General features: G+C 67.5%; 41 protein-coding genes, 3 pseudogenes and 1 riboswitch (2 of these 45 running past the window's edge). Of the genes and pseudogenes, 20 read left to right on the top strand and 24 right to left on the bottom strand.

Annotation, left to right across the window (positions count from 1 at the left end; genetic code table 11):
- Positions 1–20,173 carry the end of a LuxR C-terminal-related transcriptional regulator gene (locus IU450_RS16360; protein ID WP_195150636.1) on the top strand. The gene continues 30,266 nt to the left of window position 1, outside the view, so the window shows 20,173 of its 50,439 coding nt (coding positions 30,267–50,439); the start codon falls outside the window, past its left edge; it ends in the stop codon at positions 20,171–20,173.
- 263 nt (positions 20,174–20,436) lie between these two features.
- Here IU450_RS16360 and radC read toward each other — a convergent pair whose 3' ends face one another.
- Entirely contained in the window at positions 20,437–21,111 is a 675-nt protein-coding gene (radC, locus tag IU450_RS16355) for a RadC family protein (RefSeq protein ID WP_195150635.1), read from the bottom strand.
- A gap of 188 nt (positions 21,112–21,299) precedes the next feature.
- Here radC and IU450_RS41320 point away from each other — a divergent pair.
- Positions 21,300–21,455: pseudogene (locus IU450_RS41320) on the top strand (DUF6881 domain-containing protein); the annotation flags it as partial.
- A 7-nt stretch (positions 21,456–21,462) separates the two neighbouring features.
- On the top strand, positions 21,463–21,600 hold the full coding sequence (locus IU450_RS41315; protein ID WP_416382877.1) for a DUF6881 domain-containing protein: 138 nt from the start codon (positions 21,463–21,465) through the stop codon (positions 21,598–21,600).
- A gap of 82 nt (positions 21,601–21,682) precedes the next feature.
- Here the strand turns inward: IU450_RS41315 and IU450_RS16350 are convergent, their stop codons facing one another.
- Complete coding sequence (locus IU450_RS16350; protein ID WP_181724694.1) at positions 21,683–21,880, bottom strand: type II toxin-antitoxin system VapB family antitoxin; 198 nt, start codon at positions 21,878–21,880, stop codon at positions 21,683–21,685.
- Between the two features lie 107 nt (positions 21,881–21,987).
- Between IU450_RS16350 and IU450_RS16345 the strand changes: the two genes are divergently transcribed.
- The gene (locus tag IU450_RS16345; protein ID WP_195150634.1) at positions 21,988–22,521 is read left to right on the top strand and encodes a DUF4396 domain-containing protein; all 534 of its coding nucleotides are present in this window, start codon (positions 21,988–21,990) and stop codon (positions 22,519–22,521) included.
- 127 nt (positions 22,522–22,648) lie between these two features.
- Positions 22,649–23,548, top strand: coding sequence for a phenylalanine 4-monooxygenase (locus tag IU450_RS16340; RefSeq protein ID WP_195150633.1), 900 nt, complete (start codon positions 22,649–22,651; stop codon positions 23,546–23,548).
- Between the two features lie 15 nt (positions 23,549–23,563).
- On the opposite strand, the gene IU450_RS16335 is transcribed toward IU450_RS16340, so the two are convergent.
- Entirely contained in the window at positions 23,564–24,175 is a 612-nt protein-coding gene (locus tag IU450_RS16335) for a TetR family transcriptional regulator (RefSeq protein ID WP_195150632.1), read from the bottom strand.
- Positions 24,165–25,679, bottom strand: a complete 1,515-nt coding sequence (locus IU450_RS16330) for an MFS transporter (protein ID WP_195150631.1) — start codon at positions 25,677–25,679, stop codon at positions 24,165–24,167. Before IU450_RS16330 ends, IU450_RS16335 begins: the two co-directional genes overlap by 11 nt.
- A 130-nt stretch (positions 25,680–25,809) precedes the next feature.
- Between IU450_RS16330 and IU450_RS16325 the strand changes: the two genes are divergently transcribed.
- Entirely contained in the window at positions 25,810–27,111 is a 1,302-nt protein-coding gene (locus IU450_RS16325) for a D-alanyl-D-alanine carboxypeptidase family protein (protein WP_195150630.1), read from the top strand.
- A 38-nt stretch (positions 27,112–27,149) separates the two neighbouring features.
- On the opposite strand, the gene yhjD is transcribed toward IU450_RS16325, so the two are convergent.
- From yhjD to IU450_RS16310, 3 genes are all read right to left on the bottom strand, one after another.
- Complete coding sequence (gene yhjD, locus IU450_RS16320; RefSeq protein ID WP_195150629.1) at positions 27,150–28,181, bottom strand: inner membrane protein YhjD; 1,032 nt, start codon at positions 28,179–28,181, stop codon at positions 27,150–27,152.
- A gap of 67 nt (positions 28,182–28,248) precedes the next feature.
- Complete coding sequence (gene trpS / locus IU450_RS16315) at positions 28,249–29,280, bottom strand: tryptophan--tRNA ligase (protein ID WP_195150628.1); 1,032 nt, start codon at positions 29,278–29,280, stop codon at positions 28,249–28,251.
- 22 nt (positions 29,281–29,302) lie between these two features.
- Positions 29,303–30,235, bottom strand: coding sequence for an oxygenase MpaB family protein (locus IU450_RS16310; RefSeq protein WP_195150627.1), 933 nt, complete (start codon positions 30,233–30,235; stop codon positions 29,303–29,305).
- Between the two features lie 99 nt (positions 30,236–30,334).
- On the opposite strand from IU450_RS16310, the gene IU450_RS16305 reads away from it, so the two are divergent.
- Positions 30,335–30,970: a TetR/AcrR family transcriptional regulator gene (locus tag IU450_RS16305; protein WP_195150626.1), complete on the top strand. Its 636-nt coding sequence runs from the start codon at positions 30,335–30,337 to the stop codon at positions 30,968–30,970.
- A gap of 9 nt (positions 30,971–30,979) precedes the next feature.
- On the opposite strand, the gene IU450_RS16300 is transcribed toward IU450_RS16305, so the two are convergent.
- The 3 genes from IU450_RS16300 to IU450_RS16290 are packed head-to-tail and all read right to left on the bottom strand — an operon-like array spanning position 30,980 to position 32,741.
- Positions 30,980–31,474, bottom strand: a complete 495-nt coding sequence (locus IU450_RS16300) for a barstar family protein (RefSeq protein ID WP_195150625.1) — start codon at positions 31,472–31,474, stop codon at positions 30,980–30,982.
- Entirely contained in the window at positions 31,474–31,968 is a 495-nt protein-coding gene (locus IU450_RS16295; RefSeq protein ID WP_195150624.1) for a ribonuclease domain-containing protein, read from the bottom strand. The genes IU450_RS16300 and IU450_RS16295 overlap by 1 nt, the downstream gene beginning before the upstream one ends.
- Positions 31,965–32,741, bottom strand: a complete 777-nt coding sequence (locus IU450_RS16290) for an exodeoxyribonuclease III (RefSeq protein WP_195150623.1) — start codon at positions 32,739–32,741, stop codon at positions 31,965–31,967. Before IU450_RS16290 ends, IU450_RS16295 begins: the two co-directional genes overlap by 4 nt.
- 62 nt (positions 32,742–32,803) lie before the next feature.
- On the opposite strand from IU450_RS16290, the gene IU450_RS16285 reads away from it, so the two are divergent.
- Positions 32,804–33,694 (top strand): alpha/beta fold hydrolase, encoded by an 891-nt coding sequence (locus tag IU450_RS16285; protein ID WP_195150622.1) that lies wholly within the window; start codon positions 32,804–32,806, stop codon positions 33,692–33,694.
- A 175-nt stretch (positions 33,695–33,869) separates the two neighbouring features.
- On the opposite strand, the gene IU450_RS16280 is transcribed toward IU450_RS16285, so the two are convergent.
- The 5 genes from IU450_RS16280 to IU450_RS16260 all read right to left on the bottom strand — a co-directional run bounded on the left by IU450_RS16280 (position 33,870) and on the right by IU450_RS16260 (position 38,820).
- Positions 33,870–35,126: an acyl-CoA dehydrogenase family protein gene (locus IU450_RS16280; protein WP_195150621.1), complete on the bottom strand. Its 1,257-nt coding sequence runs from the start codon at positions 35,124–35,126 to the stop codon at positions 33,870–33,872.
- Positions 35,127–35,152: 26 nt separating this feature from the next.
- Positions 35,153–36,028, bottom strand: coding sequence for an SDR family oxidoreductase (locus tag IU450_RS16275; protein WP_195150620.1), 876 nt, complete (start codon positions 36,026–36,028; stop codon positions 35,153–35,155).
- 74 nt (positions 36,029–36,102) lie between these two features.
- Positions 36,103–36,981 carry a MaoC/PaaZ C-terminal domain-containing protein gene (locus tag IU450_RS16270; RefSeq protein ID WP_195150619.1) on the bottom strand — a complete coding sequence of 293 codons (879 nt, stop codon included), beginning with the start codon at positions 36,979–36,981 and terminating at the stop codon, positions 36,103–36,105.
- 145 nt (positions 36,982–37,126) lie between these two features.
- The gene (locus IU450_RS16265; protein ID WP_195150618.1) at positions 37,127–37,564 is read right to left on the bottom strand and encodes an SRPBCC family protein; all 438 of its coding nucleotides are present in this window, start codon (positions 37,562–37,564) and stop codon (positions 37,127–37,129) included.
- 38 nt (positions 37,565–37,602) lie between these two features.
- Positions 37,603–38,820: a lipid-transfer protein gene (locus IU450_RS16260; RefSeq protein WP_195150617.1), complete on the bottom strand. Its 1,218-nt coding sequence runs from the start codon at positions 38,818–38,820 to the stop codon at positions 37,603–37,605.
- A gap of 398 nt (positions 38,821–39,218) precedes the next feature.
- Between IU450_RS16260 and IU450_RS16255 the strand changes: the two genes are divergently transcribed.
- Positions 39,219–39,800, top strand: coding sequence for a TetR/AcrR family transcriptional regulator (locus tag IU450_RS16255; RefSeq protein WP_228834692.1), 582 nt, complete (start codon positions 39,219–39,221; stop codon positions 39,798–39,800).
- Between the two features lie 67 nt (positions 39,801–39,867).
- On the opposite strand, the gene IU450_RS16250 is transcribed toward IU450_RS16255, so the two are convergent.
- Together IU450_RS16250 and IU450_RS16245 are read right to left on the bottom strand one after the other, a co-directional pair.
- Positions 39,868–41,010, bottom strand: coding sequence for an MFS transporter (locus IU450_RS16250; protein ID WP_195150758.1), 1,143 nt, complete (start codon positions 41,008–41,010; stop codon positions 39,868–39,870).
- 247 nt (positions 41,011–41,257) lie between these two features.
- On the bottom strand, positions 41,258–42,346 hold the full coding sequence (locus IU450_RS16245; RefSeq protein WP_324197694.1) for a GlxA family transcriptional regulator: 1,089 nt from the start codon (positions 42,344–42,346) through the stop codon (positions 41,258–41,260).
- A 125-nt stretch (positions 42,347–42,471) separates the two neighbouring features.
- On the opposite strand from IU450_RS16245, the gene IU450_RS16240 reads away from it, so the two are divergent.
- The gene (locus tag IU450_RS16240; RefSeq protein ID WP_195150614.1) at positions 42,472–43,365 is read left to right on the top strand and encodes an NAD(P)-dependent oxidoreductase; all 894 of its coding nucleotides are present in this window, start codon (positions 42,472–42,474) and stop codon (positions 43,363–43,365) included.
- A 150-nt stretch (positions 43,366–43,515) separates the two neighbouring features.
- Here IU450_RS16240 and IU450_RS16235 read toward each other — a convergent pair whose 3' ends face one another.
- Complete coding sequence (locus IU450_RS16235; RefSeq protein WP_040864988.1) at positions 43,516–44,733, bottom strand: NADP-dependent isocitrate dehydrogenase; 1,218 nt, start codon at positions 44,731–44,733, stop codon at positions 43,516–43,518.
- A 386-nt stretch (positions 44,734–45,119) separates the two neighbouring features.
- Positions 45,120–46,619, bottom strand: coding sequence for an MFS transporter (locus tag IU450_RS16230; RefSeq protein WP_195150613.1), 1,500 nt, complete (start codon positions 46,617–46,619; stop codon positions 45,120–45,122).
- Positions 46,620–46,747: 128 nt separating this feature from the next.
- Between IU450_RS16230 and IU450_RS16225 the strand changes: the two genes are divergently transcribed.
- The 3 genes and pseudogenes from IU450_RS16225 to metX all read left to right on the top strand — a co-directional run bounded on the left by IU450_RS16225 (position 46,748) and on the right by metX (position 49,180).
- Positions 46,748–47,476, top strand: a complete 729-nt coding sequence (locus IU450_RS16225) for a TetR/AcrR family transcriptional regulator (RefSeq protein WP_195150612.1) — start codon at positions 46,748–46,750, stop codon at positions 47,474–47,476.
- Between the two features lie 26 nt (positions 47,477–47,502).
- A riboswitch (SAM riboswitch) is annotated at positions 47,503–47,613 on the top strand.
- 233 nt (positions 47,614–47,846) lie between these two features.
- Positions 47,847–48,026: pseudogene (locus IU450_RS16220) on the top strand (PLP-dependent transferase); the annotation flags it as partial.
- On the top strand, positions 48,023–49,180 hold the full coding sequence (gene metX / locus IU450_RS16215; protein WP_195150611.1) for a homoserine O-acetyltransferase MetX: 1,158 nt from the start codon (positions 48,023–48,025) through the stop codon (positions 49,178–49,180). The pseudogene IU450_RS16220 and the gene metX, both read left to right, overlap by 4 nt.
- Positions 49,181–49,200: 20 nt before the next feature.
- Here metX and IU450_RS16210 read toward each other — a convergent pair whose 3' ends face one another.
- Positions 49,201–49,578, bottom strand: coding sequence for a winged helix-turn-helix transcriptional regulator (locus IU450_RS16210; protein WP_195150610.1), 378 nt, complete (start codon positions 49,576–49,578; stop codon positions 49,201–49,203).
- Positions 49,579–49,647: 69 nt separating this feature from the next.
- On the opposite strand from IU450_RS16210, the gene IU450_RS16205 reads away from it, so the two are divergent.
- On the top strand, positions 49,648–50,295 hold the full coding sequence (locus IU450_RS16205) for a nitroreductase family protein (RefSeq protein ID WP_195150609.1): 648 nt from the start codon (positions 49,648–49,650) through the stop codon (positions 50,293–50,295).
- Positions 50,296–50,341: 46 nt separating this feature from the next.
- Here IU450_RS16205 and IU450_RS39750 read toward each other — a convergent pair whose 3' ends face one another.
- Positions 50,342–50,587 (bottom strand): DUF3017 domain-containing protein, encoded by a 246-nt coding sequence (locus IU450_RS39750; protein WP_195099024.1) that lies wholly within the window; start codon positions 50,585–50,587, stop codon positions 50,342–50,344.
- 339 nt (positions 50,588–50,926) lie between these two features.
- On the opposite strand from IU450_RS39750, the gene IU450_RS16195 reads away from it, so the two are divergent.
- The 6 genes and pseudogenes from IU450_RS16195 (at position 50,927) to IU450_RS16170 (ending at position 54,852) form a co-directional block, all read left to right on the top strand.
- Positions 50,927–51,175: a DUF6879 family protein gene (locus IU450_RS16195; RefSeq protein ID WP_324197706.1), complete on the top strand. Its 249-nt coding sequence runs from the start codon at positions 50,927–50,929 to the stop codon at positions 51,173–51,175.
- A pseudogene (locus IU450_RS16190) lies at positions 51,133–51,997 on the top strand (helix-turn-helix domain-containing protein). The gene IU450_RS16195 and the pseudogene IU450_RS16190 overlap by 43 nt, the downstream one beginning before the upstream one ends.
- A gap of 72 nt (positions 51,998–52,069) precedes the next feature.
- Positions 52,070–52,591 (top strand): DUF6879 family protein, encoded by a 522-nt coding sequence (locus IU450_RS16185; protein WP_195150606.1) that lies wholly within the window; start codon positions 52,070–52,072, stop codon positions 52,589–52,591.
- A 296-nt stretch (positions 52,592–52,887) separates the two neighbouring features.
- Entirely contained in the window at positions 52,888–53,790 is a 903-nt protein-coding gene (locus tag IU450_RS16180) for an NAD(P)-dependent oxidoreductase (RefSeq protein WP_195150605.1), read from the top strand.
- A 116-nt stretch (positions 53,791–53,906) separates the two neighbouring features.
- Entirely contained in the window at positions 53,907–54,332 is a 426-nt protein-coding gene (locus IU450_RS16175) for a hypothetical protein (RefSeq protein ID WP_195150604.1), read from the top strand.
- Between the two features lie 55 nt (positions 54,333–54,387).
- Positions 54,388–54,852: a tRNA (cytidine(34)-2'-O)-methyltransferase gene (locus tag IU450_RS16170; RefSeq protein ID WP_181724662.1), complete on the top strand. Its 465-nt coding sequence runs from the start codon at positions 54,388–54,390 to the stop codon at positions 54,850–54,852.
- A 43-nt stretch (positions 54,853–54,895) separates the two neighbouring features.
- On the opposite strand, the gene IU450_RS16165 is transcribed toward IU450_RS16170, so the two are convergent.
- The 3 genes from IU450_RS16165 to IU450_RS16155 form a co-directional block, all read right to left on the bottom strand.
- Positions 54,896–55,126: a DUF167 domain-containing protein gene (locus IU450_RS16165; RefSeq protein WP_195150603.1), complete on the bottom strand. Its 231-nt coding sequence runs from the start codon at positions 55,124–55,126 to the stop codon at positions 54,896–54,898.
- Positions 55,083–56,075 (bottom strand): DUF4349 domain-containing protein, encoded by a 993-nt coding sequence (locus IU450_RS16160; protein ID WP_195150602.1) that lies wholly within the window; start codon positions 56,073–56,075, stop codon positions 55,083–55,085. Before IU450_RS16160 ends, IU450_RS16165 begins: the two co-directional genes overlap by 44 nt.
- An 87-nt stretch (positions 56,076–56,162) precedes the next feature.
- A protein-coding gene (locus tag IU450_RS16155) for an error-prone DNA polymerase (RefSeq protein WP_195150601.1) crosses the window boundary here: on the bottom strand, positions 56,163–57,671 show its final stretch. Its footprint extends 1,845 nt past the window's final position; 1,509 of the gene's 3,354 nt are visible here — the last part of the coding sequence; its start codon lies off the right edge, out of view; it ends in the stop codon at positions 56,163–56,165.

Genomic DNA, 57,671 nt, shown 5'->3' with positions numbered 1-57,671 from the left:
GGTAGCACTAGCCAATATGGCGGGGGGCTTCGCGCTCCAGGCCGCGACCACCGACCCCGCAATGATCGCGGCGGCGACATTCGTGGACTCGATGGTGATGTGGACCATGCTCGCCCGGGCAGGCACGCACGAGCAAAAGGTCATCCCCTCGGAAATGCGAGGTCGAGTAGGAGGTGTGAAGGGCGGGATCTTGAATGTCCCCGCCGGTGCCGGTCTGTTCGTGGCCAGCGCCCTCATCGGCGGTGCCGCAGTGGACGCGCACAGCGGCGACACGGTTGCCGCGCTGGCGGCGACCATCAGCGCGATCACCGCGGCCGGCTACGGCATTGTCCTTTTCGTCAGACAGGGCCGCGTCTTCTACCGGATCGTCAGCAAAGGCGGCCGCGGCTGGTTCGGACGACGCGAGCGCCCCGCCGAGACCGCAACCGAGCCGAGGCAGATCCCGGCAGGGGCGAGCGTGAGCTCGCCTGCGCAGGCAGCTCCGGATACACCCACCCCCGCACCCGAGGTCATCGGCAACTGCGCCATCCATATGAGCCGCGTCCACCGGGCGCTGGGCGACGACACCGCGCCGGAACCCGTCGACACCGATCCGCGATGGAAGGCCGAAGACAATTGGCGCATCACCGAAGAGACCCTCGGCGCCCAACTCCGCCCGATGAAGACCAGGGGCCTCGACCCTATCGCTATTGCCGTCGAAACCATCCGTAACAAACGCAACAACATCGACCGGGCCGCCGTCACCGTCGCCGGGCACATCCACTACATCGTCGAAGTCGAGGGCGAAATTCTCGTCTTCGACACCCTCATCGACGACGCCGACAACGACACCATCCACGTCCGCAACTACGACGGCGACGAAAACGGTGAGAACAAATGGAAACCCTCGTACGACACCTTCGAAGAGGCCTTCGTCGCCTACTTCAAGAGCACCGACGGCACCCCCACCCCCGCCCGCCGCCAACTCCCCCGGTCCCTGCACCGCAATCATCCGGTCCAGCTCCGGGGGCGACCCGACGAGGAAACTGCGGCCGGAAGCACGGACTCGAGCAGACACGCCCCAGAATCCAGCCCAGGAACGGGCACGTCGGTCCGTGCAGCCGCGGCCGCGAGAGCTGGTCGTGGCCGGGATCTGATTCATCGGTTGGACTATCGGACGGCAGAGTCCGAGATCGTCGATCCGCCGAGGAGCGAGGACGATCCGATTGAAGACCCGGCCATGGTGCACATCGCGCGAGCGCAGGGATTCGACTCTCTGCCGATACATGCCACGCCCGAGGAAATCGATGCCCTTGTCGCTGCCGGTGATCACGAGGTGTTCCGTGGCGTCCGCGACCCACGTTATGCCGCAGAGCTCAGGTCGGGTCGATATCTCACGGGTATCCCCGGAAGTTCGTCCTTCGGCATCGGGATCTATGCGAGCACCGACAGCGAAGTCGCGCTCGGCTATTCCGACGACCGATCCGACGGTGTCATCCGGATGGCGCTGCCGCGGAGTGCGCGAACGATCGGCTTCTCCCGGCTGCGAGAGGAGATGGATGCGGAGATTTCCGCCCTCGACGACGAAGAGCAGACGCTGGCAACACGCGAACAGAGTTCCGAAGTGCGCGCACGCCGCAGGGATCTCGCGGTCAAGCGTGAAATCCTGTCGGACGCGGGCCGATACGCGGCCGTCCGCGGCTACGACGCCTACTACGTGCGCGAGGAAGGAGCCGCCGACGTCTGGGTCATTCTGAACCGGTCGGCAGTGGTCGTCGCGGCGGAGCCGACAGCGCAATCCGCTACCCCGGATGCGAAGCAGGCCCCATCCGGTAACAGCATCGACCCCGTCGCCATCGACCTCGGCGATCCGGACGGGACGACGCCGACGGGGCAAAGGGGCTTGGCGCATACCAGACGCCTCGCGGAAGCGGAGCTCGTCAAGCTGCGCGAAAAACGTGATCTCGCCGCCCATCTGCTGAAATTGGACCCCGGGAAGAGTGACAGCGCATTGCTGCGCGAGATCGCGGCCACCCATCCGTTCGACGACGCCTACGCGCTGCGCACCGGCCCTCGCGGCAAAGAACTGACCAGCGACATCGAGAGACATCTGGTCACCGAATACCAGATCCGCCGCCTGGACGGCGCCGCGACCGACCTGCTGCACGCCCAGGTCCACGCGGCACTCTATGGCGGAAGCGCCAACAAGGAGACAGCTCGGGTAACGGGGATCCTGCAGGAGAGCAGCGCAGGCGCGGGCGTACTCGCCGGCAGCACGGCTCGGTCCATCCCCTACGACGGCCGCGCATCGGCTGCCCGCATCATCAACGATCTGTATCGAGCGGAGGTGATATCGCACCCCGATCGGTCGAGCGCCTCGACCGAGGTCACCGTGGCGGACTTCGAAGCCATGTCGGGAGGCAGGTTCACAGAACCGTCCACCCCACACCGCATCGACGCCATACTCAGGCTACTCGGGGATGACGCCTCGGTGGTCGTCGACAGCGGAGGCGAGCACGCGCGGCCGTTCGTCCTGCACTGCTACGACAACAAGGTCGTACGGATCGACCCTGGCGCGAGCGACGGCGTGACTCCGTTCCGCGTGGACGCTCAGGGTCCACCCGCCCGGGCCCTCTTCCTCGACGGCAACGGTGAACCGGTGCCGCCACGCTTGTTGGACTGGATAGAAGCCACCTACAACCTCGAACATCCGTTCCGGCTCGCCACCGACCGCGGGGTTTCGGGTGATAGCGAAGTCGCCCCCGGGGTGTGGGGAGAATTCGGAGCGGCAGGTGTACTGATCAGGCATGTCGATGACACCGGGACCGCCAGGTTCTTGGTCGCGAAGTCGGCGCCGGGCTATTCCCAGGGAAACTGGCAGCTTCCCGGCGGCGCGTTGCATTCCAAGGAAACTCCCGCCCAGGGTGCCACCCGTGAACTCATCGAAGAACTCGGCGTGCGCGAAATCGTCGCGCAAAACCTGCGACTGATCGATACCTCGGTTGTCCGCGCGGCCCGGGGAAGGCCCAAGAACTGGACCTACACCATCTTGCTAGCCGATACACCCGAACGGTTCGACGTCGCCAGCGATGGCGGCGAGACCGAACATGCCGCATGGCTCACCCGCGACGAGCTGGAGGCGCTGGCGGCCCGGGGTGAAGTCCATTCCGCACTCGCCGCGGAACTTCCCGCTCTCTTCGATCGTCCGGCTTCTCAGCCACCTCGGCAACCCTGGAGTCCACTCGCCGCGTTCCGGAACGTATACGACGCGATCGGAGGCAACTACTACATCCACGCGGAGATGGTGAAAAAGAATCACCCAGGTCTGGACGAGCGATTGTATCCCGGATACGTCGCGATCCGCACATATACCGGCAATCTCTACTACTGGGAATTGAACGCCGCCCTCCGGTCCGGCGATCCCGCACGTATCAGCGAATACCACCACCTGATCCAAGGCATCACTGCCGCGCTGCACACACTTCCTCTCCACAACGGCGTGGTGGAACGGGAAATCGTCGTGCCGCCCAGCGAGCTCGTCAAGTTCTTGGCAAAATACCGGCGAATGAAGGTCGTCACGGAGCCCGCATTCATCAGTGCCAGCAAGAAGCCCGGCACCTTCAGCGGAAATGTGAAGTTCATCATCCACTCGTCCACCGGTCGCGACATCTCGAAGATCTCGGCGAGTCCGAGCGAAGCCGAAGTGATGTTCGCCCCCGGCGCCCATTTCCAGGTCCTGCGCCGGACCCGGCAGAAGGGGCAGTGGGTTATCGAAATAATGGAAGTGGCGGGTACTCACGAACTCGAAGATCACGACGACCAGGGCGCCGCTCAGCAATCGATCGAGGCCGGCAGCATCCAGCGCGATGTTCGCGACACCACTCCCGGCTCCGACTCCGTCGCGATCGACCTCGGCGACGGCGACGAGCACGAACCCACACCACCGATCGACAACGCCGAGTCACCCGGCCCGTCGGCCGCGGCGGCGGAGGGACCTCGGGCGAGCAGGACGGCCACCGAGATCGTGGCCGCCCTGGAACACGCCGACTGGCTGCCGATCGAGGTCAGGTCCGCTGTACGTGATAACCGGCGAGCGTTGGCCCGGCGTGTCGACAGCCTCCCCGAACTGCAGCGAGAATGCTTGCGCCAGAGACTCATCGAGGGGCACACGACCGCTGCGGTGGCCAGCCTTCTGGGCAAGAGCCGCGGGGCCGTCACCATGGCCCAGCGCCGCGCCATGGCGAGCTTGTCCGAGATGCTGCCGCCCGGTTCGCGGGCTTGGCTGCAGGCTCCGCAGAAGACAGCGCAGATTCAGGCGGCCGAGCAAGACAGGACCCCCGACGCGACCGCGCCGCCCGTGATCTCCGAAGAAGACGCGGCGCTCGACGCCGAAATACGTGAGCTGGAGCGTGCGCTCGGCATCGAGACCGATGCCGAGCGCACACTCGAGCTGACGTTGTATATGGAGGACAAATTCCGGAATGTAGCCATCGCGGCGGGTGTGGAGCGGCCCGAGTTGCTCTTCGGACGTAAGGAGTGGCTGAGCTGGCTGGAAGCTCGCCACTACGCCGAACAGCATCTCGGCGACGAACTGAGCGTGGAGTTCGTCCTGAAATTGCATGAGCTGCTCGGGCAGCGGATGGCACCGGAGTCGGCAGGAAAGTTCGGTTTTCCGAAAAACAGGAACTGGGGCTCGTTGCACTGGCCCGCATCCGAATACGAGCGTGCGGCAATCAGTGCCAACCGTCTTCTCACCTATGTGCCTGGGCCGTTCGAATCCGGACCGTACGGTGTCGTGTTCTATCCGGCAGACGAGGGTAAGCCAGGAGCGCGCCGGGCCCGTGTCCTGGATGCGCCGTTGACCGAGGCGGAGATCGCGGCCATCAATGACGATCCATTGCTCGGATACCTGCCCACATTCCAGACCCAAGAATACGGGGTCATCCTGTACCCGAATTTCGGCGGCCCGGACGGGACGGCCGCGGACGTAGCAGCGATGTGCGAGTGGTTCAACGCCGCAGTGAACAATCCCGACAAGGATCCCTACGAAGTAGCCACAGACCTGGAGCTGTGGAGCATTTCCGGGCATCACGGGAAGGGCGACTACCACGGCCGGCTGTCCAGGATCCTGCTGAATTGGGCGCTCGAAAAGCAAGGGAAGCCCGCCAGCGCCATTCCGGAGTTCGACCAAGATCTCCTCACCATGCGGGGCGACTGGGTGGACACGGTCAAGGCGGGAAGCCTGCGGTACCGACTGCTCGAAGCCCAGGTCGAACAAACCGCGGGTACAGCTGATCCGGTGTCACTGCTCGGTCTCGTCGGTGCGCGAGAGCGCTACCGCCGCATGGGTGGGAGGCCCGCGCCGTTCGTGCCCGGAGAAGAGCACGATGCCCACGCTTGCAAGCTACTACTGGCCACGCTGCTGTCGGACGCGCCGCTCCCCGAAACCGACGAGCAGGTACTGGCAATCGTCGACCGATCGCTGCGCGACGGGCCGAATGGGGGCGGGGACACAGCGCTCCAGCCGGATAGCACCGCGCACGAACCCGCGGAGCCGACATCATCCGGTAACCGCATCGACCCTGTCGCCATCGACCTCGGCGATAGCGATGCGTCCAAGCGAACGACAGCCTCGTCCTCAGGGACGAGCCGATCCACCTACGACACGATGCCATTGCCGGAAATTCCGCTCGAACCTGCGGACGACATCGAACTGGTCTGGCCTGAGGTGGATTCGCGCGGCTGGTTCGTGGTGCCCGGGACGGGGCCCGACAAGCAGCCTTATCACACCAGCGACCCCGAAAACGGCGACCCTTTCATCCTGCTCGCCAACGGAAAGTTCGTCACCGCCGACGCGTCGCACGAGGATCTGCTCAGCGCACTCCTCGCGCAGGGCGTATCGCTGGATGAGATCAGCGGCTTCGGATGGTGGCGGATCAGCGGCCGCGTGAAGGGTCTCGATGCGTTCAGCCAAGGTTTCGAGGAATGGAACGGGGATCCGATGAACCCCGCCCAGATCCTCGACGCCTTGGAGAACAGCGAAGCCGATCTCAGCGTGTGTGAATTCGACGCACAGTTCGGTTCCGAGCACCAGGGCCTGCTGTGGCGAGGCGCGGCAGCCGAGATGCCTGTCGGACAGATACTCAGCCACGAAGGCGACGCATACAAGCTGCTGTCCGGCTACTCGTCCGCCGACGACGGCACGGGTAACCGCGTTGTCTTCTGGAACGACCTGGTCGCCTGGGAAGCGACCGCCGAGGGCCAGTCGTTCACCATCCGGGTCAACGCGGCCCGAAGTGAACCTGCCGAGGTCACGATCACCGTGCGCGCCGACGGTGACTCTGTCGCAGCGCACTACACCGCTGTCCGGTTCGGACAGGATCGAGCGCGAGCAGCGGCCGCGTGGTCGGTCGTGCACGACAAGTTCACCTCCTGGCTCACCGATTCCGGCGCGACCTGGGCGAAGGGCAGCGAAACGGCTCCGACCGAGGACATTTCCGTCGCGGCCCGACCCGCGGCAGTGGCGGAGCCGGCCCAACGGTCCGAGCGAATCATTCGTGCCGAGCCGGAGGGTCGATACAGCCCGAACGCGGCGTCGGAAGCCGCGTCCTGGCTGGCCGAACAGCTCGACGGCTGGCCCACCGAACAGGTGAACCTCGCGTGCGCCGAACTCACGGCCATGGTGACCGACGCCGCCGAACACCGCCGCGGCAGAGTCCACCTCGTGTCGGAGACAACCGATGACCGGCTGCGCGTGACGCTGCTCGACACGCACGCCGCCTCGACGCCGCGGAACGCGCGAGGCGGTATTCCGACCCGCTCCGGCCTCGCCGTTCTCCCCGGGCGTACTGCGGTAGTCGATGATTCGACGCCGATACGCTCCGGCGTCGAGCTGTTCAAACGCCATGAGGACGGCTGGCACCAAGCCGTATGGTTCGAACTGCGCAAGCCTCACCCGGACCAGGGCACAAGCCGAGCCGACGACAATGGATCACACGCGCCGAAAGACGATCCGGCCGACACATCGGCGACCGCCGAAGGGCCGGATCCCCGAACCACTGCGCCGCACGCGCCCGGTGCTCGGATGTCCGCCACCGAATTCGCCGCGCGGCTCACCGCGGCCGAACACTCCGGGCCGCCTGTTCGGACCAGCACCAGCGATAGGTACAGCCAGAACAGCATGACGGAGCTGCTCACCTATCCCGACGGATTCGCGGTGATCGAGAAGAGCCTGCTGACGCGCAAGGGCCGTGCCGCCGAGATCCTGGCGTCAGCGATCGGCTATGCGGTCGAGGCGCCCGTACCGCCGGTGATCCCCGATCCCGACCGTGACGATGCCGTGCTGATGCCGTGGCTGCCGGGCGACACCGACCTGGACTTCGATGCGCTGGCGGCGTTGCAGAACCATCCGGACGCGCACCAATTGGGTTTCCTCGATGTGCTGGTCGACAATTGGGACCGACAGGACAACGTGTTGCGCGACGGAGACCACTACTACGGCTTGGACCACGCGTACGCCCTGAATCGGCCGCTGGACCCGAGTTCGAGCCCGCTGTCGCAGCTCTACGTCAGTGGTGTCGACATCCACAGCGAAGCGGATCCGTACGAATGGGTGACCAACGACCGTAGCCTGTCGGAACTCGATCGGTACCGACGCGCCATCACCACGCAGAGATCGCTGTTCGTGGTGTACGGATCTGTGGACGGGTATCTCCGCGTGCTCGCGCGACAGGACAAGATGCGGGAGCACTCTCGCGAAATGGCTGCGCCACAGGCGGACCCAGTCGCGCGAAGATCGGACGAGACACCGTCGGATGCCGACCGAACGGTGGTCGATGACCGCGAGATCGCCGAGTTCTGGCGGGATTTCCAGGAGTTCTTGATCCGCAGCGGGATTGTCGCACCATCGGACCCGGCCCTCGATGCACTGGCCCTCGCCCGTACATCGGATGTCCGGGCCGCCTTGACCGCCCTTACCGATCGCCAACGACGTCTCATCGACCGGTATTGGCCACTTCTGTCGAACGCCCCGGCTACAGGGCAGGCACAACCCGGCGCTCTCGAGTCCGAGGCAACCGAAATACTGGATGCGACCCGCGCGCTCGCGATCGCCGCGGTGTCGGAGATCTACAGACTCTCCACCGGCCAACCGGACGACAGCACCGCCGGCGAATCGCCCCGAACGACCGCCGACCGCGTCGCGAGTGAGGACAACACTGAAACCCACCCGCGCAGTCGAGCCGAGCAGCGCCTCGTCGACGAGACCAACCGAATCGAAAAGCCCAATCCCTCGACGGAATCCGACACGGTCGCAATCGACCTCGGCGACAGCACACCCCCGTCCGACGACCAGACCGCCCCAGTCGAACCAACTCCCGACACCCGCTGGGCTTTCGGCAGCGCCGAGGGCGAGGGAGGATCCACGCTTCCAGCCGATCCACACCCCACCCAACAGGAGGAGAAGCACGCGGCGAGGGCGATCGCCGCACTGCGCCATCAGTTCGGGGAGCACGCGACACTGTGGTCGCTGGTCGAGCGCGTCGACCCCGATGAGGTAGTCGATGCCGCCCGAGCCCGCGCCGGAAGGAATGCGCGCTGGTGGTTCTCGCTGTCCACCGAACAGCAGGCGGGAATGGTGGCGGTACACCCCGCCCTGATCGGCAATACCGACGGCGTCCCGTACACCGTGCGCGATTACGCCAATCGCCGGTCCATCACCCGGCAGCTCACGCAGCTGCGCCGGATCGTCGGGCACCGCGAACTCACCGCCGCGGAGAAGGCGCATCTGCTCAACCTGGAGGCCACGCGGGATCAACTGGCCGAAATAGAACACCGCGTGCGTGAATTCGGTTCGCCGCCGGTACAACTCCTCGCCTACGACGCCGAGAAATACGACGGCAACGGCCGGATCTCCGTCTCCATCGGAGACGCCGACGAGGCGACGAACGTCACCCGCCATGTCGGCGGCTTCGGGACCACGCTGCGGTCACTGCTGTACCGATACGGGTTCGCGGGTGCGCAGTACGAGATGAACTCACGGTATGCCCCCGAAGAGACCGTGGCGGCCATCATCGATATCGGCTACGAACACCCGACCAAACTGCTGAAGGGAACGGCGCCGGTTCTCCCGTTCGATCCCGCCTATCACCGGTTCGCCGGAGTCGGTGGCTATGTCGTAGCGCGAGATACGGCGTCCTACAACGCGACTCGTGAGGCATTGGCCGAGCATCAGGGAACCGCGCCGCCGCGCCTGCATACTCTCCTCGGGCACAGCTACGGCACCACGACCGTGTGCTACGCGGGCCGGGACGGCCGGCTGGCCGGCGAGATCGACCAGGTGATTCTGACCGCCTCCCCAGGCGCGGGCCCGATGACCCGGGCCACCGACTTCGGTATCGGAGCCGAGAACGTCTATGTGCTGACGGCGACCCGTGATCCCATCGCCTGGCTCGGCGCCACCACTCCCGACCGGCGCGGCCGATTCCTCAACCGCGGTCTGGGACCGGATCCGGCCGGCGAATCCTGGGGGGCGGTACGGGTCACCGCGGAGCCACCGAAGACACCGGAGTTCCGCAAGCGCACGCAGGTCCATCAGGGTTACAACTCGTATGCCGATATCGAGGCCCGGGTGCCGACCGAGTCGCTGGACAATATCGGCCTGATCACCGCGGGCCGTGGCGCCGAGGCCACCCGTGCCGAACATCGACCGGCCGATGCGGGCCGCCGTCCGGCGCTTCGTGTCACCGATCCGGAACGCCGGCGGGCCGCCCGCACCCGCGCACTGAACGATGGCTTCGCTCCGGCGGAGGCCGCCGAAATCGAACAGCTCATCGCTGAACTGCTGACCTTCCGCGACAAGGACGGTAATCGTCCGTTCGCCTACCTCGAGAACATGCCGATTCCCAGCGCCGCCGAACCGTCCGGGCCGGAGTGGGTCGCCAACCGCGGGCAGTGGTTCCGTGCGCTGCTCGACGGCGACCGCGCCAAGCTGCGGACCGTAGAACTCACCGCCAAGGATCTCTTCGAACTGAAGCGCTTGCTGCGACGCGCCCCCATCTACCTGACGCTCGCGCTGGTCGTCGCTACCGGTTTGAAAGCCGAACAGCTGCTGGGTATTTCCGATCTGGGTCCGCTGTTGTTCGAGCAGGAGAAGCGGATACAGGGCGACAAGACGATCACCGTCTGGAAGTTCCGGACAATGCCGGAGGACGAGCCGGAAGGACCCACCAGCAACGCTGCCATCGATCGGGCCAGTCCGTTCCAGCGGTTCCTCCGCGACACCTCGCTCGACGAACTGCCGCAACTGCTGTCGATCGCGACCGGAACCATGTCGTACCTGTCGGGCCGACCCATGCTCGACGGCGACCGTGCCCGGATGAGGAAAGTACTCACGCCCGAGGAGTACGAGTTCTGGGAACAGCACCTCAAGAACGACCTGTGGTCGGCGCTGCACTTCCCCGGCTGCCGGGGCCTGAACCGCGAGTCACCGGAGTACCTGCGCACCAGATATCTCGCGGCCCGCCTCTATTCGCTGATCGGAAGCCGTTCGATCGACGAGTACATGCTCGGGGTGATCGACCGGTACCTGCTCGGCATGGTTCGCAGCGAGGGTCGCGTGCTGGTACAGAAGCTCGCGGCCCACCTGCACGGTCGCTTCCTCTCGAGCCAGGGTGTTACCGAAATTTCCTCGCGCGCATCGAGCACCCGCGACAACAGAAAGACCCCCGGCAACGGCATCGACGCCGTTGCGATCGACCTCGGCGACGAAGACGCCGCGGACGACAATTTTGCCGAAGGTCCGCTGACCGGCGCTCCTCTGAATCCGCTCGACGGCGCTCAGGTGGTACGGCTGATCCTCGACGGCCCGTCGGTACCGGTGCGATGGCAACCGGCCGCGCAGCTGCCCGATGGTGTGCTGCTCGCCTCGGCCGCCGAGCCGGATGTCGACCTCGACGCGATCCGCCAGAGGTGGGAAGCACTCCTGGACGACTATCCGGAATCGGGGTGGCGTATCGGCGGAGGGCTGTTGTTCCGTGGCGACACGCGTCCGCGCACCGTCCCGTGGGCGGACGGGTTCGTCCCGCTGTCACAGCGCGACGGCAAGGTTGTCTACACGACGGTGCGGGTGAATCGGGCGGCCGATTACGGCCAATTGGTGATGATGGACGACGAGACCTCGGAGTGGACCCTCGTCCACCAGATCTACGTCATCGACGCGCCCGGCGGATTCGGAGTGGTGGACGAGAACGGCGGCGTCGTCTCCGTGCACTGGCCGGGAGGCCTGCGTAGCGACCGCATCATGGGGTGTTTCGAGATTCCCGCGAAAGTTTGGCAAGGCGATTTCGCCGCCCTTGCCGACGAATTACCGCGGTACTGGCGCCCCAACCCCGGATACTTGCCGGACGAGCCGACCGATACCGGGAAGACACCCGGCACCCCCCGAGACCCCGTCGCGATCGACCTCGGCCCCGACGACGAAGACTCCGGGGGCCGCGATGTCGTCGTTCCCGGGCACCCGACCGGTACCCCGGCGGGGGTTGCCGAGCTGGTGGGCAAGGATCTGTCGTTCCGCGACGATGTCGCCCAACAGCTTTTCGCACAGCACATCCCGGCGGGTGAGCCGCCGGTGACGACGACTCGCGCCGCATGGGAGCGGGATGTCCGCCGTGCGGTGCGCAGTGTGGAGGCGAGGCTCGCCGGCCTACGCCCCGGGCCGGGGAAGCAATCGGGATCGGGTTTGCTCGGCCTGCCGCCGTTGTCCGAGATGTTCTGGCCACGAGAGGATCCGGCGGACGACGGCGAGCCGCCTGTCGGCCTGCACAGCGCGCCGATACTCGACGGCCGCGTCCCTGACAGCGCACGGGCGGGATCGGGTGGGAATCACATCGAATTCGGCCCACCCGCGTGGGTGTACGCGGCATTCGCCGTCCGCAATCCCTGGCCGCCCGAGGTACGGCCGCAGGTGCTCGACTGGTGCGTGCGCCAGATTCGGCAACGGCACGGCGGCGCTGCGGAAGCCGACTTCCACCGCTACCTTGCGGTCGAAGCACGAATCGCGGCAATCGGCCAGGCCCTCCACGCGCCCACAGACATCGCTACCGAGCCCGGCCGGTACACCGATCTGCTGTCGGCGTTTTCCACGAACATCACCCTCGTGCGCCGCGAAGCGGCCATCGGTCGGGCCCTTCTGCAGCGTGAGAAGCTCACCGCCGAGTCCGCGTACCTGGACGCCCTGCGTCGGGAAACAGGACATCGACCGATACCCGAGGACGAATGTCGGCGTGTGCTCGAACGATTCGCGAGCGACCTGTCCCAGGGACAACCGTCGAACCCCGACGCCTATATGACACCCGCACTCGATGAGCCGCTCCCACCGCGGCTCGAGTCTTCGATTCGACGCTTGCTGGAAAACCGACAGCAGACCGAGTTGAGCCGCGCGATCCGGCCTCCATCGAAGCAGACACAGACACAGAGCAGAACGCACAGACTGAACGTGTCTCGCGCCGCCTACGAGCCGGACCCCACACGCGAGGGGGCGGAGCGCCTCCGCATGCACGCCGCGGTGATGATCGATCAGGCCGAATTCGGCGATGTTGAGCTGCTTTTCGAGCTCGATGCCTCCGGAATCATCACTGCCTACGTCGAGCCCGGCCCGGCCGGCGACTTCCTACCGGAGTATCGGTCCGCTCGGCGCGACGCAGGGCGAGGGTCGTTCCTCGACATGGTTCGGCACTTCGTGCGCGGCTTCGGCGCCGATGTGCTACAGGTGAAGGTGGCCGACGACTCGGGCGCCGCGGAACTGCACGGTCGCAACCTGCTGCTGCGCGCGGGCCTCGCACCGGTCGAGAACGCGCCCCAGTGGCTGAGCGAACGCTGTGCACGACCGGCGGTCGCGGCCGACCCCGTCGCTTCGGGCCTGGATCGACGACTCACTCGCGAGCAGGTGCTCGGGTTGATGGAACAGGTCCGAGTGACCTCGCCGCACGAGTCCGAAAACCAATGCGGCGTATGGCATCTGCCGCTGCCCGCCGGACCGGGCGCGACCTCGGAACCGATGGTGACCGTCCGGGTGTACCTGGACGAGGCGGAGCGTTTGGGCTTCGATCTGGACTCACTTGCCGCGCCGGCAGCGGAAGCGTCGGACCTGTTCCACCAGGCCGGGGTGCGGGGCCCGCGGCTACTCTTCGACTCCGAATCGTCGCCGACGGCCCTGGATTTCAAGACGCGCGTGACGATTCACGAACACATCGCGGGTGATGAAGTCCTACCGGACGAGGGTTGGGACCGCACAACCGAGGACGTCTTCCTCGAGTTGTCTCGACTACACGGCCAGTCCTCCACTCCCTACACGAAGTATTCATGGGACCGGGAGCAAAGACGCCGGGTGCTGGCACTGGAGCACGGCGACTTCGACCACAGGCTGGACACACTGATCGGGGGCGTCCCGCTCTTCGTCTCGTGGCAGCCGAGGCTCTTCAACGAGGGCGAAGATCTAATGGGCTTCACGCACGGCAACCCGATCCGCCGCAAGATGCGGCGCGGCGCCGACGGCCGCATCGGGTTCACTGATTCGAAACTCGCGCAATACGCGCCCATCGCGTGGGATTGGGCCCGGTATTACCTCGTGAACGACTGGGCCGACGACACCGAACGACGTGCCGTGCACTCCGAAATCCGCACGATCCTGCAAGACCGATACGGAGACGGTGTCGGTGACGAACTGGTATCGGACTTCGAGCGCTACGTGCTGCTGGAGGCACGCAAGTCGATCATCGGCGACGCCTACCGGCTACCCAAGAAGATCGCCACAGGGTTCGCGACCATCGAGGAGGTACTTCCGGACTTCTACCGGAACGTCGCCCTCGTCCGCCGCGCCGCCGGGCAGGACCCCATCTCCGAGGATGCGGTTCACGATCTGCTGGCGGAATGGGCGCTGCGTGAGCTAGAACTGCTGGACACGCCCGCCACCGCGGCAACTACCTGGGAGATTCCGCCCGTTCGTGCGACGGAACCACGCCGGTGGATGCGGCGGATGCTGCACGCAGCCGACCGGGAGAACGGTGCCGGTCACCACGACGTGGACGAGTCGGCGGCACTGGCCGCCATCCAACGCTGGGACGGACCGCGACGGCTGGAGCCGATCAGACTGCGCTGGTTGGGCTCTTCCTCGGACAACGTCATCACCGCCGTCGTGACGGCTGCGGTCGTGGAAGGCACGCGCATCCGCGGCGAGGTCCATTTCACCTTTTCCGTAGATGCCTCCGGTCGGATGGTCGCAGACTGCATCGCCGACTTCGAAGACCAGAAGGCCGAGCCTCTCGTGCTCGACTTCGTTCGTGACGCGGGCGCAGACCGGCTTCGGGTGACGTTGATCAGCGACTGGCCGGCGGCGGCTCGGGCCGGATTCGACTGGAACAGGGAGCATCTCGGTGAGCGGGAAGTAATTCGAAAGTCCCTCTGCGACGCCATCGACGACCTCGAGCAGCGCGAGCGGACCGTCCCGCCCGGCGTGGCGGAAGTAGGCCGAAGGTTGCGGGCGGGTGACCTCCCGACACCGAAGGAACTGTTGGATGCCGGCCTGATCGACGCCGGTGTGCCTTTCGAGAAGATCGTCGCACCGTGGGCCGGGTGCATCGATATGGCCGACGCACCCGCTGCCACGGACCTCGAATGGAGTCGACCCGAAGCAAGGCCGGTCGTAGCCATCCCCACCGACCCGCCCGCACCGGAGACGTTGCTGGACAACATCAAGCGCGAAGGCAACGGCACGCTGGACTCGAAGGTTGCCGCCAGGCAGATCCTGCGGGCCAGGCTCCGAGCCCCCGACTACGAGGGAAACAACAAGCGGGCGTGGCGCTACCGAGACGACAACGGCAATCGGATAGTCGTGCACCAGATACTGCCGACGACCATGGGGGAAAAGGACCTCACCCGCAACCCCGATCCGTCCCATCGAAATATCCGCTGGTTCCATCGGCTTCCGTTCGATGCACCCGATGCCGTGCAGCTTGCCGGAACTGTGACCGATGTTCCCGCGCGGGTATACCGGTGGCGCGATTACTACGTGGAGGAGTTCGCCGACGGACGCACCCCCGCACCGGACGATCCGGACTGGAACATGGTGCTGGACCGACTGTTCCAAGTGAAACGGCAACTGCTGAATGTGCGGCTGCCCGCGCACCTTCAGGTGCGGCCGGTTACCGAACACCTCCACCTCTACCTCGATCAGCAACGCCGCAACTACCGTCGTCGCGCGCCCTGGCTGGATCGGCTGTTCCGCCTCGCGCCGCACCAGGCATGGTCGCCGGAGACCGACGACGCGACCTGGCGGCCGAGCCTCAATCACAACGACATGACGCTCAGCAACCTGCGAATCAATGACGAGAACGACACCGCGACGCTGATCGATTGGGACAATGCCGCCGTCACCCACCCGCTGTGGGATTACGTGACCATGCTGTGGTCGAACTGGCCGCCGGGGATCGCCGAGCAGGTCGAGGACAGGATCAGAGCCGAAATTCGCGACCTCGAGGCCCACGGGCTGGTCGGACCGGGCGCCGAAGCGGAACTGGATCGGCTGCTGACAATGGGGTGCCTCGACTCGCTGTACGCCGATTCGCGCAATTTCGTCCAGCAGATCGCGGAGGATGCCGGCAAGGCCGACCGGCTCATCGGACGGTTCTACTCCGACTATCGACGGCTGTGCCGCCTGCGCGGATGGGAGCCGGAGTCGCCGGATGTCGTTCGCACGCTGATGCTGGAAGCGGTGAACGAGGTGTGCACGAGGCAGGGGCTGCCACCGCTGCCGAATGAGCCTGCGGTGCCGCCGAGCCGGCAGGCCCCATCATCCGCGGAAAGTCCGGAGGCTGTCGCGCCAACGGCAAACCCGGATTCGGTTCTGCCGGCCGCCGAGGTTCCCGGCGACACCGAACTGCTGGCTGTCGTGCAGGGTCTGCTGGATCGACGGTACGGTCCCCGCGACTACGTCGTGACACCGACCGCCGCGCGGTACACCGACAACGCCGGGAACCGGTGCTTGACCGTATCGGCCACCATCGTCGCCGAGGGCAGGTGGCGCGTCGGCGAAGCGGGCGGCATGCGTTTCGATGTCGACCAGGGTGAAGTCGCCCAGGGCCTACCGGGCGTCGACGAACCGGGCGACATGCGTTTCCATGTCCGCCAAGACGAAAATGGCAGGGTCACGGTAACTTTCGACCACCTGGTGGTGGACCCGGCCTTCGCGGGCGGGCACTTCGCACAACACTTCGTTCCGCGACTACGCCAGTGTGTCGGCCCGGATGGCCGGGTCATCGTGCCCGTCAACGGCCCGACCGGCTTCACGATCGCGGCACAGCACGGTCTTCGGCTGGATTCCGATCCGGACCATCTGGCCGAATCGCGGGAGAGCACGGCGCACCTGCTGAGCACCGACCCGCGCGAACTCATCGCCGACCCGATGCTCGACCGGTTCGACCGGCCCGCCGAGGCGCGACCGACCTTCGCGGAGCTGGCCGCGTATCTCGAGCCGTCATCACAGAAGTGGCCGCAAGACCGGCGGTGGTGGGGCGTGCTGGACAGCGCGTCCGCGGACGTTTCCGATCCACTCCCCGGCGCGGCTCCGCGACCGACAGCCCGGATGGCGTCCCTCGGTTCCGAGACCAAGGATCCCGGATTGACCGGAACCGACATCGAACTTCTCACCACGCTGTTCCGCAACCGAGCCCACTTCGCCGGGAATCATCACGGGGTCTGGATCTTCGAGCTGAACGGCCGGAAGGTTGTCATCCGGGCGTCGATCAATACGCCCAATCCGAATTTCGATCCCCGGATCGGCCTGACGTTCGGGGAGTCCGCCGCGGTCCAGCTGTGCCGCAAGGCCGGTGTCCGGGTACCGGCGCTGTATCACGTCGGTGCACAGGAGTCCTATCCCGAGCATTACCTGTTCCACGAGTACCTCGGCGGCGAACACCCCACGCCGGACGATCCGTGGCAAGACATCGCGGAGGCCCTGTTCCCCGCGCTCGACCGCCTGCACTCCCTGCACGCCGAGCACTGGGCCGAGGCCGAAGCCGAGCAACCGGTACCCACCACCCGCGTCGAATGGGAGCAGCGGCTGGTTCGCGAGGTGGCACGGATCCCGCTGGAGTTCGACACCGATGATCGACTGCACGGCGAACTCGGTATGCCCGGCCTGTACGAGATCTTCGACGTCCGGCCCGCATCGGACGACGATATCCAGCTCGGTGTGCTGCACGGCGATCCGACCTTCCTCAATATGAAGCTGGGCCCCGATGGGGTCGGGTTGCTCGATCTGGAACTGACCCAGCCGGGATCGCCGGTGTGGGATTACGTGGCGTTCGCGACAAGGAACCCGTGGCCGACCCCCACCGTCCGGAACGAGGTCACGGCCTGGTGCCTGGCGCGGCTGCGGCGCGACCACGGCGCGGTCGCTGCCGCGGACTTCAACCGATATCTGGTGCTGGAGGCATGGAAATCCGTTGCGGGAGACAGCTTCCGGTTGCCACTGCTGATCGCCCGCGACCCGGGCTTCCTCGCCGACGCGACGGATGCGTTGCACCGCAACCTGGAGGTCGTGTTCGCGGCGGCGGGCCGTCGGGCACCGGACAAGGCCCTGGTGCGTAGCCTCTTGCAGCGATGGTCACGCCAATTCGTGCGGCAACGCGAAAACCAGCAGACGGCAACGGATTCAGCCGTCGACCGGATGGCACCCGTCGAACCGGCCAGCCATGCGACGGAACCGGACACGTCCGGACTGCCGCGGCTGACGGTGCGCGAGTTGCTGCGGGCCGCGATCGGGCACGACAGCGCCGCAGCGGATGCCGGCCCGTCCGAAGTCATCGCCACTCTGCGGTGCACCGACGGCCCAGCCAGGCTGGAACCTGTTGCGGCGGAATACGAGCCACTCGGTGATGCTGTACCGGGCGTGGTGAGCCGCATTCGGCTGCGAACCGTGCTGATGGATGGCACCCGCGAATACGGCGTAATTACCGTGTGTTTCGACCTCGACGGGTACGGACGAGTCACCGCACGCCCGGAACCGATCGGCGCCGACCTCGATCGCCTCGCCGCCGACTACGGCGGCCCGTACCTCCTCGGACCGGCCGAGGACCTGGCCCGCCGGATGGGCGCCGACGCGATCGAGGTCGAGGTCTCGCGCAAAGACGGCGTCCGAGCGGCGCGGTGCGGTTACAGCTCGGTCTCCGAGTCCGGCGGGCAAGCCGGGCCGGGTGCGCTGTTCTCCCGCCGATGGGCGTACAAGGACCTCACCGATCCGGCGGCGCCGACCACCCCGATCGCGTTCCGCCCTGCCCTGCGCCGCCCGCAGGGCACCGATTACCTGCTCGACATCGCCGAACCGGTCCAGGACGGCGGCTTGGAGCTCGACGATGCGGCCCGCATGCTGATCACCGTCGTGACGAATTCCCCTGATGTCGCCGGTCATTACACGGAGGTCTGGTGCGTCACCGACGGCGGCGGGATCCCGGTGAAGGTGCGGCGCATCGTCGCCACGCCTGGAGACAAGGATCTGGCCGCCAATCCCACGCATCCGAAACTCCTCGCCGGAGACCGGCTCGTCGACCATGTCGCGCTGGATGATGAACGTGCGGAGGATCTGGCCCGGCAGGCAGGTGTCGACGTGCCGACGACGATGGCCCAGTCCGACGACTACTCATTCCGCGAAATGGGCCCCGGCCGCGTCCCCACGACCGGTGACCCGGACTGGCCACAGACTTTGCGCGCCCTGCTCCGACAGTTGCGGCGGTTGCAGGCGGTCGAGCTGCCCGACGATCTGTCGGTCCGCACCGTAGCCGACCAGGAACAGCTGTACCTGAGCATGCAGCGGATCAAGCAGGAACAATCTCATCCGTTCCTGCTCGAGATGGGAATACCGCTGCCGCACGAGATCTGGGTGCCGGGCGACACCACCTGGACGGCCGGGCTGAGCCACGGCAACGCCACCTTCCGCAACCTGTGGGTCCGGCCCGACGGCGAAGTACGCCTCGACAACTGGAATCTCACCGGTGTCCGGCACCGGTTGTGGGACTACGTCACCGTCTTCTGGAATCCGTGGCCCCCGGAGGCCCTCGGCCGGGTGACGATCATGGTGGAGGACGAAATCCGCGACCAGCACGGTGAAGCCGGAGTTCGGGAGTTTCGGCGGCTGCGTGCCATGGCCGCCCTCGACTCGCTGTACACCGACTCCCGACACTTCGTGCACAAGATCAGCCTCGACCCCGCCACCGCCGGCCCCCTGACACGTCGCTTCTACTCCGACTACCTCGCCCTGTGGAGCTACGCCGAGACGACCGGGCAGTGGCCGTCACGGGGGACGCGACTGACCTATCAGCAGATCCGCGACCTCATGCTGCATGCCGCCGACCCGAGCCTGCCCCTGCCCGACCTGCCCAGCACCGATCTCGACACCACGACGCACTCGACTCGGCGGACCACCGCCGCACCGGACCCGAGTCTGTCGGAGGTGCCGGCCATACCGGATCTGCTCGCCTCCCCCGAACCCCCTGCCGAAAGCGAGTTGCTACCGAGATTGTCCGGCCTGCAACGGGAGTACGGCCTCGAGCTCGAGCTCCGGCTGACCCGTGTCAACTATCTGCGCACCGACGACGAGTCCATCTCCGGAATACGGATCCGCGGTGTGTTCGTCAGCCGCGGCGAGAATCCGGCCGAGGCGGGCGATCTGGATCTTCGTATCGAGTTCGACGAAAATGGCTGGCTCACCGCACGATTCGACAAGATGTGGATAGAACCGTGGCAAGCCCACACCAGAGCCAGTGACCAGGTTGTCTCCGCACTCCGCGCCTACCTCCGCCGGTCCGAGGTGGAAGATGTGACCTTCACGGTGCACGGCCGCCGCGGGGCTCGCGCCGCGATCAGCCACGACCTCGACTGGAACGGCGTCACCGATCCCGACCATCTCGCCGCGGGGATGCGGGCGCTGAGCAGCCGCATCCGTGCGGATCTCGCCCTCGAGCCGGACGCTGTGGTCACCCGGGAGTTGCGACAACTCCTCGGCGAACTCGATTACCCACCGAACGACGCCGCACCGAACGACCGCTACCCCACCCTTGCCGAAATCGACCGCCACCTGCCGAGGGGAATGCATGCGGCCGACTTCTTGAAGGGATTCCACTGGACTGGCCACACCGCGCCGTGAGATCGGCAGGGCAACACCATTCCGTGAGGTGCGCCCACCGGATTACGACCGCTCTATGCGATGGCGCCGCCACCATGTCACCGGCCACAGCGTGTGGACAGTTGGCAGTCACCGCCTCGTCCTGCCCGAGGCGGGTGAGAGCGCGGTAGATCAGGGTGAGGCCCGCCGGCAGGATTGCTGGCCGCCGACCGAACGATCGAGCCGGGCCAGCTGGTCGTCGCTCCCTGGCCCGTTCGGCGCTACCGCTAGCACAACGGGTGCCATCACGTCGGATAACCCGGGGCGCTGGCCCATTTCTCACCGGCGAGCACGACGTGGTCGAGGAAGCGGAGGCCTACGGTGTTGGCGGCTTCGGTGAGGAGGGTGGTGGTGCGGCGGTCGTCGGGGCTGGGGGTGGGGTCGCCGGAGGGGTGGTTGTGCACGATGGCGAAGGCTCGGCCGTCGTGGCGGAGGACGGTGTTCAGGATTTCGCGGACCGGGACGGCGACTTGGTCGATGGCGCCTTCGGCGACGAAGACCTTTTGGCGCAGGCGGTTCTGCGCGTCGCAGACCAGCACGAGTAGGCGCTCGACGCGGGCGCCCGCGAACTGCGGGCCGGCTGCGGCGGCCACGTCGGCAGGGCTGGTCAGCCGGATCGCGGTGTCCGGCCTGCCGCGTGCTCGCGCGCCGAGGTGGAACGCGGCGATGATCGCGGCGGCCTTCGCCACGCCGATACCCGCCCGGCGCGACAATTCCTCCGGGCGCGCCGACGCCAGCCCGGCGAGTCCGCCGTGCTCGACCAGCAGTTCCACCGCCAGGTCCAGCGCGCTCGCGCCGCGCCTGCCCTGCCGCAGAAGCAACGCGAGCAACTCCGCGTCACTCAGCGCATGCGGTCCCAGTGCCAGCAACCGCTCGCGCGGCCGCTGTGCCACGGGCACGTCGACAAGAGAGACCGCCATGACTCCCACCCCTCGCCTCACGCCAACAGTGCCCGGGATTCTGCCAGTGGCCACCGACAGTCCACGCCCACCGAGTCGCGTTCCACCCGCCCGCCGGACTTCATCCCCACCACCGCTGAGCTTCGACCCATATGCTGGCTGATGTGCGTTCGGTCCGAGTCGGTCGCGAACTGGGGAGTTGATGGGCGATGTGGTACCTGAAGGCGCAATGGCACCACGACTTCGACGACGAGCCGGTCGAGCTGTTCAGCGAGATCGGCGACGACGGCTTCGAGGTGCGCAAGGTCGAGATGTTCCGCGACGGGCACAGCGACTGGGCCGAGACCGGCCGCGGCACCGGCACGACCCGAACTGGGGCAGATTCCGGTTCCGGCGCCGGACGAGCTGAATGCCGAGACCGAGTTCACCGCTCTCCAGATCGATGCTCAGGAGTTCGAAGAGGTCTGGCTGCGCGCACTGGACGAGCAACGGCCAACCACTCCCCGATAGCCCCGCGCACCGGAGGCTCCGAGCAGCGCGCCTGCGGCGAGGAGCAGCGCGCCTGCGGCGAGGAGCAGCGCCTGCGAGCCGCCTAGCGATCTGCCATCGCGACGTCCGGTAGCCCGGCGAACGCGTTCGCGGCGAGCCTTTCCAGATTGTGCAGTTGGCGCTCGTGCACGACGATCCGGCGCAGGGCCTCGTTGATGGTGGCGTCGCTGGTCGACGTGCCCATGATGGCGGCCGCCGCGGCGAGCAAATTCTGGTCGAGATCGATCCGCACGGATTTCATGCGCCCTCCTTCATACTTTCGCCATCTTGCGGCATAGCGCCCGCTCATGTCCGGCAAATCGCGAACTCGGGCTTGCATAAATACCCTACGGGGGTATAGTTCCACCCATGGAACACAGGCACGACCCCTTGGGCGAACACGTCTCGTCCACCGCACACACGGCGAACAGCGCCGGGCAGCACACCGCGCACCACCCCTCGGCTACCTGGCGTATGGCCGCCATGGCGACGCTGCACTGCCTCACCGGCTGCGCCATCGGCGAGGTCCTCGGCATGGTGATCGGCACCGCGCTGGGCTGGAACAACACCTCGACGATGGCGCTGGCCATCGTGCTGGCGTTCCTGTTCGGCTACGCGTTCACCATGCGCGGCGTGCTGCGTGCGGGTCTGCCGCTGGCCGCCGCCGTCGGCACCGCGCTGGCCGCCGACACGGTGTCCATCACGGTCATGGAGATCGTGGACAACGCCGTGATCCTGGCCGTCCCCGGCGCGATGGACGCCCACCTGGACAGCGTGCTGTTCTGGGCCACCCTGGCCTTCGCCTTCGCGGTGGCCTTCGTGGTCACCACGCCGGTCAACAAGTGGATGATCGGGCGCGGCAAAGGCCACGCGGTGGTGCACTCGCTGCACGGCGCGCACTGATCAGCAAGTCGCCCGATTCGGGATATCTACTGCCGTGATCACGCAGAACGGCCCGTCCGGCTAGGCAGATTGCTCAGCTGGACGGGCTTTTGTTGTCGCCGGGTTCCAGCGGTGCTTGCATCGAGATATGTTCAGCGAGGCGCAGCTGTACTCGCCGGTGACCCGCACCGGCGACGGCGACGTGACCGTGCACCTGAGCGACGAGCACCCCGGCGTGCACGACCCCGACTACCGGGCCCGGCGCAACGCGATCGCGGCGTTGGCGCTGGACTACGCACCGGGAAAGCCGCTTCCCCAGATCGCCTACACCGAGGAGGAGCAGCAGGTGTGGCGAATCGTGTCGGCCGAACTCGCGCGCAAACATCGCAGATATGCCAGCGCGGAGGTTCTCGCGGCCGCCGAGGCGCTGTCGTTGCCCACCGATCACATCCCGCAACTGGACGAGGTATCGGCTGCGCTGGCACCGCTGACCGGCTTCCGCTACGCACCGGCAGCGGGCCTGGTGCCGCTACGGGAGTTCTTCGGCTCCTTCGCCGACCGGATCTTCCACTCCACGCAGTACATCCGGCATCATTCCGCGCCGTTGTACACCCCGGAACCGGACGCCATCCACGAGATCATCGGGCACGCCAATCAGATCGCCAGCCCGCGCTTCGCCGCCATCTACACGACGGTCGGCGCGGCGGTCGCGCGGCTGAGCACCGACCGCGCGCTGAAGTTCTTGGCCGACGTCTTCTGGTTCTCGATGGAGTTCGGCGTCGTCCGGGAACGCGGCGAGATCCGTTGCTACGGAGCGGGTCTGCTCTCGTCCTACGGCGAGATCGAGGAGTTCCGGCACGCCGAGCTGCGTCCGCTCGACATCGCCCAGATGGGCACCGCGACCTACGACATCACCCATTACCAGCCGATTCTCTATTGCGCGGACTCGATCGCCGAGATCGAGGACGTGATCGGCGGCTTCTTCGCGACCATGGACGACGACACCCCGGATCGGCTACGGCAGGCCAGCGCCGCCGGGGCGCAGTAGGTCCCGACAGAACCTTCAGGACTCGCGCTCCGGCGCGAGCGGCATGCCCGCGCCGAGGAAATCCAAGGTGCGGGTGATGTTCTCGACGTTCAACGGCGTCATCGTCGCCATGGCCAGGGCCGCGCCCGCCATCGCGCCCGCTGCCACCCGCACCTCGAAATCGTCGGCAGACCGGCCGACGTGCTCGGCCAGCAGCGCCGCGATGAGGTCGATGCTGCGGATGATCTCCAAGCCGATGGCCGATCGCAGCTCCGGCACGTGATACAGCAGCGCCTGCCGCTCCTGCTCGAACGCGAGTTCGGCGGCGGGCAGATCGCTGAAGACCTCGAGCACGGCGTCGCGGAAGGCGGTCCACGGCGAGACCTCGCGCGGCTGGCGTCGCAACGCCTCGATCATCAGCGGATCGAGGTCGTCAGCGAGCACCAATTGTTCCTTGGTCGGGAAATAGCGAAAGAAGGTGCTGGGCGAGACGTCGGCGGCCGCGGCGATCTGCTCGACGGTCGTCTCGTTGTAACCCTGCTCGCGGAACAGCCGGAAAGCCTCGAAGCGGATCGTCCGGCGGGTCCGTTCCTTCTTCCGCTCGCGCAGACCCTGCCCCGTCCCGTTCCCGGGTAGCTCAACCGACATGGATCGATTCTGCCGCACCCGGCTCGCGCGCCTGCCCGGGTCGCCGAGCGCGAACGAGCGTCGCCGTGAGCACCGCCGCCAGCAGGCACAGCGCGGCACAGGCCCAGAGCATCGCGCTCATGCCGCCCAGGAAAGCGACCTGCACCTGGTGCAGCACCGATGAATCACCCAACTCGTGCGCCGCGGCGACGCCCGCGTTCACGCCGTCGGCGATCGGTTCGCGGTTCAACGCGCCGAGCTCCGACCGGTACCGAGTGGCCAGCACAGTGCCCAGCACCGCGACGCCGATGGTGCCACCGGCCTGTCGCAGCGCCTGCAACAGCGCGGAGCCGGAGCCGGAGCGCTCCGCGCCGAGTTCCCCCATCGCCATGCCCATCGCGGCGGGCATCACCAGCCCCATCCCGGCGCCGAGCAGCGTCAGCCACAGCGCGGTGTAGCCGTAGCCGCTGTCCACCGTGGTCAGCGCGCCGAGGACGATGGCGCCGGCCAGGAGGGTGAACCCGGCGGTGATCACCACGCGGATGCCCAGTTTCGGCAGCACCTTGTCGACCACCCTGCTGCCGACCAGGATCCCGCCGATCAGTGGAAGCAGCCGCAGGCCGCTACCGAGCGCGTCCACCCCGAGTACCGCCTGGAAGTACTGCGGAACGGTGAAGAACATGCCGAACATGGCGAAGTTCACCACGATGGAAAACGCGGTGCCCCAGCGGAATCCGTCTGCGGCGAACAGTCCGAGATCGACCAGCGGATGCGTGGTCCTGCGCTGCCGGGCCAGGAACGCGCCGAACAGCAGCACACCGGCCGCGACAGTCGCCCAGGCCGGGCCGTCGCCCCAGCCTTCCTCGCCGATCCGGATGAACCCGTAGGTCAGTCCGAGCATGCCCACCGCCGACAGCACGACACCGGGTAGATCGATCCGGAAGCGGTGCGCGCTGCGCGATTCCGGCACCAGCACCGCGACGGCGAGCGCGCCGATTACGACCATCGGCACATTGATCAGGAACACCGAACCCCACCAGAAGTTGCGCAGCAACCAGCCGCCCACGATCGGACCCAGCGGAAGACCGATCGCGGTGGAGGTGATCCAGATGGTGAGCGCCCGCTGGAGATCGGCCGGTTCCGGGAACATCGCGGGCAGCACCGACATCGAAAGCGGCATCATGGCCGCCGCCGCGATGCCGAGCACCACGCGCGCCGCGATGAGCTCACCGGGCGAGGTGGCCAGGGCACACGCGACGGAGGCGACACCGAACAGCACCAGGGCGGCGAGCAGGAACTTCTTGCGGCCGTAGCGGTCGCCGAGCGCGCCAGCTGGCAGCATCACCGCGGCCAGGGCCAGCGTGTAGGCGCTGCTGAACCATTGCAGCGCGGCGGTATTCGCGTGCAGGTCCACCGCGAGCGTGGGCAGCGCCACGGTCAGCACGGTGACATCGAGCCCGATGGTCAGCATCGCCACCGACAGCGCGCCGAGCGCCAGCCAGCGGCGGGTCGAGTCGTTCTTCACGAGACCTCCCCAAAAGTGGTATCTACAACTTTTTGATAGTAACTCTCATTTAGTAGATACTGTCAATACCTTGTACGGGTCCACATGTGTGTGCGGCCGATCGGCGGATCGCTCGCTAGGCTCATCGGCGATGAAGATCACTCGCCGTGCCTTGCTCTGCGCGGGCGCCGTGCTGGCCGTCGCCGCGATCGGAGCGACGGCCGTGCCGTCCCTGGCCGTGCCGAGCACCACCACGCCGTTCACCACCCCGAACACCGACGCCTGCCCCCAGAAGACGTTGCCGCCCGCGCCGATCGACGCCTCCGAGGTGCCCGCGCCCGGACAGCCCACCCCGGCGCCGCTGCCGGTCCCGTCCCCGCCGATCGGCGGAACCCGTCTCGGCGAATGCGGCGTCGTGCTGCCCAAGGCCGCACCGCCCGCGCCGCAGGACATCTCGGCGACGGCCTGGTTGGTGGCGGATCTGGACACCGGCGAGGTGCTGGCGGCGAAGGACCCGCACGGGCGCTACCGGCCCGCAAGCACGATCAAAGTGCTGCTGGCCACGCTGGCACTGCGCTCGCTGAATCTCGACAAGACGGTCGTCGGCACGCAGGACGACGCCAACGTCGACGGCACCCGGGTCGGCATCGGTCCCGGCGGCCGCTATACGAACCGGCAGCTGATGCAGGCGCTGATCATGGCCTCGGGCAACGACGCGGCGCACGCCATCGCCGCGCAGCTCGGCGGCGACGCCGCGACCGTCGCGAAGATGAACGAACTGGCGAAATCATTGCGCGCCATGGATACTCGCGCGGCCACCCCGTCCGGCCTGGACGGTCCCGGCATGAGCACGTCGGCCTACGACCTCGCCGTGCTGTTCCGCGAAGCCATGACCATCCCGCTGTTCGCCGAGCTGATCCACACCGAGCAGGTCGACTTCCCCGGCTATCCCGCCGACCCGGCCGTCCCCGGTGACACCGACCGTCCCGGCTACCCGATCGGCAACGACAACCAGCTGCTCTACAACTACACCGGCGCCCTCGGCGGCAAGACCGGCTTCACCGACGACGCGCGCCAGACCTTCGTCGCCGCCGCGCAGCGCGACGGCCGCAGGCTCGCCGTCACCCTACTCAAAGCCGACGTGCAGCCGCTGCGGCCCTGGGAACAAGCCGCCCGGCTGCTCGACTACGGATTCGCGCTGCCCCGCAGCGCCTCGATCGGCAACCTGCCCGGTGCGGTAGTACCCCAGCGCGACCAGAGCGCGGTCACCCTGGCTGCGCCGCCCGCGCCGGGAAGCGACCGGGCCACGCCTTCGGTGCCGGGCAGCGACCTCTCCGCCATGCCCCCGGCCGAAGATCGTCGCACCGGCGCCAGAACCACACTGATCATCGGCGGCGTCCTCTTGGTCGCGGCGCTGCTGCTGGCAGCACGCCAGGCGAACCGGCGGCGCTGATCGAACCGGCGCACGAGGAACTCGAACCGGCGAACAGGTCAACGACGGCCGGGCAACTTACGTAAGCCGGAAAGCGCGAGGGCCGCAAGCGCGCCCGCGCCGAAGTAGGCCGCGCCCACGCCCACCGAGATGTCGCGTGCGCTGACCCGCGGGGCGATCACGGCAGGTCCGGGCGCGGGAATCTCCGCTTCCGGCTCGTTCTCCGCGGCGGTGGCGGCCCAGGCGGTGGCGAACAGGACGATGCGGTAGGTGACGTAACTGAACACCATCAGGCCGATGATCGAGCCGAAGGTTGCGCCCGCCGGGCTGCTCAGCACCGATCGCAGGTAGATCGACGCGACTATCTTGAACACCTCGAACACCACCGCGGCCAGAGCCGCCGCCTTGACGGCGCTGGCCAGCGTCACCGGTTCCCGGGGCAACCTGGCGATGACCCACGCGAACACCGCCCAGGAGGCGAGAAACCCGAGCAAGGTCGACAAAAGCCACAGCAGCACGCCCGCCCCCGGCGCTTCCCCGAGGCCGATGCTCTCGAGCAACCGCCTGCCGAGGGTGCTCGAGGCCAGCGCCGACAACCCCAGCGACACCGCGAAGGCGAGGCCGAGACCGACCAGCGCCCCCAGATCGGAGACTTTGGTCATCAGCCAATTGCCGTCCGGAGACTTCTGCTCCCACTGCTCGGTGAGCGCCGCCCGCAGGTTGGCCATCCAGCCCAGACCGCTGTAGACGCCGGTGACCAGACCTAGGACGCCGACCGTGCCCCGCGACTCGACCGCCTGATCGACCAGGTCGTTCAGCTGGGTGCCGAACGAGCCCGGAATGTTCTCGACGATCTTGGCCCGTAACTCGTCGAGCAGGTCCGGATTGTTGGACAGGATCACGCCCGCGACCGAGAAAGCGATCATCAGCAGCGGGAACAGCGACAGCACAGTGAAGTACGTGATGCCCGCCGCGTAGTAGTCACCCCTTTGCCGCTGATAGCGCCCCGCCGTGCGGACCAGATGGTCCAACCACGGCTGCGCCTTGACCCGGCGTTCGATCCCGGACTTGATGTTATCGATCAGCTGCACCATTCGCCCCTTCGACCAAGAGACCTCGCACGACGCCTGACGGGGCGCACGAAGGTGAAGTAGCCGTTCAGCGACTCAGCAAACCGACCCGGTCGTAGACCTGCGCAAGAGTGTTGCCCGCGATCTCTCGCGCGCGCTCGGCTCCCGCGGCGAGTACACGGTCGAGTTCACCTTGATCCGACATGTACTCTTGCACCTTCGCGCGCAACGGCGTGACGAATTCGACCAGCGCGTCGGCCACGTCGGCTTTCAGCTCGCCATAACCCTTGCCCTCGAAGTCCTTTTCCAAGGTGACGATCGGCGCACCGGTCAGCGAGCTCAGGATCACCAGCAGGTTGCTGACGCCCGGTTTGCGTTCCGGGTCGTAGCGGATCTCGCGTTCGGTGTCGGTGACCGCGGACTTCACCTTCTTCGCGGTGACCTTCGGATCGTCGAGCAGGTTGATCAAGCCCGCGTCGGTGGAGGCGGACTTGCTCATCTTGGCGGTGGGGTCCTGCAGGTCGTAGATCTTCGCCGTGCCCTTGACGATGTGCGCCTCCGGCACCACGAACGTCTTCTTGAACCGAGTGTTGAAGCGCTGGGCCAGATTTCGGGTCAGCTCCAGATGCTGACGCTGGTCCTCACCGACGGGGACCTGATGGGCGCGGTAGAGCAGGATGTCCGCGGCCATCAGCACCGGGTAGGTGAACAGGCCCACGGTCGCGTTCTCCGCGCCCTGCTTCACCGACTTGTCCTTGAACTGGGTCATCCGGCTGGCCTCGCCGAAACCGGTGATGCAGCTGAGCACCCAGGCCAGCTCGGCGTGTTCGGGCACCTGGCTCTGCACGAACAGCGTGGACCTCTTCGGGTCGATGCCCAGCGCGAGCAGCTGAGCGGCGGCGGCCCTGGTGCGCGCCCTCAGCTCCTTCGGCTCCTGCGGCACCGTGATCGCGTGCAGATCCGGGATGAAATACAGCGCGTCGTAGTCGTCCTGCATGGTCACCCAGTACTGCAGCGCGCCAAGGTAGTTCCCGAGATGAAAAGAGGAGCTGGTCGGCTGGATCCCGGACAGAACCCGCTGTTTGCGTTCGGCGGCCGGGGTGGGCGCAGGACTGGACATGCCTCCGATTTTCGCACGCGGCTCAAGCGGAATTTCGCTGCACCCAGTTGCGCGGGTGCACTCCGGGCATGCTCGGCCGTCCGCCGCTGACCAGTTCGTGTTCCCGCTTGGACAGCTGTTTGTAGACCGGCGCGCTGGGGCCGGCGAGGGTGCCGCGCAGCACCGGCGGCACCAGCGGAACCGACACGTGCGCGGTGCGGACCGCCCGGGACAACGCCTGGTAGGCGACTTGCTCGGCCACGCCCCAGCGGATGCCGTACATGGTGCGGATCCGCGGCGGCAGACTGCCCTGCACCAGCAGGTAGAACACGGAGGTGACCTGCTGCAACGGCACGCCCTGCGGGTAGGGGACGCGCTGCCCGGCCAGGTAGGAGCCGACCAGCCGCGCCTCGTCGGTGAGGAACAGTTCGTCGGAGGCCAGGTAGCCGTCGAAGAACGCGCGGAACTCGCGGTAGCTGCCCGGCGCCGCGTCCGCGGGCATGCCGAACAGCTCGCCCCAGCGCACGTAGTCCTGATAGAGCCCCTCGCGCTCGCCTTCGGTCATGGGTCGCACCAGCAGGTCGTACATCACCTCGGCCGAGTCGAAGGTGAAGGCCATCGTCATGAACATCAGGTGCGGGTCGAGCGCGGAGTACCCGGTGCCTGCCGGGTGGTGGGCTCCGGCGTCCTCGGGGAGCGCGCCACGGACCTTGACATGCCGTTTCCTGGTGAACGCCAGCGCGCGATCGGCCTCGGCCTTGGTGCCGAGGAACACCGCCTCGAACAGATGCCCGGTCAGCGCGAGCCGGGTGTAGGGCGTCGTCCGGTGTTCGGTGTTCTCCGCGGTGCCGACGTACAGCAGCGGGTGCACCGCGCCGATCACCAGGGCGCGCAGGCCGTAGGTCAGGCCCACCGCCCGTTTGCTCATCACCCGCCGAACCATCGAGTGGTCGCTGAAATAGCCGGGCTCGGACACCGCTGCCTCCTCGTCGAGATCATCTGGCAATAGCATCCACCAGAATTGCTCATTCTGGCAATACCCTCTGCCAGAATTGATCTCTGTCAGAATCGAACCGTGGCGGCGCAACGGACTTATGGAGGCATCTCCGCCGAGCAGCGCCGGGCGCAGCGGCGTGCGGCCCTGCTGGAGGCGGCGCTGGAGATCATCGGCACCGAGGGGCTGTCGAAGCTGACCGTGTCGGGGCTGTGCGGGCAGGCCGGGCTCAACGAGCGGTACTACTACGAGAACTTCGACAGCCGGGACGCCGTGCTCACCGCCCTGCTCGACGGGATCGCCGCGGAACTCGCGGCGGCCATCCTCGCGGCCGTGCGCACCGCACCGCCGGACACGCGCGCGACCGCACACGCCGCGATCACCGCGGGCGTGCACCTGCTCACCGACGACCCGCGCAAGGCGAAGACAGCCCTGATCACGGCCATGGCGACGCCGGAACTACGCGCCCGCACCACCGAGACGGTGCGCGCGTTCGCGCGGATGGTGGCCGCGGAGGGCATGGATTTCTACCGGATGCCCGACGCGGCCCCGGACCCGGCGATCGACTTCCGCGCCCTGTATCTGGTCGGTGGGCTGGTGCAGACACTGACCGCGTGGCTCCAGGGCGATCTGAACCTCACCCGGGACGAACTCATCGAGCACACCGTCGACGTGTTCGTCCTGCTCGGCGAGGACCTGGCGGGCAAATTGCGCTGACGGCCACGGTCACAGCCGCAGGGACACGTCCTCGAGGTCGGGCGCGTCGCCCTGCAGCACCACCCGGAACAGCACGTCTCGCCGTGACCAGTAAGCCGCGCAATCCCGCATGGCCTCGGCGAACCAGTCGCGCTCGATCGGCTCCTCGGCGAGCAGTTCGGCCGAGTCGCGCACCACGGCAACGTATCCGGCCCCTTCGCCGAGGAAATCGTCCAGGTCGCGCAGGCATTCGTCGAAGGCGTCCTTGTTCCCCCCGAAGTAGTACGGGAACTGGAAGGCGGCGGCGAACTCGTCGAACAGGCGCGCGGTGGTGAGCATCTTCGTGCCGCGGACCTCGCGCACCAGGTAGCCGGGAGGCGCCTTGTCACGCACCCCGCTGAACTCGGCCGCGTCGACCGCGAGGGCGCCGAAGGTGACCCGCGGCGGGGCGAGTTCGGCGCTGCGCGGCGCGTCGTCCGCGTCGGGACGGGCAAGGAACTGCGACAGCGTGACGGTCTTTGTCATCAGCGCATCCTCGTGAAGGTCTTGTAGTGGTCACCGGTGTACCACGCCGAGCCGTCGCTGCCGGTGACGATGCGTTCGGCGTCGCGGGACCGGCCGGGCTGCTTGGGATTGACGTCCCATTCCTGATAGGTGATCGACCTACCGGTGCCGTCCGTGGCGGGCAGGTCGCCACCGCGGTTCATCCATCGCTCGCCGCCTTTGGTGCCGGGGGCGTTCGCCGAGCCCGGCCAGCGGCCCGCATCGATCTCCCGCAGCGTGGCGTACGCGCGCTCCGGTACGCCGACGGCCCGGGTGACCGGCGACGCGGTGTCCCCGCCGCGCGGTGCGGTGGCGGGCGAGGTGACGGCGCTCGCCGCGGCGGTGCTCGCGCGACTCGCCGAGGGAGAGGTGGTCGCATCGCCACCGTCGTACAGAGCGAGCACGGCGGCGATCACCACCAGAGCGACCGCGCCGAGTACGCCGAGTACGCGCTTGGTCAACGGCGATCGGTTCATCGGTACTGCACCGTGACGGGCGCGTGGTCGGACCAGCGCTGGTCATAGGTCGCGGCGCGTTCCACCACCGCCTCTTTCGCGCGGGCAGCCAGTTCGCCGCGCACCAGCTGATAGTCGATACGCCAGCCGCTGTCGTTGTCGAACGCGCGGCCCCGGTAGGACCACCAGCTGTAGGGGCCGTCGACCCCGGGGTTCAGGCCGCGCACCACATCGACGTATCCGGCGGCCAGCAACTCATCGATCCACGCCCGCTCCTGCGGCAGGAACCCGGCCGACTTCAGGTTGCCCTTCCAGTTCTTCAGGTCACGCTCGGTGTGCGCGATGTTCCAGTCCCCGGCCACCACGAAATCCCCCGTGCGCGCGGTGAGGTAGGCGCCGAGTTCGGCCATGAACCGATACTTCTCGTCCTGGCGCACGGTGCCCGCGTCACCGGAGTGCACGTAGACGCTCGCGACGGTGAGGTCGTCGAAGTCGGCCTCGAGATAGCGTCCCGCGGCCGCGAACTCACTGCTGCCGAAACCGATTCGCACGGCGCTCGGCGCCCGCCGGGACAGGATGCCCACTCCGGCGCGGCCCTTGGACTCCGGCTCGGCGTGCGAGAGCTGCCATCCCGCGTCGAGCGCGGGCGCGAGCGCGGCCCTGACCTGCTCGTCGGTGGCGCGGGTCTCCTGCACGCAGACGACGTCGGCCTCGGTGACCGCGAGCCAGGCCAGCAGCCCCTTGCCCGCGGCCGCGCGGACACCGTTCACGTTCACTGTCGAGATATACGGCACTCCACGACCGTACAATGCTGGTCTGATGAAGTCCCCCGGACACTGCCGTCCAGGAAGGGGTGATGACGATGTCGTCTGACGCCTCCCAGTCCTCCTCCGCCGCCGCGCGCGGCTCCACCCGGGCCGACCGGCCCCAGCCGATCAAGGCATTGCACCTGGGTTCCGGCGACCCCTTGCTGTTGTTGCACGGATTCATGATGTCGCCGCACGCCTGGGAGCAGACCGCGGCGCGGCTGTCGACGCACTGCGAAGTGTTCGCGCCCGCGTTCGCGGGCCACTGGGGCGGCGCGCCCAGCGACGGCCGGTCGGTCGACGTGTATGCCCTCGCCGACCGGATCTGCGATCAGCTGGACGAACTGGGCTGGCGCACTTGCCATATCGCGGGCAACTCGCTCGGCGGCCTGGTCGGTGTCGAACTCGCCCGCCGCGGACGTGCCCGCACCCTGACGCTCATCGCGCCCGCGGGCGGCTGGCACGCGCCCTCGCTGACCCAGTGGCGGATCAACCTGAAATTCCTCTCCCTGGTGCCGCTCGTCGAAATCGGCAAGCGGCTGGGCGGATTCGTGATCGGCAACCCGCTCGCCCAGCGCGTCGCCCTGCTCGCGCTGAGCAAGCACGCCGCAGCGGTATCCCGTCGCGACGCCGCCGCCGCCCTCGCGGCCGCGCTGAACTGCCCGGCGATGATCCCGATGATTCTCGGCGCGATGCGAGCCCCGGCCCAGGCGGACCTGTCCACCCTGCGGACGCCGGTCCGGCTGCTGCTCTCGGAGTACGACCGGGTCATCCCCAACCGCGTCTACGCTCGCCGCTACCTGAAGGAACTGCCCGAATCCGCCGACCGCATCCTGGTCAACGGCGTCGGGCACGTACCGATGCTGGAAGCGCCCGACCGCATCGCCACCCTCATCGCCGAGCACGTCTACGCCAGCCGCACGCGGCTGCGGGCTGTGTAGTTCGACCGCGACTTCGTCGCGGCGTGTGCGCTGTCGGCAAGAGACCGCCGCCGACCGCACCGCCGACCGGCGCCACTTCGCGACAAGCGAGGGTGGAAATAGGTCGATGCTCGGCCCCACCTCGGCCGAAGCCGAAGGGGGCCGAGCTCGCCCTGTGTGCGTCCTTGCTCTGGAACTATTGCGCGAGCAGACCTTTGGCGATGTGGGTCACCTGGATCTCGTTGCTGCCCGCGTAGATCATCAGTGACTTCGCGTCGCGGGCGAGTTGCTCCACTCGGTACTCGGTCATGTAGCCGTTGCCGCCGAAGAGCTGGACCGCTTCCATCGCCACCTCGGTGGCCGCCTCGCTGGCGTACAGCTTCATCGCCGACGCCTCGGCCAGTGTCGGGGGTTTGCCCGCTCGACCCCGCTCCAGGGTGTTGAACACCATGTTCTGCACGTTGATCCGGGCGATCTCCATCTTCGCCAGCTTCAGCTGAACCAGCTGGAATCGACCGATCTCCTGGCCCCAGAGCATGCGGCTCTTGGCGTACTCCACGCACAGCCGGTGGCACTCGTCGATGATGCCCAGCGCCATGAAGGCCACGCCGATCCGCTCGGCGGTGAAGCTGGAGCGGGCGCTGTCGCGGCCGTCGCCGCCCCGGTGCTCCTCGGTCTCGCCGAGCAGCCGGTCCCGGCCGACGCGCACGTTGTCGAAGAACAGCTCACCGGTCGGCGAGGAGTGCAGGCCCATCTTCTTGAACGGCTTGCCCTGGGTGAGGCCGGGCATGCCCTTGTCCAACACGAAGGTGAGCACCTTGCGTTCGCGCTTGTCCCCACCCGCGCCGTCGTCCAGCTTCGCGTAGACCACCATCACGTCGGCGTAGGGGCCGTTGGTGATGAACGTCTTCTGGCCGTTGAGCAGGTAGTCCTCGCCGTCGCGCTTGACGTAGGTCTTCATGCCGCCGAACGCGTCGGAACCGGAGTCCGGTTCGGTGATCGCCCAGGCCGCGACCTTCCGCATGGTGACGATGTCCTCCAGCCAGCGCTGCTTCTGCGCCAGCGTTCCCCGGGACATGATCGTGGTGGCGCCGAGACCGATGCTCACCCCCATCGCGGTGACCAGGCCCATACACACCCCGGACAGCTCCCCGATGAGCACCGCCATCAGCGATTCCTGGCCGGCGAACGGGCTGCCGCCGGATGACTTCTTCTCCGGCTTCGGCTCCCCCGCCTCGGCCGCCGCCTCCCGCGCCGCCTGCTTGGCCAGCATCTTCTGCACGGCCTCGCCGCCCATCACGTCGATGCCGAACTGGCTGAACAATTTCCGGATGACGGGGTAGGGCGGCAGTTCACCGCTGTCGAGCGCGTCCAGGTTGGGGCGGACCTCCTTGTCGATGAACGCCCGGACGGCGTCGCGGATCATCACATCGGTCTCGGACCATTCGAACATCGTCGTTCTCCTCACGTTCCCCGAGGTCAGGGCAGCCGGGCGGCGATGTCGTCGATCAGCCAGGGACCCTCGGTCTCGATGGTCTTCACATCGTGCCAACCGGCCAATTCGGAGATCGCGCCGCCCTGCACCGCGAACACCTTGCCGGTGATCGGGCAGGTTTCGGCGGCCAGGTAGGCGACCAGCGGGGCGATGTTCGCCGGGGCGAAGGCGTCGAACCCGCCCTCGGACGCTTCCGCCTCCGCCGCCAGCATCTCGCCCATGCCGGGAGTGGCCAGGGTGAGCCGGGTGCGCGCGATCGGAGCGATCGCGTTCACCCGCACGCCGTAACGCCCCAGTTCCTCGGCGGCCACCAGGGTCAGCGCCGCGATCCCGGCCTTCGCCGCGCCGTAGTTGGCCTGGCCCGCGTTCGGCAGGGTGGTGCCCGACGCCGAAGCGGTGTTGATCACCGCGGCCTTGGGCTGGTTACCCGCCTTGGACTGCTGCTTCCAGTACGCCGCGGCGTGGCGCAGCACCGCCGCGTGTCCCTTGAGGTGCACGGCGATCACCGCGTCCCACTGCGCCTCGTCCATGCCCGCGATGAAGGCGTCGCGCAGGATGCCGGCGTTGTTGACCACGACGTCGAGGCCGCCGAATTCGGTGACCGCCTGTTCGACGAGCTTCTGCGCGCCGTCCCAGGTCGCGACGTCGTCGGAGTTGGCCACCGCCTTGCCGCCGGCGGCGACGATCTCGCGCACCACCTCCTGGGCGGGACCGGAGTCGGTCCCCTCCCCCGCATTGCTGCCGCCGAGATCGTTGACGACCACCGCGGCCCCCTCCCTCGCGAACAGCAGTGCGTGCTCGCGGCCGATGCCGCGGCCCGCGCCGGTGATGACGGCGACCCGTCCGGCCAGTGCGCCCATGTTGTCTCCTGAAAGTTCCGCCGAATCCGGCGATGGGTGGAAAGGTGCGGCGCCACCGCGCCGCCGCACCGGGATCAGTCGGCGATCTCCGCCAGTCCGTCGCTGAGCACGACGTCGTCGCCGCGCACGGTCTCGAAGGCGTAGCGGGTGACGCCGTCGGCCGAGCCGGCCTTCCAGATGCGGGTCTCCAAGTCGTCGCCGGGGAAGACCAGTTTGGCGAAGCGCACCGCGAACCGCCTGAGCCGGTGCACATCCGATGCCGCGACCTCGGTGAGCACCGCCCAGGACGCGAACGCCATGGTGCACAGCCCGTGCGCGATGATGCCGGGCAGCCCGGCGTCCTTGGCCACCTGCTCGTCCAGGTGCAGCGGCACCGGATCGCCGGAAGCCGGTGCGTAGCGGAAGGTCTGGTCATCATCGACGTGCTGCGCTACCACCGCGACCGGTTCCCGCTCGCGCAGGGCTTCGTCGAACTTGTGCGCCGGAGCGGCCTCGCCCACCGTCCTACCCGCGTCGATATTGCGGAAGAACGCCGTCAGGTACTGGTCGTTGACCGGTTCGCCCGCCTCGGTGCGGCATTCGATGCGGATGGTGATGGCGGTCCCGTTGGGGCGGCTGGTGTAGCCGATCGCCTTGGCGCGCGACACCAGCCGGTCGCCGGGCCGGATCGCGCGGTGGAAATGGAAGTCCTGCTCCCCGTGCACGACCCGGCCGAAGATGTCCATCGGGGCGACGTCGATGACCGGCATCATCATGGCCTCGAAAACCGGGACGATGGCGAACACCGGCCCGGCCACCGTCCCGGCCAGATGCGCGGCGATCGGATCGTTGGTCGCGGCGGCGTACTCCGCGACGCGCTCGGCCGTGACCTCGAAACGTTCCTCGTCGCACCAGGTTTCCAGGCCGCTGTCGTCGAACTCGACCACACGGGCCGCGGCCGTATCGAAACTCATGCCGACACCTCTCCGGCACGAGCGGGGCCCTGCGTGGTCACGCTCCGCTGCCGCCTCCGGGCCTGACCGCTCATGCCGTATCTCCTGTCGGCACGAGCGGGGCCCTGCGTGGTCACGCTCCGCTGCCGCCTCCGGGCCTGACCGCTCATGCCGTTGCGGCCAGGGCGTCGAGCTGTTCGAGCGAGCGGTCCAGTTGCTTGATGCCGTCCTTCTCCACGGCCTTGCCGAGCGCGCCCTTGATCAAGGCGCCTTCGAAGTCACCGGACACCACGATGGTGCTTCCCGCGCCGTTGGGCCGGATGTCGAAGGTGAACTCGGTCTTCACTCCGGCCATTCCGGTGCCGCCGAGGGTCAGCCGGTGCGGCGCGGCCACCGAGACGATGGTCCACTCCAGCTTGTTCGCCATGCCGAGCATCACGATCTTGGCGATCAGTTTGGCGCCCTCGCTCAGCACGGCGGGCGGCTCCTCCATGAAGCGCTCGTGAATGGTGAACCATTTGTCCCAGGTCTGCGGGTCGGAGACGACCGCCCACAGCGCCTCGGGCGTGGCGTTGACGTCCTTGGTGGCTTCGATGTGTCCCATGTCTTGCACTCCTCGTCGAGTTCGTCCGCGACCGCGGTTCAGCGGTCGGCGCGCTGGTAGGCGGTGACGACGGCCGCGCCGCCGAGGCCGATGTTGTGTTGCAGGGCGGCGGTGACGCCGTCCACCTGACGCTTGTCCGCGGCGCCGCGCAGCTGCCAGGTCAACTCCGAGCACTGCGCGAGACCCGTCGCCCCGAGCGGGTGCCCCTTGGAGATCAGGCCGCCGGAAGGGTTCACCACCCACTTGCCCCCATAGGTGGTCAGGCCGTCGTCGATCAGCTGCCCCGCCTCGCCCTCCCCGCACAGTCCGAGCGCTTCGTAGAGCAACAGCTCGTTGGCCGAGAAACAGTCGTGCAGCTCGATGACCTGGAAGTCGTCCGGGCCGAGCCCCGCCTGCTCGTAGACCTTCCTGGCGGCCTGGACGTTCATGTCGTAGCCGATCAGGTTCTTGGCGGTCTCGTCGAAGGTGGAGGCGAAGTCGGTGGTCATCGCCTGGCCGACGATCTCCACCGCCTGCCCGGCGAGGTCGTGGGCGTCGACGAAGTCCGCACTGGCCAGGATCACCGCGCCGGACCCGTCGGAGGTCGGCGAGCACTGCAGTTTTGTGAGCGGGTCGTAGATCATCCGCGAGCCGAGGATGTCTTCGAGGGTGTACGCGTCCTGGAACTGCGAATACGGGTTGTTCACCGAGTGCTTGTGGTTCTTGTAGCCGATCTTGGCGAAATGCTCGGCGGTGGTGCCGTACTGCTTCATGTGCTCGCGCCCCGCGGCGCCGAACATCCACGGCGCCACCGGGAACAGCACCTCGGAGATCTCGGCCAGCGCCATGACATGCTTGGCCATGGGCTGCTCGCGGTCGTCCCAGGTGGAGCCGAGCGAGCCGGGCTGCATCTTCTCGAAGCCGAGCGCCAGCGTGCATTCCGCCAGCCCGCCCCGGATCGCCTGCGCCGCGAGGTACAGCGCCGTCGAGCCGGTGGAGCAGTTGTTGTTCACGTTGACCACCGGAATGCCGGTCATGCCGAGTTCGTAGACGGCACGCTGACCGGAGGTGGATTCGCCGTAGACGTAGCCGACGTAAGCCTGCTCCACCAGGTCGTAGGCGATGCCCGCGTCCGCGAGCGCCTTGGTACCCGACTCCCTGGCCATGTCCGGATAGTCCCAGGCACGAGTGGTGCCGTCGGCTTCCTCGACGAGGCGGCGGCCCGGCTTCTCGAACTTCGTCATGCCGACACCGACGACGTAGACCTTGTTCGCCATCGAACTCCTCAGGTTGTGCGTGCACCGCGGGGGCGGCCGCCCGGAACGAGCTGAAAACAAACATACATATTTGTATGTAAGTGGGCAAGGCTCGGCGGCGGAAGTGCCACGATCACGCAGATAACCAGGCAATTGCGTATTGCCTGGTACATACAGTGAGACATGCATGTGTTCTGATCACTGAGCCGTCGCGCCGCAGGTCGAACTACTTGATTGCCGAGGCGAACACTCCCCCGCCGATCGCGATCGAGTGACCCGTTCTGTGCGTCACCGACTCGTCGGCACCCCATCCGGACGTCTGGAACATACAGTGCTGTATGTAAGTGTAGGATCTAGCGGTGGCCAGGAGCGTAATCGTGAAACAGCAGCGCCGGACGCAAGAGCAGCGCAGCACCGAGATGCGCACCCGGCTGCTCGACGCGACCGTGGACTGCCTGGTCGAGTACGGATACGCGGGAACCACGACGCCACGGGTCGCCGAACGCGCCGGTGTGACGCGCGGGGCCCAAGTGCATCACTTCGGATCGAAAACCGATCTGGTGGTCGCCGCGATCAGTCATCTGGCGCAGCTGCGCGCCGAGAGTGCCATGCGGGAAATGTCCCGGGTGGAAGCCGGTGACGATCCGGTGGCGGCGGCGCTGGACTTCCTGTGGGACCTCCACCAGGGCCCGCTGTTCATCGCGACCGTCGAACTGTGGGTGGCAGGGCGGACCGATCCGGTACTGGCCGCGGCGATGGAGAAGGTCGAGCCGTTCGTCAACAACGCCGTGCTGATGGCGGTCGCCCGTTTCGTGCCCGACGATGTGCGCCGCAAGGAGGCGCGCGACTTCGTCTACACGGCCATGGACGCGCTGCGCGGCATCCTGATCTCGAATTTCATCGACCCGGATGCCGAGCGGGCGCAACGCCGTTGGCGCCGTGCCTCGGCACATCTGCACGAGATCGCCGGCCACGCCCTGGTCGGCCGACCCGCCGAATAGTCCTCACCCGACCGCTTCGTCTGACTGCGGGCGCCGAAGTCCGGATTCCGCCCGCCGCACGAACGTTTCAGGCGTTGTCGTCGCGCATCGCGATCCAGACCGTCACGGCGAACAACAACACGCCGGTCGCGGCCAAACCGGCGCCGACCACGGCCGGAGCCGTGTAGCCGAGGCCCGCGGCGATGACCAGTCCGCCGAGCCAGGCGCCTGCGGCGTTGGCGATGTTCAGTGCGGCGTGGTTGAGGGCGGCGGCGAGGGTCTGGGCATCGGCCGCGACGTCCATCAGCCGGGTCTGCAGACCGGGCGCCAGCGCGGCCCCGGAGGCGCCGACGAACAACGCGCCGACGGCCGCGGTGTAGGGATTGTGGGCGGCGGCGACGAAGCCGCTCAGGATGACGGCCATCGCGATCATCGCGGCGAAGACGGCGCGGTCCACGCCGCGATCGGCGAGCACGCCGCCGACGATGTTGCCGATCACCATGCCCACGCCGAACAGCATCAGTACCAACGGCACCGCACCGGCCCGCAGACCCGCGACGTCGGTGAGCGTGGTCGCGATGTAGGTGTAGACGGCGAACATCCCGCCGAACCCGACGGCACCGACCAGCAGCGTCAACAGCACCTGGGGACGACGCAGCGCGCCGAGTTCGGTCATCGGGTCGGTCATCGTGATGCCGGTGAGTTCCGGGACGAAGCGCAGCAGCGCGGCCACGGTGGCGATCCCGATCAGCGCGACCACCACGAACGCGTCTCGCCAGCCCAGATGCTGACCGAGCCAGGTAGCCGCGGGAACGCCGACGACATTGGCGGCGCTCAAGCCCAGCATAACCGCGGCAACCGCTTTGGCCCGCTGTCCGACCGGAGCGAGGGTTGCGGCGGCCAGCGAGGCGACACCGAAGTAGGCGCCGTGCGGCAATCCCGAGACGAACCGGGCCAGGACCAGCGTCTCGAACGAGGGTGCCAGCACGGTCGCCGCATTGCCCAGCGTGAAGGCCACCATGAGCGCGACGAGCAGCCGCTTGCGCGCCACCCGCGCGGCCAGCGCGGCGATCAGCGGTGCGCCGATCACCACCCCGAGCGCGTAGGCCGACACCGCGTGCCCCGCCGTCGGCTCGGAGACGTGGAGGGCCGACGCGATATCCGGCAGCAACCCCATGGTGACGAATTCGGTTGTCCCGATCCCGAATCCGCCGAGGGCAAGGGCCAGCATGGCGGGCACGTGCCAATCGGTTCGCTCGGGCGGCGCGGTGGTGCTCGTGGTCACGGGGCTGGTCACGTGTTCATGTAACCGTCCGCGGTCCGTATTCGCTTCCCGGGCAAACGTGAGTTCGCCCACCGCAACGTCGATGAATGACGCAGGCCAACCCCGCAATCCCCGCAATACGGACGAATGAGTCAGTCCGCGCGCCACACTCCAGCATCGACCCGACGCCAGCCCTCTGACAAGCGACGACGAGCTAAACGGATTTAGGGGCACTCGCGTGCACCCGGACGGGACGAAGACCTCGGGCATCTGCGGGCACGCTCATCCCCGACTGCCGCGCCGGGCGGACGTCCGCCGGTTCGCCCTGCCGGAACGTGCGCCGGTACTCGGCGGGCGATACCCCGACCACACCGGAGAAGTGGCGGCGCAGGTTGGTGGCGGTGCCGAGCCCGGACATCCGGCTGATCCGCTCGATGCCGTAGTCCGTGGATTCCAGCAGCGATTGGGCATGGGCGAGGCGTTGGCCGAGCAGCCACTGCATCGGGGTGGCGCCCGTGGACCGTTGCAGGCGGCGGTGGAAGGTGCGCTCGCTCATGTTCGCCTTGGCGGCCAGGGTCTCCACGGTGAGCGGTTCGTCGAGGTGGGCGATGGCCCACTGGAGCACCGGACCGAGGTCGTCCTCGGCGCGCGCCGGAACCGTCAGGTCGACGAACTGCGCCTGCCCGCCCGAGCGGTGCGGCGGGATCACCATGCGGCGGGCCAGCCGGTTGGCGACGGCGGCGCCGAGGTCGCGGCGCACCAGGTGCAGGCAGAGATCCAGCGCGGCGGTCATGCCCGCGCTGGTCAGGATGTCCTCGTCGTCGACGTAGAGCACCGAGCCGTCGACCTCGACGCTCGGGTAGCGCTCGGCCAGCAGCGGTGCGTGCTCCCAGTGCGCGGTGACGCGGCGTCCGTGCAGGAGTCCGGCTGCGGCCAGCGCGAAGGTGCCGTCGCACAGGGCGACCATGCGGGCGCCGCGGCGGTGGGCTTCGGTCAGGGCGTCGAGCAACTCCCCTGGCAGTTCGCGTTCGGCGGTGAGGCAGTCCTGCGCGACGGAGGGCACGATCACGGTGTCGGCTGCCAGCATCTCGGCCAGACCGTATTGCGGGCGCAGGAAAGCCCCGAAACCCATCTCTTGCGTGTCCGGTTCCGGAGTTACCGAGCACACACGCAGCTCATACCAGGGGTCGGCCAGATCGGGCTGTGGCGTGCCGAAGATCGACGCCACCACTCCCAATTCGTAGAGATCCCACGGATGCAGCGCTCCAGGAGCGATCGCCATGGCCACAGTTCTGCCGGTCACACGAACCAGCATATGGCAGTAAACGTTCGATGCCGGTCAGTCCTGCCACTCACGGTCTTCCGCTCGCAGCGCCGAGACTGATCTGCGGGCGCCCCACCCGAACACACACATCGACGGAGGAACCAATGAACGACAACCGGACCCCGGTCACCGTCCTCGGCCTGGGGCGCATGGGCGCGGCGATCGCCGAGATCTTCCTGCGCGGCGGCCATCCGACCACCGTGTGGAATCGGTCGGCGGGCAAGGACGCTCGACTCGGCGAATTGGGCGCCACGCGGGCCGCTTCGGTGGCCGAAGCGATCGCGGCGGGACGGCTCGTCGGGGTGGCGTTGGCCGACACCGGCGCGGCTGCCGGTCTGCTCGGCGCCATGCCCGACAACCTGGACGGGCGCACCGTCCTGAACGTCGCCACCGGTCGTCCCGACGAGGCGCGCGACCTGGCCGCCGCGATCGACGCCCGCGGCGGGCATTTCCTGGACGCGGGCATCCTGGGCGTCCCGCAAACTCTCGGCACGCCCGACACCCTGCTGATGTACAGCGGCTCCCCCGCCGCAGAAGCCGAGCACGGCGCCACCATCGCCGAACTGGGGAACGCGAAGTACCTCGGCGCGGACGCGGGACTGGCGGGACTGCACGACATGGCCGTGCTGGCGGGCATGTACGGCATGTTCTCCGGATTCTTCCAGGCGGTCGCGATGGTGGGCAGCGCGGACTTCACCGCGGGCGAGTTCACCGACGGCTTCCTGGTCCCCTGGCTGCGCTCCCTGCTGGACATGCTGCCCGTGCTCGCCGCCGAGATCGACTCCGAGCAGTACCCGGTCAACTTCTCCGACCTCTCGGTGAACCAGGCCGGTCTGGCCAACATCCGCATCACGAGCCGCGACCAGGGTGTGGCGACCGACCTGCTCGATCCGCTGCAGCGGTTGTTCGACACCGAAGTCGAACGCGGCAACGGCGCGGCGAGCTTCACCCGGGCCGTCGCGGGCCTGCTCGATCGAGCAGGGGCAGGCGCGAAATAACCCCGAAACAGTCCGGGCACCCGTTCCACCGAGGGTGGGGCGGGTGCCCGATTGTGTCAGCCCGGCGCTGGGTGAACACCCAGCGCCGGAGTCGGCCGAGCGACGCGACTCGGCCCCGCGGTTCGGCGCCCGAGACGGCGCCGCGCGAACTCAGCGCAGTGCGCGAGCCAGGTTGGCATCCAGCGCGCCGAGGAACTCCTCGGTGCTCAGGTAGCCCTGGTCCCCGCCGACGAGCAGCGCGAGGTCCTTGGTCATCTGGCCGCCCTCGACGGTCTTGATGACGACGTCCTCCAGGGTCTGCGCGAAGCCGATGACCTCGGGGGTGTTGTCCAGCTTGCCGCGGTGCTCGAGGCCACGGGTCCAGGCGAAGATCGACGCGATCGGGTTGGTCGAGGTCGGCTTGCCCTGCTGGTGCTGGCGGTAGTGCCGGGTGACGGTGCCGTGCGCGGCCTCGGCCTCACAGGTCTGGCCGTCCGGGGTGAGCAGCACCGACGTCATCAGGCCGAGCGAACCGAAGCCCTGGGCCACGGTGTCGGACTGCACGTCGCCGTCGTAGTTCTTGCACGCCCAGACGTAGCCGCCCTCCCATTTCATGGAGGAGGCGACCATGTCGTCGATGAGGCGGTGCTCGTAGGTCAGGCCCGCGGCGTCGAACTGGCTCTTGAACTCGGCGTCGAAGATGTCCTGGAACGTGTCCTTGAACATGCCGTCGTAGGCCTTGAGGATGGTGTTCTTCGTCGACATGTACACCGGGTAGTTCTGCTGCAGGCCGTAGTTGAACGACGCCCGCGCGAAATCCTCGATCGACTTGCGGAAGTTGTACATGCCCATGACGACGCCGCCGTCCTCGGGCATCTTCACGACCTCGTGCACGATCGGCTCGCTGCCGTCGTCGGGGGTGAAGGTCAAGGTGACGGTGCCGCCCTGGAACACCTTGAAGTCGGTGGCGCGGTACTGGTCACCGAAAGCGTGGCGGCCGATGATGATCGGCTTGGTCCAGCCGGGAACCAGCCGGGGAACGTTCGAGATGATGATCGGGGCGCGGAAGATGGTGCCGCCCAAGATGTTGCGGATAGTGCCGTTGGGCGAGCGCCACATCTTCTTGAGACCGAATTCCTTGACCCGCGCCTCGTCCGGGGTGATGGTGGCGCATTTCACACCGACGCCGTGCCGCTTGATGGCCTCGGCGGCGTCGACGGTGACCTGGTCGTCTGTCTTGTCTCGGTATTCGATCCCGAGGTCGTAGTACTCCAGGTTCACGTCGAGATAGGGGTGGATCAGCTTGTCCTTGATGAACTGCCAGATGATCCGGGTCATCTCGTCGCCGTCGAGTTCTACGACGGTGCCTTCAACCTTGATCTTGGACATGGATCTTCGTGTCCTCCTAGGATGGTGCCCTCATTGCACGGCCAGGCGAACACGCTTGTGAGCGGACCCCAGCTGTTCCAACAGACAACGTATATGTCCCGCGTTGTCCGCGAGACGTGTGGTGCAAACAAGACAAGCGTACTGCTGCCGAAGTCCTCACCGCACGGGCAGCCCCCGGAGTGAGCTGGGCCACCTTTGTTACCGATTGGTAGGTCAGCGGCGTCTCTCAGCACCGCGGCGGGCGCCGGCGCGACCGCCGTCGTCGCCATGATCCGCCTTCCGTTCGGGCTCGGCAACCAGCCCGGAACTCCCCCGCAAAACGGCGAGATCCGCACAACGCCGTGACGTTGCGCGGACCTCGTTGCGCGGACCTCGTTGCCGACGGATCAGACCGCGACCGGAATCCGGGCCCCCTCCTCGGAGCCTTCGATCAGGTTCTGCGGCCGGTCTCGGATCATCAGGGCGATGATCGGTACGGCCGCGAGGAAGAACCCGGCCCCGACGTAGAAGGCGACGTCGTAGCTGTGGATCGCGGCGCGCGCGGCCAGGTTGTCGATGCCGGGGTTGTCCTGGGCGAAGGTCTCGGCGACCTGCACCGAGATGGTGGTCAGCAGCGCTGTCCCGACCGCGCCGCCGACCTGCTGCGCCGCGTTCAGCAGGGCGGACGCCACACCCGAGTCCGCTTCCTCCACCTGGTGCAGCGCCACCGTCTGCATCCCGACGAACAGCGGGCCCATGCCGAGCGCGATGAGCACCTGGGCGGGCAGCACCCCGGCGAGGAAGCTGTCGCCGTAGCCGAGCTGCGCCAGCAGCACCAGGCCGATGACACCCAGCACGGCGCCGGCCACCATCAGCGGACGGGGGCCGAGCTTCGGCAGCAGGGCACTGGTGACACCCGCCGAGATCGCGATCCCCGCCGGGAAGGGCAGGAAGGCGAAGCCCGCCTTCAGCGCCGAGTAGCCCAGCGTGATCTGGAAGTAGTAACTCAGGAACAGGAACATCGCGAACATCGCGATCGGGATGAGCAGCGCCGCGAGGAACGCCCCGCCCCGGTTGATCTCGCCGGGGATGTGCAGCGGCAGCAGCGGGTTCGACGACCGCCGTTCGATCACGACGAAGGCGGCGAGCAGCACCGGTCCGGCGATCAGCAGCGCCAAGGTGCCACCGGCCAGCCAGCCGTCCTCGGCGGCGCGGCTGAAGCCGTACACGATGGCGATCAGGCCCAGCGTCACCGTGACGGCACCGGGCATGTCATAGCCCCCGACCCGCGGCGCCGGCACGTCCTTCACCACCCAGGCCAGCGCTCCGAGCAGCGCGAGCAGCGCGATCGGCGTATTGACCAGCAGGCACCAGCGCCACGACGCGTACTCGGTGAGCGCGCCGCCCGCGATCAGCCCGAGCGCCGCACCGCCCGCGGAGATACCCGCGAACACCCCGAAGGCGGTGGCCCGCTCACCGGGCTCGGTGAACGTCACCGACAGCAGCGAGAGCGCGGCAGGGGCCAAGAGCGCGGCGAACGCGCCCTGCAGCGCGCGTCCGGCGAACATCTCCGCACCGTTCTGGGCGAGACCGGCCAGGGCCGAAGCGCCCGCGAAGCCGATCAGGCCGATGATGAAGATCCGGCGCCGCCCCAGGTAGTCGGCCATCCGGCCGCCCAACAGCAGCAGGCCGCCGAAGATCAGCGTGTAGGCGGTGAGCATCCACTGCCGGTTGCCGTCGCTGATGTCGAGATCACGCTGCGCGAACGGCAGCGAGATGGTCACGATGGTGGCGTCCAGAACCACCATGAGCTGGGCCAATGCGATCACTGCCAGCGCGAGCCAGCGCGCTGAGCCGCCCGGTTTGCGCGGCGCGTGCACCGCTGTCGCCGTGTCCGTCACGGTCATCTCCTCGTCCCTCGATGAACTGGAGCCATCCTGGCATTGGACGACATTTGTCGTCAAGCGCAAAATGTCGTATTACGACATTTGACTGTTAAGGACAGGAAAACGGAGGTTTGCGTTACCATCGGGACATGCTCGAGTCATCGACGTCGATGGGCGCGAGCGCCGCGGGACCCGCCGCGAGCGCCCCGGGCCTGCGCGAACGCAAGAAGCAACAGACCAGGTTGCGCATCATCGCGGCGGCCCTCGACCTGTGCGACGCCCAGGGCTTCGAGGCGACCACGATCGAGCAGATCGCCAACGCCGCGGACGTCTCGCCGCGCACGATCAACCGCTATTTCGACAGCAAAGAGGACATCGTCCTGGGACCGGTCCAGGACTTCGGGCGCACCATCGCCGAGACCCTGCGCGAGCTGCCGCGCACCGGCAACGAACTCGCCGCCCTGCGGGAGGCCTTCCTGTCTGTGGTCGATCGAGCCGCCGAGGCAGGCGAGGCCGACCCGCTGTCGTTCCGGCAGTTCCAGAAGATGCAGCGGATCCTGCGCAGCAGTCCGTCGGTCAGCGCCCGCAGTCTCGAACATGCCGACGACAAGAACACCGCCATCGCCGCGGTGGTCGCCGAGCGCCTCGGCGCCGAGCCGGACGCCCGCGCGGTACGGCTCATCGTCGGCACCTGGCAGCTGATCGGCCACGTCGGCATGGAGTGCTCGGACGACCTGTTCCTGGACGAGGACATGGCCACCGCGGCCCGGGCCGGGCGCGCCAACTTCACCGAGACCTACGACGAATTCGTGCGCAGCTGCTGCGTCGCGCCGACCGCGCCCGATCCGGGGCCTGCGCTGGAGGATTTCGGACGCTGACGGCCCGCCGGTTATGATGCCGGGCAGGTCATGAGTATCAGCGCGAAGCCCCGGCTCGCTGGTCGGCAACCCTCCATCCGCGGTGGGGTGCTCCGGGTGATGACCTGGCTCCCGAAAGCCGGGAGCAAGCGCGTAACAGGAGGTCGCCGGCATGTGTTGTTGTTCACACCGCTAACCCCTGCTGTACCGGCGAACACCTTTTGGGAGCAAAACCATGAGTGAATCCACCGCGCGCGGGGCCGAGCACGACCCGACGCAGTGGTCTTTCGAGACCGAGCAGATCCACGCGGGCCGGACCCCGGACGGCCCGCGCGATGCGCCTGCGCTGCCCACCTACCGGCCCACGCGCCGCACTCAGGCCCGATCAGCCATGCACACCCGCGTGGCTAACATCGGGAAGGTGCGTTCCCTCGTGATTCACCCCGCGTCGACGACGCATTCGCAGCTCACGCCCGAGGAACGGCTCGCCCCAGGACCGGTCGGTCTCGCGGTCGGCATCGAGGACATCCCGGCCGATCTGCGCGCCGGTTTCGCGGCGGCGACGACGTGACCGTGGGTTCCGAACAGAGCGCCCGGACCTCCGCCGTCGCCCTGCCGCCCCCGGACGGACAGCTCGGCACCATCGCCATCGGCGATGTGCGACTGGAGAACGGAGCGGTCATCCCGGACGTGCGCCTGGCGGTGCAGCGCTGGGGTGAACTCTCTCCCGGACTGGACAACGTCGTGCTGGTCGAACACGCGCTGACCGGCGATTCGCACGTCGTCGGCAAGCCCGACGACGTGCACGAGATGCCCGGCTGGTGGGACGGCATGGTCGGGCCGGGTGCGCCCCTGGACACCGACGAATGGTGCGTGGTCGCGACGAACGTGCTCGGCGGCTGCAAGGGCAGCACCGGGCCGTCTTCTCCCGCTCCGGATGGAAAGCCTTGGGGTGCAAGGTTTCCCGAAATCTCCATCCGCGACCAGGTGACCGCGGAGGCCGCTCTGCTCGACCTGCTCGGCGTCGAGCGGCTCGCCGCCGTGGTGGGCGGGTCGATGGGCGGCATGCGGGTGCTGGAGTGGATGGTCGGCGCACCGGAGCGGGTCGCCGCGGCGCTGGTGCTCGCGGTCGGCGCCCGCGCTACCGCCGACCAGATCGGCACCCAGACCACCCAGATCGCGGCGATCGAGGCCGATCCGGACTGGCAGGGCGGCGACTATCACGGCACCGGCCGCGTCCCGACCACGGGCATGGCCCTGGCTCGGCGGATCGCGCACCTGACCTACCGCACCGAATTCGAGCTGGACCACCGGTTCGAGAACAAACCGCAGGGCGACGAGGACCCGTGGAACGGCGGCCGGTACGCGGTGCAGAGCTACCTCGACCATCAGGCCGAGAAGTTGTGCAAGCGTTTCGATCCCGCCACCTACGTGCTGCTGACCGAGGCGATGAACCGCCACGACGTCGGCCGCGGGCGCGGCGGCATCGAGGCGGCGCTCGCGGCGACGCCGGTGCCCTGCGTGGTCGGCGGCGTCGACTCCGACCGGCTGTACCCGCTGCGGACCCAGCAGGAGCTCGCCGATCTGCTACCCGGTTGCGACGGACTGGAGATCGTGCACTCCCGCGACGGGCACGACGGGTTCCTCACCGAGGCGGCGGCGGTGTCGAAGCTGCTGACCGAGACCATGCGACTAGCCCGGGCCGGTGTGCGACCCGAACGCTGACAGGTGCGCTGGTCGTCACCTCACAGCGCCGCGGCCCGCCGCGCCGCTTCGATTCGGTTGATATTGGTCTCGATCCACTCCCGCAGCGCCGCTATCGGCGTGCGCAGGCTGTGACCCAGCTCCGTCAGCGTGTACTCGACCCGCGGCGGCACGGTGGGATGCACTGTCCGCGTGACGAATCCGTCGGTCTCGAGTTGGCGCAACGTCTGCGTCAGCATCTTCTGCGAGATGCCGTCGATGCGGTGGCGAAGATCGGTGTACCGCATGGTGCCCTCGGCCAGCGCGTCGATGATCAGCACCGTCCACTTGCCCGCGATGTGGTCGAGAACCTCCCGCGTGGGGCACTTCGCGGAGTAGACGTCGGCGGGCAGCCCGGAATCTTCGAGATACGTGCGCACCTATCGGAGTGTAGCGCACTGAAAAGTGCCTTCTTCCTATTTGAGTGTGACTCTCCGATAGTAAGAAATATGGAAACACAGACACTTTCGGTGGCCGACGCGATTCGAGGACGTCGCACGGTACGGCACTATCGCCCCGACCCGGTACCACCCGACCTGCTCGAAGAATTGCTCGAGTTGACGATGCAAGCACCGAGCGCGTGGAACATGCAGGACCGGTCGATCGTGGTGGTGACCAGTGCATCCGGCCGCGACGCGCTGTCGAAGGCGGCGTTCGGGCAGCCGCAGCCGAAGGAGGCGCCCGCGGTGCTGGTCTTCGTCGCCGATGCCGCCGCCTGGCGAGACCGCAACACCGATATCGCCGAACTGGCCGGCCGCAACGGCGCGTGGAACGCCGAATTCACCGCGTTGTTCGACGGGCGTGCCGAGTACCTGGCCTTGGAGCAGCGCGGACTGCTGCGAGAGAACGCCGTCAAGAACGCGATGATCGCGGCCACCTACGCGATGCTCGCCGCCACCGGGCTCGGCCTGGCCTCCGCACCGATGAACGGCTGGGATCCGGAGCTGGTGAAGCAAGCCATCGGGATCGGCGACCGCGCGGATCTCGCCATAGCGGTGCTGATCACCATCGGCTACAGCGACGCCGTCCCACCCCATCCCGGGCGTCGTCCCCGCGAGCGGACGGTTTTCGCCGAGCGGTACGCCGCTGCCCGCTGATCACCTGGGCGACCCGGCCCGGCCGGGTCGCCGATCGCTCGCGCTGTCAGCCGACGCCGAGCGTGTTGATCGTGGCCGCGAGGAACAGGATGCTCGAGCCCAGCAGCGTCAGCGCGCCGACGTCGAACGGTTTGCTGCGCACCGCGAGCAGCCCGACCTGCGCGGTCGGCAGGCACAACCGGAACGCCGCCGCCAGCAGCGTCGCACCGCCGAAGAAGAAGGCCCCGCGCCGCCACCGATCGGACGCGACGAACACCACCGCCACCACCATGACCAGCGTCACGACCACCATCGGCAGATGGCAGCGCAGAAACTGCGCCCCCAGACTCCGGGCACCACCCCGGTGCTCCGCGATAGGCGTGTCGGCATCGGTCACACCCAGATTCTTGCAGACCGGCCCGCGTCCGGTCCGCCGGAGGTTCTTCGAGCCGAGCTGCCGGACCATGAGGCCGTCTGCCCGGGTTGCGGTCGCTCACCTATCCAGGGACCTCATCCATGCGTCGTGCTCAGCCGGTGAAGACCTCCGGCCGTCGCTGCACCCCGGTGCCCAGCGAGCTGATCGCGGGATATCGGTGAGTCGGGTCCGTGTCGTAACCGTCCCTCACTCGGCTACCACCGTTGGTTGCTGTCGGTGACCGGACGCGACATCCATTCCGGTGAAGACATCCGGTACTTGCCCCGCCATGCGGCGGGGAAGGTGCCACCGGATGACTGGTGGCTGTTCGACGACGAACGAGTCGTCTACAACCTCGTCGATGCTGACGGCAAACCCGCAGGTGCGGCGGTAACCACAGATCCGGGAATTGTGGACTACTGCCGAAGTGTCCGCGACCGCTTATGGGAGTTGGCGACGCCGTACGCGGAGTACGCCGAGACGTGACCGACTCGATTCACCAGCAGCGCGAAGCTCTCGGAAGTCGGCTCCGGGAGCTTCGACTCAACGCGGGATTGTCCGGCGCGGAGCTGGCCCGGCGGAACGCGTGGCACCAAACCAAGATGTCCAAGATCGAGTACGGGCGAATCAAACCGTCACGCGCTGACATCCGCGCCTGGTGTGAGCACTGCCACGCCGTAGACGAGGTGCCGGACCTGGTAGCCGGCCTGGAGAACATCGCTGCCGCATATCTCGAATGGCGAAAAGTGCTCGGCACCGGCACTCGACGACGTCAACATGCGCTGGTGAGCCTGAGCGAGACATCTCAAATCGTACGGATCTACAACCCGTTCTTCATCCCCGGGTTCTTGCAGACCGCCGAATACGCGACGGGAACGCTACAGAACGTCAGCCGGTTCTACCAGGTACCCAACGATGTAGAGGCGGGTGTCGCCAATCGGCTGGAGCGGCAACAACTTCCTCATCGGAGAGCAAGCGTTGCACACCACGGTCAGCGGTGCCGATGTGATGGTCGGTCAGTTGGACCGGTTGCTCGCTGTAGTCGGGCTACCGAGGGTGACGCTCGGAATCGTGCCTGCCGGGGCGGAACTTCCATTCGTCCCGACGCACTTTTCGATGTTCGACAACAAGTTAGTGCTCGTCGAGGCGATCACCGCAGAACTCACCGTGACCCAGCCGAGGGAAATCAAGCTGTATCACCGTGCGTTCGACACTCTTGCCGGTCTGTCGGTCACCGGCCACGCTGCGCGGGAACTGATCGGCGCAGCGCTTCGCACACATGGGGATAGATCGATCGAGAACCACTGACGCTGGCTCAACTGGACCTTGCGGCCAACGAGACAGCGATCGAAGTTCCGAAGATCGGGAGGACGTTCTACGGTGCTCTACCTTCAGCATGAGCCGCCGGATTGGGTGGCCCTGTTTCGTGATTGCAAGGCTGAGGCTTTTCATCTGGAAGTGAGGGACGCCTACGCCGTGCCCACGGAGTCCGATCGGTTGCGGCGCTTCCTCGCCGGAGAGCCCGCTCTACCGGACGAACACAAGAACCGATGGAACGATCTGGTCGAGGAAACCACCGGTCGGGGAGTAACCGTGAGCCGGGTCCGCGTTGTGACGGTGCCGCACACCGACTACCACCGCTGGCTGTTGTCGGTCACCGACAGCAATACGGCGGCTGGTGAGGATATCCGGTACGCGCCCCGGCATCTCGCAGGCGAAGTGCCACCCGATGATTGGTGGCTCATCGACACCGAGCGGGTTGTCTACAACTTGATCAACGAGAACGGGAAGCCGGCGGGACTGGCGGTGACCACCGATCCAGGGCTCGTCGGCTACCGCCGCAGCGTGAAGCAACGACTCTGGGAGCTGGCGACCCCGTACGCGGAGTACGCCAACCAGTGACCAACGTTCACGATGCGCGGGAAGCTCTCGGAGCAAGGCTTCGGGAGATCAGGAGGGCGCTCGATCGGCGGCAAGCTCAGAGATGAGGTCGTCTATCGGCATCGGCGGAACACGACGGCAGCCGATTGTGACTCCGGTCATGAGAACTACGGTGCCGCCGGTCGCTATCTGGGCACTTACCTGAACGTTCGGAACTGCTCCAGAAAGTGCGTACTTGTCGGTGTCGCCGGGTGGGCAAACACTCGGTCCTTGTCGGGGCCGTGAGTCTCACGGGCACAGCGCGCGATTGGAGTCGCATGATCGATCAGAAAACCGCGGTATCCGTGCTCGGCACGGGTTCGATGGGTTACGCCCTCGCGGAAGCCTTGCTCGCGGCAGGACTTCCGACCACCGTGTGGAATCGCAACCCGCAGCGGGCGGCTCCGCTGGTGGCCGCGGGCGCGCACCAGCAGCTCGCCGTCGCCGATGCCATCGCCGCCAGCCCGCTGATCATCACGTGTCTGACTACGTTTCAGGCGACCCGTGACAGTTTGACCGCCGCCGAGACCGAGCTGAGCGGGCGAACCCTCGTCACGCTCAACAGCGGCGCCCCCGCCGACGCGCGGGACTTCGCGCGCTGGGCGAGCAGTCGAGGGGCGCGCTTCCTCGGTGGGGCGATCAAGAACGTACCTTCGGCTGTCGGAAAGCCGGACACATTGCTGTACTTCGGCGGCGAACAAGCCGTCTTCGACGAGCACCGGGAAACACTGCGAGCACTCGGTGGCGACCTCGTCCATCTGGGCGCCGAACCGGACCTGGCCGCTCTCTACGAATCCGCCGTGGGCGCCACACTTCTCCCCGCACTGCTCGGATTCTTCGAGGGCGCGGCGGTACTGTCCGCGCGCGGTCTGTCGGCACGCACAATGGTGCCGTATTCGATCAAATGGCTACAGATGATCGAGTCACTGCTCCCGATCATGGCCGACGAGATCGACAACCGGGACTTCACCCGGCTCGGCTCATCGATCGCGCTGTTCCACACCGCGATCGGCGACGACGAGCGGCTCGGCGCGGAATCGGGCGTCGATATGTCCTGGCATGCCCCGATGCACGACCTGCTGCGCCGAGCGGTAGCCGAGGGACTGGGCGAGCAGAGCATCACAGCGCTGATCCAGCTACTGGCACCCGACCGCCGACGGATCAGGATCCACGAAGCCTGACATCCGCGCCCGGCCCGGATCCCGTCTCGCGCGCCGGAACAAAAAACGTTGTCGCTCAGTTGTGTTGCCACCCCTGGAAACAGGGGCACGTTCGGGGAGCTGACAGCATGTCGATCATGACCACTCGACGACTTCCCCTTCTCGCCGCCGCGCTTCCGGCCGTGGCGATGGCGCTCGGCTCCGGCGCCACCGCGACCGCGACACCTCCGCTGTCGCCTCCGGTGCTCGAGGAGGTCTTCTCGGTGCCCGGAACCGTGTCGGCGAAATTCCACAACCCGAACGCCGAGGGTGTGTGCTGGGTGTACAACGACGACACCGGGGAGATCTTCGGCGGCAACAACCCCACGTCGTTCGCCATCGCGGACGGCAAGATGGTCCAGTCGTCGCTCGGCAACGGAAGCCTCCCCGCCGGACAGATGCGCGTGCGTGGCGCATGCGCCTGGGAACGCCCCACCGGCGATCCCCGCCACGGCTACACGTCGATGACCGACGTCATCACCGTCGACGTGATCGGCAAGCCGAGCACGGGCAGCTTCGGCTGAGCCCTGGCGGTGGACCCGGCGACCCGGCGGTGGCAGCGCCTGATTGACTGGAACGGTGTTCCATCTGATGTTCCACGAGCCGTGCATTCCGCCGAATACCGGCAACGCGATTCGGTTGGTCGCGGGGACCGGGTGTCATCTGCATCTGATCGAGCCGTTGGGGTTCGAGTTGTCGGAGCCGAAGTTGCGCAGGGCCGGGTTGGACTACCACGATCTGGCGTCGGTGACGGTGCACGCGAATCTGGCGGCGGCGTGGGAGGTGTTGCGCCCGGAGCGGGTCTTCGCGTTCACCACGCAGGCAGACACCCGGTTCACCGACGTGGCCTACCGCGAGAACGACGTGCTGCTGTTCGGGACCGAACCCACCGGCCTGCCCGCGGAGGTCCTCGCGGACCCGCACATCACCGACCGGCTGCGCATCCCGATGCTGCCCGGCCGCCGCTCCATGAACCTCTCCAACGCGGCCGCGGTGACCGTCTACGAAGCCTGGCGCCAACTCGGCTTCCCCGGCGGCGTCTGAACTACCCTCTTTGCGATCAGTTGCGAGACAGGCCGATCGAAGCTCAGTCATCGATCTCGAATCGTTTGAAGCGGGAGGTCGCGCCCGCGGCCAGGCGAACGGCGGACTTGGGGACTCCGTAGTGCTCGGCGAGCAATTCGATGGCCGCTTTGTTGGCCTTGCCCTCGACGGCGGGAGCCCGCACGTACAGGTGCAGGCTGCCGTCGTCGAGGGTTTCCACCAGCGGGCCCTTACGGCTGTTCGGCTTGATCGTCGCCCTTACCACCGTCGGCACGCTTGCCTCCTGTGCTGGTTTCCGCGCCTTCCGCGGCGCTGCTCACGGACTCCGCGGGAGCCGGTGCCGATTCTCTCGTGCCCGAGGCGGGCTTCCCACGGCGCACAACCCGGACGATGCCCCACAGCACGGCGGCCGCCACCGCGAGGAAGCCGAGCCACGGAATCGCCTTGCCACTGAACACGACGGCGTCCTGCAACCAGTCCACCAGGGAGTTCCAGCCGGAGACGATGCCCTCCCAGAAGCTGTCGGGATCGTCGTCGGACTTCTTCTGCTCGGTGGTGATCTCGATGGTCAGCGTGGACAGGGCGACCTGGTCGTCGAGCCGCCGCTTCTGCGCGGTGAGGCTGTCCAGCTCACCCTGGCGGCTGGACAGCGCCTGCTCGGCGGTGATCAGGTCGGAGGTGTTGGTGGCGCCTGCGATGAGCGCGCGCAGCCGCTCGACCGAGGCTTGCAGCGCCTTGATCCTGGCGTCCAGGTCCTCCCACTGCATGGTGACGTCGTCGCGGTTGGTGGTGACCCGGGTGACCTGCCCGATCCCCTCGAGGCCCGCGATGAACGCGTCGGTCTTGTCCGCGGGCAATCGGACGACGAGGGTGGCGCCGGCTTTCGTGTCGTCGGTGCCGGGCTGCTCGGTGCGGCTGTCGACCCGCCCGCCCGCCGCACGCACCCGCTCGATGACCGTGCCCGCCGCGGCGACCGGCGCGTCGGCGGTGATCTCTACGCTGCCGCTGACCACCTCCTTGCGGTCGGACATCGGTTCGCCGCCGGAGTTGTTGTCCCGCTTCGGCGGCGCCTGCTCGTGCAGCCCCGGCGGCACGAGCGCGGAGGCGGGCCCGGGAACCACCGCCGACGATCGGTCCCGAGCGGGTGTCGCGTCCTCGTCGCCGCAGCCGGCGAGCAAGATCAACCCCAGCACGCCGACACACAGCACAGCAAGCTTCCTCATGCCTGGCACAGTAGCCGTTTACGCTGCGCGGACACCCCCGCATAACAGTTCTCTAGAACGCTTCTAACACTTCTCTAAAGCACTCGCTCAACGGAAGTCGCGCGACTTGGACACCATCCGCAGATCCATCCGTTGCAGATGTTCGGCGACCACGCTGACCACGCCCTCGGCATTCTGCACCCGGCCGCGGATGAGCAGGGCGGCAGCGCCCTGGGCGAGGCTCCGGTAGCGCCGCCACAGCCCCAGCGAGCAGACGATGTTCACCATGCCGGTCTCGTCCTCCAGATTGAGGAAGGTGACGCCCTCCGCGGTGGCGGGACGCTGCCGGTGCGTCACCGCGCCGCCCACCAGGACACGGGAGCCGTCGGGCACCTGCAGCAGGCTCGACGCCGGAAGGACGCCGAGGGCATCCAGACGTGGGCGCAGGAACTGGGTCGGATAGCTGCCCGGCGAGACTCCCGTGGCCCAGACGTCGGCGGCGGCGGTCTCCAGATCGCTCATCCCGGGCAGGGTGGGCGCGGTGGTGGCCGCGCCGGTACCGGGCAGCCGATCCGGGCGCTCGCCCGCGGCCGCGCCCGCCGCCCAGAGCGCTTCGCGGCGGGTGACGCCGAGGCTGCCGAGCGCGCCCGCCGTGGCGAGGGATTCCGCTTGGGCGACAGTGAGTTCCACCCGTCCGGTCAGGTCGAGGAAGGACGTGTAGGGCCGCTCGCCCCTGGCGGCGACGATGCGTTCGGCGAGATCCTCCCCGATCTGCCGGACCGCGGCGAGACCCAGGCGCACCTCGGTGCCCTCCGCTTCCAGAGTGGCTTCGGCGCGGCTGGCGTTGACATCGGGGCCGTGCACCGCGACCCCGTGCCTGCGCGCGTCGGCGACCAGCGACTGCGGCGAGTAGAAACCCATCGGCTGGGCGCGCAGCAGACCCGCGCAGAAGGCGGCGGGATGGTGCAGTTTGAACCAGGACGAGTAGTACACGATCGAGGCGAAGCTCTGCGAATGGCTTTCCGGGAAGCCGAAATTCGCGAAGGCGTAGAGCTTCTCGTAGATGCGGTCGGCCACCTCCCCGGTGATGCCGTGCCGCTCGCGCATGCCCTGATAAAGCCGGTCTTTGAGGCGCTCCATGCGTTCCGGAGACCGCTTGGAACCCATGGCGCGGCGCAGCTGATCGGCCTCGACGGCGGTGAAGCCCGCGACGTCGACGGCCATCTGCATGAGCTGCTCCTGGAACAGCGGCACGCCGAGCGTGCGCTCCAGCGAATTCTTCAGCGCCGGATGGTCGTAGGCGATGTCCTCCACGCCGTTGCGCCTGCGGATGTAGGGGTGCACCGACCCGCCCTGGATCGGGCCGGGGCGGATCAGCGCCACCTCGACCACCAGGTCGTAGAAGCTGCGCGGTCGCAGCCGGGGCAGCGTGGCCATCTGCGCGCGTGACTCGACCTGGAAGACGCCCACCGAGTCCGCACGCGAAAGCATCGCGTAGACCTCGGGTTCGGTTAGGTCGAGCGAGTGCAGCTCGACGGTCTCGCCCTTGTGCTCGCGCACCAGGTCGATCATGTAGTGCAGGGCGGAGAGCATGCCGAGGCCGAGCATGTCGAACTT

The organism is Nocardia abscessus (genome assembly GCF_015477775.1).
In the GTDB taxonomy this organism is placed as follows: domain Bacteria; phylum Actinomycetota; class Actinomycetes; order Mycobacteriales; family Mycobacteriaceae; genus Nocardia; species Nocardia abscessus_A.
Note: the sequence above shows the minus strand (reverse complement) of the source record. Positions and strands in the feature narration are given on the sequence as shown.

Bases quoted from the DNA above. Each gene is read 5' to 3' on its own strand.
- IU450_RS16335 (WP_195150632.1), bottom strand. From the start codon at position 24,175: ATGTCGGTTGAGCTACCCGGGAACGGGACGGGGCAGGGTCTGCGCGAG.
- IU450_RS16295 (WP_195150624.1), bottom strand. From the start codon at position 31,968: ATGAACCGATCGCCGTTGACCAAGCGCGTACTCGGCGTACTCGGCGCG.
- IU450_RS16340 (WP_195150633.1), top strand. From the start codon at position 22,649: ATGTTCAGCGAGGCGCAGCTGTACTCGCCGGTGACCCGCACCGGCGAC.
- IU450_RS16350 (WP_181724694.1), bottom strand. From the start codon at position 21,880: ATGAAATCCGTGCGGATCGATCTCGACCAGAATTTGCTCGCCGCGGCG.
- IU450_RS16240 (WP_195150614.1), top strand. From the start codon at position 42,472: ATGAACGACAACCGGACCCCGGTCACCGTCCTCGGCCTGGGGCGCATG.
- IU450_RS16270 (WP_195150619.1), bottom strand. From the start codon at position 36,981: ATGAGTTTCGATACGGCCGCGGCCCGTGTGGTCGAGTTCGACGACAGC.
- IU450_RS16175 (WP_195150604.1), top strand. From the start codon at position 53,907: ATGACCACTCGACGACTTCCCCTTCTCGCCGCCGCGCTTCCGGCCGTG.
- IU450_RS16275 (WP_195150620.1), bottom strand. From the start codon at position 36,028: ATGGGCGCACTGGCCGGACGGGTCGCCGTCATCACCGGCGCGGGCCGC.
- IU450_RS16225 (WP_195150612.1), top strand. From the start codon at position 46,748: ATGCTCGAGTCATCGACGTCGATGGGCGCGAGCGCCGCGGGACCCGCC.
- IU450_RS16300 (WP_195150625.1), bottom strand. From the start codon at position 31,474: ATGACAAAGACCGTCACGCTGTCGCAGTTCCTTGCCCGTCCCGACGCG.
- IU450_RS16280 (WP_195150621.1), bottom strand. From the start codon at position 35,126: ATGTTCGAATGGTCCGAGACCGATGTGATGATCCGCGACGCCGTCCGG.
- IU450_RS16205 (WP_195150609.1), top strand. From the start codon at position 49,648: ATGGAAACACAGACACTTTCGGTGGCCGACGCGATTCGAGGACGTCGC.
- trpS (WP_195150628.1), bottom strand. From the start codon at position 29,280: ATGTCCAGTCCTGCGCCCACCCCGGCCGCCGAACGCAAACAGCGGGTT.
- IU450_RS16180 (WP_195150605.1), top strand. From the start codon at position 52,888: ATGATCGATCAGAAAACCGCGGTATCCGTGCTCGGCACGGGTTCGATG.
- IU450_RS16250 (WP_195150758.1), bottom strand. From the start codon at position 41,010: ATGCTGGCCCTTGCCCTCGGCGGATTCGGGATCGGGACAACCGAATTC.
- IU450_RS16255 (WP_228834692.1), top strand. From the start codon at position 39,219: ATGCGCACCCGGCTGCTCGACGCGACCGTGGACTGCCTGGTCGAGTAC.
- IU450_RS16230 (WP_195150613.1), bottom strand. From the start codon at position 46,619: ATGACCGTGACGGACACGGCGACAGCGGTGCACGCGCCGCGCAAACCG.
- IU450_RS16345 (WP_195150634.1), top strand. From the start codon at position 21,988: ATGGAACACAGGCACGACCCCTTGGGCGAACACGTCTCGTCCACCGCA.
- IU450_RS39750 (WP_195099024.1), bottom strand. From the start codon at position 50,587: ATGGTGGTCGTGACGCTGGTCATGGTGGTGGCGGTGGTGTTCGTCGCG.
- IU450_RS16265 (WP_195150618.1), bottom strand. From the start codon at position 37,564: ATGGGACACATCGAAGCCACCAAGGACGTCAACGCCACGCCCGAGGCG.
- IU450_RS16235 (WP_040864988.1), bottom strand. From the start codon at position 44,733: ATGTCCAAGATCAAGGTTGAAGGCACCGTCGTAGAACTCGACGGCGAC.
- IU450_RS16160 (WP_195150602.1), bottom strand. From the start codon at position 56,075: ATGAGGAAGCTTGCTGTGCTGTGTGTCGGCGTGCTGGGGTTGATCTTG.
- radC (WP_195150635.1), bottom strand. From the start codon at position 21,111: ATGGCGGTCTCTCTTGTCGACGTGCCCGTGGCACAGCGGCCGCGCGAG.
- IU450_RS16325 (WP_195150630.1), top strand. From the start codon at position 25,810: ATGAAGATCACTCGCCGTGCCTTGCTCTGCGCGGGCGCCGTGCTGGCC.
- IU450_RS16285 (WP_195150622.1), top strand. From the start codon at position 32,804: ATGACGATGTCGTCTGACGCCTCCCAGTCCTCCTCCGCCGCCGCGCGC.
- IU450_RS16260 (WP_195150617.1), bottom strand. From the start codon at position 38,820: ATGGCGAACAAGGTCTACGTCGTCGGTGTCGGCATGACGAAGTTCGAG.